Source organism: Hydrogenophaga sp. BPS33 (assembly GCF_009859475.1).
In the GTDB taxonomy this organism is placed as follows: domain Bacteria; phylum Pseudomonadota; class Gammaproteobacteria; order Burkholderiales; family Burkholderiaceae_C; genus Hydrogenophaga.
Genome location: NZ_CP044549.1, coordinates 2,665,466 through 2,721,018 on the forward strand (window position 1 = coordinate 2,665,466; position 55,553 = coordinate 2,721,018).

The following is a 55,553-nucleotide window of genomic DNA, read 5'->3' on the forward strand; positions in this document are numbered from 1 at the left end:
GCCAGGGCCTGCGGGTCGTCGAGCCACAGGCGCACCTGCTCGCCCCGGCGCGCCAGTTCGGCCGAGAGGCGCCAGCACACACCCACATCGCCGAAGTTGTCGATGACCCGGCAGAAAATATCCCATTGCATGCGCGCCATTGTCGGGGCTTGGCGGGCGCACCGATGCTTCAGCGGCGGCAACGGGCCACAATACGCGCCCATGTCCGAGAACACGCATTCCGACCAACTGCTGAGCGAAGTGGCCGCTCTACCGGGGCTGCCCGGCGTGTACCGCTACTTCGATGCCCAGGGCCAATTGCTCTACGTGGGCAAGGCGCGCAACCTCAAGAAGCGCGTGTCGAGCTACTTCCAGAAGACGCACGACGGCACGCGCATCGGCCACATGATTGGCAAGATCGCGCGCATGGAAACGACGGTGGTGCGCTCCGAGGCCGAGGCGCTGCTGCTGGAGAACAACCTCATCAAGACGTTGAACCCCAAGTTCAACATCCTTTTTCGCGACGACAAGAGCTACCCCTACCTCAAGATCACGGGCACACGCGAGGCGTTCAAGGTGTCGGCGCAGCGGCCCACGCCCTCGCAGGCGTTCCCACGCATGGCCTACTACCGTGGCGTGGTCGACCGCCGCCACAGTTACTACGGTCCTTACCCCAGCGCCTGGGCGGTGAAGGAGTCCATCACCCTGCTGCAGAAGGTGTTTCGCCTGCGCACCTGTGAAGACACCGTGTTCGCCAACCGCACCCGGCCCTGCCTGCTGTACCAGATCAAGCGCTGCAGCGGCCCCTGTGTGGATCTGATCGACCACGAGGTCTATGCGCAGGACGTGCGCGACGCCGAGCGCTTCTTGCGCGGCGAAACCCAGGCTGTGCTCGACACGCTGGAGCAGCGCATGCTGGCGCACGCCGAGAAGCTGGAATTCGAGCAGGCGGCTGAGATCCGCAACCAGATGAGTGCGCTCTCGCGCGTGCTGCACCAGCAGGCCATGGACACCGCATCCGACCAGGACGTGGACGTGCTGGCGGTGAAGGTGCATGGCGGACGTGCCTGCGTGAACCTGGCGATGGTCCGGGGTGGTCGCCATCTCGGTGATCGACCGTATTTTCCCGCCCACGTGGACGACGCCACCGCCATCGACAACGCCTTGGCGCAAGAGGGTGAGGAGAACCGTCTGCCGGCCGACCCCGCCGAGCGCGTCTCGGTGCAAGTGCTCGAAGCCTTCATCGCCCAACACTACCTGGGCGTGGCCATGCCGCACACCCTGGTGACCAGCCACCCCGTGGGCAAGGCGCTGTTGGACGCCTTGACCGAGCAGATCGGCAGCAAGGTCAACGCCGTGCACAACCCGCGCGAGCACCGCCGCATCTGGCTCGAGATGGCGCAGAAGAATGCCGACATCGCGCTGGCGCGCCTGCTGGCCGAAGAGGGCTCGCAGCAGGCCCGCACGCGCGCCTTGGCCGATGCGCTGCAGTTGCCCGATGACCAGCTGGACACGCTGCGCGTCGAGTGCTTCGACATCTCGCACACGGCCGGCGAGTCCACCCAGGCATCCTGCGTGGTGTTCGAGGGCCACAAGATGCAGAACAGCCAGTACCGCCGCTACAAGATCGAAGGCATCACCCCGGGCGACGACTACGCCGCCATGCGCCAGGTGCTGCTGCGCCGCTATGGGCGGATCGCCGAGGCCATGCGGGAGGACGGTGTTGAAGAAACCGCGAAGCTGGAAGCGGATCTCCCTGCCGCGGCCCCGCCGGATGCGGCCGGATCCGGCGAAGCCATTGCCGACCAGGCCCCTGCATCCATCGAACCCACCGTCGAATCCGTGGCCGGCCCGCGCATGCCCGACCTGGTGTTGATCGATGGTGGCAAGGGACAGGTGAGCATGGCGCGCGAAGTCTTCCAGCAGCTCGGACTCGATCTGTCGCTGATCGTGGGCGTGGAAAAAGGCGAGGGCCGCAAAGTCGGGCTGGAAGAACTGGTGTTCGCCGATGGCCGCGAGAAGGTCTACCTGGGCCACGACTCCGCCGCGCTCATGCTCGTGGCCCAGATCCGCGACGAAGCCCACCGTTTCGCCATCACCGGCATGCGCGCGCAACGCGCCAAGGTGCGCACGGGCAGCAGCAAGCTCGAAGACATCGCGGGCGTGGGCCCGAAGAAGCGCGCGCGCCTGCTGCAGCGTTTCGGCGGCGTGCGCGGCGTGGCCTCCGCGAGCGTGGAGGACCTCTGCACGGTGGAGGGCATTTCCGCCGAACTGGCCGACACCATCTACCGTGCGCTGCACTGAGATCAACGCATAATCCCAGCCATGTTCTTCAATCTCCCCACCTTGCTCACCTGGGCTCGCATTGTCGCCATCCCGTTGATCGTGGGCGTGTTCTATCTGGAGAACATGAGTGTTGCGGAACAGAACCTGATCGCCACGGTGATGTTCATCGTGTTCGCGCTCACCGATTGGGCCGACGGCTACCTTGCCCGCAAGCTCAACCAGACCTCGGCCTTCGGCGCATTCCTCGACCCGGTGGCCGACAAGTTTCTGGTCTGCGCCAGCCTGCTGGTGCTGGTGCACCTGGACCGCGCCGACGTGTTCGTGGCGCTCATCATCATCGGCCGCGAAATCGCCATTTCGTCGCTGCGCGAGTGGATGGCCATCATCGGCGCGACCAAGAGCGTGGCGGTGCACATGATCGGCAAGGTCAAGACCACCGTTCAGATGGTGGCCATTCCTTTCCTGCTGTTCAATGGCACGCTGTTCGGGGTGATCGACACGCGGGTGTGGGGCACCTGGTTGATCTGGATTTCGGCCGTGCTCACCGTGTGGTCCATGGTGTATTACCTGCAAAAGGCCATTCCCGAGATCCGCGCCAAGTCGCGTTGAAAGCGCGGCCATGCAGACAGAGACGCAAGACAACGCCTGGCTGCGCGCCATGCCCTGGGTGTTCGTGCTGATCTGGAGCACCGGTTTCATCGTCGCGCGCTACGGCATGCCGCACGCGCCGCCGATGAAGTTCTTGGCGGTGCGGTATGCGCTCTCCATCTTCTGCTTCCTTCCCTGGATTTTTCTGGCGGGCGTGAAATGGCCCAGCAGCCGCACCCAGTGGTTCCACCTGGCCGTGACCGGCGTGCTCATGCACGCGGGTTATCTGGGTGGCGTATGGGCGGCCGTGAAGGCCGGCATGGGGTCGGGGTTGACGGCGCTCATCGTGGGCCTGCAGCCGGTGCTCACCGGCATCTGGCTCTCCAGCACAGGCTCGCGTGTGTCCAGACGCCAGTGGCTGGGCCTGGTGCTGGGCTTTGCCGGGCTGGTGCTGGTGGTGTCGCGCAAGTTCACGTCCGGTGGCCCGGGTGACCAGGCGGATTGGCTGAACCTGTCGTTTGCCGTGATGGCCTTGTTCGCCATCACCGTGGGCACCCTGTACCAGAAACGCTTCGTCGCCGCCTGCGATGTGCGCACCGCCAACGCCGTGCAACTGCTTGCGGCCTTGCTGGTGACCTTGCCGCTGACGCTGCTGGAAGCGGAGTTGATGGACTGGAACGGCGAGCTCATCGGCGCCATGGCCTGGTCGGTGCTGGGCCTCACACTGGGCGGCAGTTCGCTGCTGTACCTGCTGATCCAGCGCGGCGCGGCGGCCTCGGTCACGAGCCTGATGTACCTCGTGCCGCCGTGCACCGCCTTGATCGCCTGGGCGCTGTTCGCCGAACCGATCACCGCAGTCACATTGGCGGGCACGGCGTTGACCGCCTTTGGTGTGAGCCTGGTGGTGCGCGCAGGGCGCTGAGTCAACCGCGGGTATTGGAACGTGGCGCTTTGCGCGCTCCACGCCCGGTCGGTTTCCACGGCTCCGAGCGGAAGTGCTGCGCCAGAAACTCCACCAGCAGCCTGATGCGACGCGGGTTTTGAGACCGGTAGGGCGCCAACCAGTGGATGTCGGCATCGGGCATGGCGTACGACGGCAGCACCCGCACCAGTTCACCGCTGCTGAGTTGAGGCGCGATGTCCCACAAACTGCGCAACATGATTCCGTGTCCTGCAAGACACCAATCGCGCACCAACTCGCCGGAATTGCTCGACAAGGGCCCGCTGACCGGCACATGGTGGAGTTCCTCGTCGCCGCCGCGTTGCAGGCGCCAATGGTCGAAGCGCTGCCCGGGGCCACCGTCGTTCTCCCTGACCACCAGGCAGGCATGGCGGGCCAGATCCTGCAGCGTGCGCGGCGCACCATGGCGTTCGATGTAAGCGGGTGAGGCGGCCAACACACGCTGGTTGCCCGCCAGGCGGCGAGAAACCCATTCGGCGGCGCGCTCACGCGGGGCATTCCAGAGCCAGATCGCACCGTCGAAGCCCTTCACCGCGAGGTCGGGCAGTTGCTCAGTCAGTTGTGCCTGCACCTGAACGCCTGGATGCTGGCGTTGAAACGCCGCCAGCGCGGGGCCGACCCACAGGCGACCGAATCCGAAGGTGGCGACCACGCGAATCGGGCCGGACGGTTCGGCCTGGCGCTCGCGCAGCTCCGCCTCCACGTCCCTGAAACCTTGGAGCAATTGCTGCGCGCGCTCGCACAGCGTGTCGCCTTCGGCCGTGGGGCTGACCCGCCGCGTGGTGCGTTGGAACAGGCGTGTGCCCAATTGCGCTTCGAGTGCCGCGAGGCGTTTTGTGACGGCCGAAGGCGCCACGCGCAAGGCCCGCGCTGCCATCACCAGGCTGCCATGCTGGCGCACCGCGAGCACAAGTTCCAGGTCGGGGCGGTCCACATTGTTTCCTTTTGGGAAGTAATCAATGCACGCATTATTTCTCAATGTAGGGCTATGCTGGCACCATGCTGAACCGATTTGCTTCCCACACCGTGGTCCGCGATGGCGTGGCACTGCACACCCGCATCGGCGGGGAAGGGCCGCCACTGCTGCTGTTGCACGGCCATCCGCAGAGCATGGCCATGTGGCACCGTGTGGCGCCCGCGCTGGCGAAGCATTTCACGCTGGTGTTGATGGACCTGCTCGGTTATGGCGATTCGGCCCGGCCTGTCGCCACCGCGACTCACGAAGCCCATGGCAAGCGCGAGATGGCGCTCGATGCCATCGCGGTCATGGCGCACCACGGGTTTGATCGCTTCAGCGTGCTCGCGCACGACCGTGGTGCGCGCGTGGCCCATCGGCTCGCGGTGGACCACCCCGCCGCCGTGCGCTCGCTGCTGTTGCTGGACATCGCGCCCACGTTGGCGATGTACGCGCAGACCAGCGAAGCCTTCGCGCGCGCCTACTGGCATTGGTTCTTCCTGATCCAGCCCGCGCCCTTGCCCGAAGCACTGATCGACGCCGACCCCGTGCGCTACGTGCGCAGTGTGATGGGCAGCCGGCACGCGGGCCTGTCCGCGTTCGATGTCGGCGCGCTGGCCGAGTACGAACGCTGCGCCGCGCGGCCGGGTACGGCCCCATCCATATGCGAGGACTACCGCGCCAGCGCGACCATCGACCTGGAGCACGACCGTGCCGACATCGCCGCAGGACGCCTGCTCACGCAGCCGCTGCGCGTGCTCTGGGGTGAACACGGCACCGTGGCGCGCTGCTTCGATGTGATGGCGCTGTGGCGCGAGCGTGCCCATCACGTGTCGGGCCACGCGCTGCCGTGCGGCCACTACATCGCCGAAGAAGCGCCCGAGCGCCTCGTCGAAGAAGCCCTGTCTTTTTTTCAAACTGTCCAGAAGGAACCACCATGAGCCAACACCGCATCGCCGTCATCGCCGGGGACGGCATCGGTACCGAAGTCATGCCCGAGGGGCTGCGCGTCCTGGAGACGGCTGCGTCGAAGTTCGGCATCGATCTGCACTTCGACCACTTCGATTTTTCAAGCTGCGGCTACTTTGAGCGCCACGGCAAGATGCTGCCCGACACCTGGAAAGACCAGATCGGCGGGCACGACGCGATCTATTTTGGTGCGGTGGGCTGGCCCGACAAGGTGCCCGACCATGTCTCGCTGTGGGGCTCGCTGCTGATGTTCCGTCGCGAGTTCGACCAGTACGTCAACATCCGTCCTGCCAAGCTCATGCCCGGTGTGACCGCACCCGTGGTGCGGCGCGACGGCAGCCCGCGCGAAGCCGGCGAGATCGACATGGTGATCGTGCGCGAGAACACCGAAGGCGAGTATTCGAGCATCGGGGGCCGCATGTATGCGGGCACCGAGCGCGAGATCGTGGTGCAGGAAACCGTGATGTCGCGCACCGGTGTGGACCGGGTGCTGCGCCACGCGTTCGAAGTCGCGCGCTCGCGTCCCAAGAAGCACCTGACCAGCGCCACCAAGTCCAATGGCATCGCCATCACCATGCCTTATTGGGACGAGCGTGTGGCCGAGATGGCCAAGGAATATCCGGACGTGACCGTGGACAAGTTCCACATCGACATCCTCACCGCGCACTTCGTGCAGCGCCCCGACTTCTTTGACGTGGTGGTCGGCAGCAATCTTTTTGGTGACATCCTGAGCGACCTGGGGCCGGCCTGCACCGGCACCATCGGCATTGCGCCCAGCGCCAATCTCAACCCCACGCGCCAGCACCCATCGCTGTTCGAGCCGGTGCATGGCTCCGCGCCGGACATCGCAGGCAAGGGCATTGCCAACCCCATCGGACAGATTTGGTGCGGCGCGATGATGCTTGACTTCCTCGGCCATCGCGCCGCGCACGACGCGGTGATGCAGGCGATCGAAGCCGTGCTGCGGCCCGGCAGCGGTGCGCCGCGCACGGCCGATCTCGGTGGCCACGCAGGCACGCAGGACGTGGGCCGCGCCATTGCGCAGGCCCTGCGCGATGCCTGATGCCGGTGCACCGCGATGAGGCATTTCGGGCCACATTTTGTTGCGTGAGGAGATGCAACGATGAATGCGTCTAGAATCTCGCCTCTTGCGCCGCAGGTGTTGCGCCATCGCTCGTCGTGTATTGACAGGGCTTGCGCGCCATGGGTCTAATCACCCAGCGATTGCCACGGTGTTGGCGTCGTCTTGCGGCCTAGTGCGATCAGGATTTTTTGCCCGCGGCCTGCGCCGTTTCCGGAAAAACGCCTGTCCAACCTGAACATTCATCTCAATCAAGAGGGGCTTTTTGTGAATAAAACCGAACTCGTCGAACACATTGCCAAGCACGCCGACATCTCCAAGGCGGCTGCAACGCGTGCACTGGACTCCACCATCACCGCCATCCGCACCACCTTGAAAAAAGGCGGCACCGTGTCGCTGGTGGGCTTTGGCTCCTTCGCCGTGACCAAACGCCCGGCGCGCAAAGGTCGCAACCCACGCACGGGCGACGAGATTAAAATCAAGGCCGCCAAAGTGCCCAAGTTCCGCCCGGGCAAGGCACTGAAGGATGCTCTGAACTGAGCATCATCCGGTTTCCGGTGGGGTGCTTAGCTCAGTTGGTAGAGCGGCTCTCTTACACGGAGTAGGTCGGCGGTTCGAGCCCGTCAGCACCCACCACCATCGAAAAAGGCGAACCAGGGTTCGCCTTTTTTGTTGCCGGCAACGGCAACGCCATTCGGTCATTGACACAGCAGGATTCAAGGCATGTTTGACACCATTCGCAATCACAAGAAGTACCTCATGGGCTTCCTGATGATCCTGATCATTCCCTCGTTCGTGCTGTTCGGTATCGAAGGCTATACGCGCTTCAGCGAAAGCGGCGAGGCGGTGGCCACGGTCAATGGCAAGGACATCACCAAAGCCGAATGGGACCAGGTGCACCAGCAGGAATCGCAACGCCTGCGCGAGGCCATGCCCACGCTCGATGCCCGCCTGCTCGACGGCGAAGCTGCGCGCTACGCCACGCTGGAGCGTCTGGTGCGCCAGCGCGTTCTCGGAACCGCCGCCGACAAGCTCAACCTCTACACCAGCGACGCGCGCCTGGCGCGCGACCTGCAGCAGAACGAAGCCATCGCCACGCTGCGCAAGCCCGATGGCTCGCTCGACGTCGAGGCCTATCGCCAGTTGGTGGGCCGCCAAGGCATGACGCCCGAGATGTTCGAAGCACGCGTGCGCGCCGACCTGTCGCAGCGCCAGGTGTCGCAAGGCATTCTGGGCTCGGGCTTCGCGCCCACGGCGCTGGCCTCGATCTCGCTCAATGCCTTCTTCGAACGCCGCGAAGTGCGCGTGGCGCGCTTTGCCGCCACCGACTTCGCCGCACAGGTCAAGCCCACGGACGCCGACGTGGAAGCCTTCTACAACGCGAACCTCGGCAGCTTCCAGGCGCCGGAGCAGGCCGACATCGAATACCTCGTGCTCGACGCGGCCGCGCTGCAGAACGCGGTGGTGTTCAACGAAGGCGACCTGCGCACCTACTACGAGCAGAACGCACCGCGCCTCTCCGGCACCGAAGAGCGCCGCGCGAGCCACATCCTGCTGACCGTGCCCGCCGGTGCGTCGGCCGACGACAAGGCCGCCGTGCGCAAGCGCGCCGAAGAACTGTTGGCCCAGGTGCGCGCGAAGCCCGCGAGCTTTGCCGAGGTCGCCAAGGCCCAGTCGCAAGACCCCGGTTCGGCGGCCAAGGGCGGCGATCTCGGCTACTTCGACCGCAATGCCATGGTCAAGCCCTTCGCGGATGCGGTGTTCTCGATGCAGAAGGGCGCGATCTCGGACGTGGTGGAAAGCGATTTCGGTTTCCACATCGTCCAGCTCGCCGATATCAAGGCGCCACCCGTGCGCAGCTTCGAGTCGATGCGCCCGGAAATCGAAGCCGAGCTGAAAAAACAGCAGGCGCAGAAGCAATACGCCGAAGCGGCCGACACGTTCAGCAACCTGGTCTACGAACAAGCCGACTCGCTGCAGCCTGCGGCCGATCGCCTGAAGCTGCAGATCCGCAAGGCCACGGTGCAGCGCCAACCCCAGGCGGGTGCCACCGGCGCTTTGGCCAGCGAGCGGTTGCTGGGCGCGCTGTTCGACAGCGAGGCGCTCGACAAGAAGCGCAACACCGAGGCGATTGACACCGGTTCGGGCCAACTCGTGTCCGCACGTGTGGTCCAGCATTCGCCGGCACACACGCGTCCGCTGGCCGAAGTGAAGGAGCAGGTCCGCGCGCGTCTGGTGGCCGAGCGGTCGGCCGAGCTGGCACGCGCCCAGGGCGAGAAACAACTGGCCGCGTGGAAGTCTGGCACCGCCGCCACTGGCCTGGCGGCCGCCGTGACGGTCTCGCGCGAGAACCCGCAGGGCCTGACGCAACCGGTGCTGGACGCCGCGCTGCGCGCCGATCCGAAGCAACTGCCCGCCTGGGTGGGTGTGAACCTGGCCGGCGAAGGCTATGCGGTCGTGAAGGTCGAGCAGGTGCTGCCGCGCGACACGCGCAACGCACAGGCGCTGGCGCAGGAAGTGCAGCAATACAGCCAATGGTGGTCGTCGGCGGAGAACGAGGCGTACATCGAAACGCTCAAGGAGCGCTACAAGGCGCGCATCCTGGTGTCCCAGCCCGCGGCTGTGGCGGCAGGCCCCGCACGCTGATGGATTTCTCCGCGAGAGGTGGTCCGAAGCGGCATGCGGTTCAGGCTATAATTCGCGGCTTGCGGTGGCTGTAGCTCAGTTGGTAGAGTCCAGGATTGTGATTCCTGTCGTCGTGGGTTCGAGTCCCATCAGCCACCCCAGAAATTCAAAGCCCCGCTCTCGCGGGGCTTTTTCGTTTCTGTTCCGGATGGCCGTGCGATCACGCACGATGGGACATGCTTCGCGGCTCTGGGTGTGTTGGGATTGCTGCTGCTGCGCCAGCGTGGCCCGTCCCGCGCGCCAACTCCTTCTTCCTGAGTTCAACCCACATGACCATGATGACCATGACCTACCGCCGCCTGGGCCGCAGCAACCTCCGGGTCTCCCGCCTGTGTCTGGGCACCATGATGTTCGGGGGGCAGACACCCGAAGCCGAGGCCGCCGACATCTTCGCCTCGGCGCATGCGCAAGGCGTCAACTTCATCGACACCGCCGACGTGTACCACAAGGGCGCTTCGGAAGAGGTGGTCGGCCGCCTGCTCAAAGGGCAGCGCGATGACTGGGTGTTGGCGAGCAAGGTGGGCAGTGGCTTCGGGCCGAGGCCGAACCAGAGCGGCCTCTCGCGCGCCTGGATCGTGCAGAGCGCCGAGAACAGCCTGCGCCGCCTGCAGACCGACCGCATCGACATCTACTACTTGCACCGCGATCCGCGCGACGCCAACCTGGAAGAAACCGTGGGCGCGCTCGGCGATCTGCTGCGGGCCGGCAAGATCCGTTACTTTGGTCTGTCCAACTTCCGTGGCTGGCGCATTGCCGAGGTGGTGCACCTGTGCCGAGCGCTTGGTGTGCCCTTGCCGGTCGTCTGCCAGCCCTACTACAACCTGCTCAACCGCGGGCCCGAGGTCGAGATCCTGCCGGCTTGTGCCCACTATGGTCTGGGCGTCGTGCCTTACAGCCCGGTGGCGCGCGGCGTGCTCACCGGCAAGTACCAGCCGGGCGAGAAACCGGCTGCCGACTCGCGTGCCGGTCGCGGTGATCAGCGCCTGATGGACACCGAATTCCGCGAGGAATCGATGCGCATCGCCAACGCGTTGGTGCGCCACGCCCAAGCGCGCGGGACGAAGGCGTCGCAGCTCGCGGTGGCCTGGGTGCTGGCCAATCCGCTGGTGAGTTCGGTGATCGCCGGACCGCGCACGTTGGCGCAGTGGGAAGACTATCTGCCGGCGCTGGACCTCACGATCAGCGCCGAGGACGAGGCGATGGTGGACGCCTGGGTGGCCCCGGGGCACCCGTCGACCCCGGGCTACAACGATCCGGCACACCCGTTCTTTGGGCGGCCTATAGATCCATCTCAGGGAAAGCCAGTTCCATAGTCCGGCCCGAACGTCAGCGCACGAACTGGTTGGTGTACAGGTCCTTCAAGGGTGTCTCCTTGGGCACGATGCCATTGCTCACGTAAAACTTCTGCAGTTCGCCCAGGCGCGCTTCGTCCATCAGGCCCGGCACCTTCTGCTTCGCGTACACGTACTGGTTGAAGAGTTCGAAGGATTTCTGCACGCTGGCTTCCTTGCCCTTGTGTGCCGGCACGTGGGCCACGTAAGCGGTGGTCGCGGCCTTGGGGTCGGCCATGATGTCCTTCATGCCCTTGAGGGTGGCGCGCACCAGTTTCTGGATGAGCTGCGGGTTCTTGGCGATGGTGTCGTCGGACGCGAGGATGGCCTGCGCCATGCTCTTGAAGTAGAGGTCGGCCGGCATGATGTCGACCTGCGCGCCCGCGTCCATCGCGCTCACCGTCCAGTCGGGCACCGTGGCCATGGCCGAGGCCTTCTTGGCGGCGAACTGCTGCCAGATGCCACCGGGTCCTGCGGCCTGGATGTTCACATCGTTCTTGGTCAGGCCGACCTTGCTGAGCATGCCGAGCAGGGCGTAATAGGTGGTGTCGGTGTAGGCCAGCACGGTCACGGTCTTGCCCTTGAGTTCGCGCGGGCTCTCGATCTTCTCGTCCTTGTGGCTCACGAGCTGGGTGAGCGAGCCGGCGCCGAGCACGGCCACGGCCTTGACCGGGATGCCCTGGGCACGCGCGATGATGGGCGTGTCGCCGATGGCGCCGCCGATGACGGCGTTGCCCGCGCCGACCTGTTTGGCCACGTCCACGCCGCCACGCGCGGTGACGAAGTTCACCTTCAGACCTTCCTGTTCGTAGTAGCCCTTGGCCTGCGCCACCATCCAGGGGCCGAAGGCGGGCAGTGTGGCGGGCGCGGGAAGCAGGTACGTGACTTCCTGCAACTGCGCGCGCGCCACAAGAGGCAGCAGGGTGCCGGCGGCCATGAGCAGGCCCAACACGGTGCGGCGCAGAGGGTGGGTGGATCGGATCATGCGAGGTTCCTTTTGGGCGTTGTGGAAGGGGATTTCGGGATAGGGGTGACGCGCGGCACTCAGGCGTTCGCACTCAGGCGCTCAAGCTCTTCATAGAAGCCGTCCACGTGGGCCTGCGCATGGGCGGGCATGGCCCGCATGGCTTCTGCGTGGCGGGCAGGGTCCTGCACCGCGCCGGCGCTGCCCACGCGGTGCGAAGCCTCCTGAACGAAACGGCACATCGGCGCACGGCGCTCGCCGAAGCGGCTCAGAGCTTCGGGGATGGGGGTGTCATCGGCCAGCAGGCGCGCCAGCTCCACCGCGTCCTGCACGGCCAGCGCGCCGCCCTGGCCCATGAACGGCGTGCAGGCGTGCGCCGCATCGCCGATGAGCACCACGCGTCCCTGGTGCCAGGGCAGCGGCATCACCACCTCCTCGACGGCTGTGTACAGCACCTCGGTGTCGGCCGACACTTCGTCGAGAAACCGGCGCACCGGCCCGCCGAACTCGGCGAAGCGCTCGCGCATGGTCTGGGGCCAGAGGGCCTTGTCGAACCAACTGCCTTCGGGCTCCGCGATGGTGCCGAAGATGTAGAGCCTGTCGTCGGCGATGGGCATGATGCCCAGCCGTTTGCCCACGCCCATCATCATGATCTTGTCCACCAGCTCGGGCGGGCGCCGGTGCACGCTGCGCCAGACGCCAAAGCCCGAGTACGTGGGCCGCACGTCGGGCCACAGCAAGGCGCGCACGCCCGAGCGGATGCCGTCCGCGCCCACCACCAGGTCGAAGGAGGCGGTGCTGCCGTCGGAGAGTTCGACACTCGCGCGTGCGTCCTCGTGCCGCAAGGCCTGCACGGTGACGCCCAGGCACACCGGCACGCCCAGGGCTTCGAGCTGGGTGGAAAGCACACGGTGCATCTCGGCCCGCTTCACGCCGAGGATCGCCGGCATGGGCGGCGTGCCCACGCTGGGGTAGACCACGTCCACGATGTGCCGGCCGTCGTGGTGCAGATAGACGTTGCGGCCCGATGGAATGGGAAAGCCCGCTTGCACCAGCGCTTGCATCGCGCCGATGTGGTGGAAGTGTTCCAGGCCGTTGCTGTAGACGAAGATGCCCGAGCTCTGGAACTGCGATTGCGGCTGCTTTTCGATGACGGTGACGCGCCAGCCGCCACTGCGGGCAAGCGCCAGGGCGGCAGAGCAACCGGCGATGCCGGCACCAACGATCAACACGTTCTTCATGGGGAGCAAGACCTGGCAACGATGACCCGGTGCATTCTTGGCCAGCGCCGGCCCGCGTTCAACCTTCGGGGCGCCGCATCTGGGTACCGATCGTCCGCGATTTGATGCACTGGCTCGGCGTGCTGCCCGACCACCGCTCGAAGGCGCGCGAGAACGCCTTCTCGGAGCCATAGCCGACGCTCTGGGCCACGCGCCACACGTCGTCTGCCCCTTTGAGGAACTGCTGCCGCGCAATGCCCATGCGCACCGAGGTGAGGTAGCGCAGCGGCGTGGTGCCCATGCGTTCGAGAAAGCGCTCGCTGAACACCGTGCGCGACTGGTGGCTCACGCGCGCCAGGCTGGCCAACGACCAGGGCAGCTCGGGGTGGGCGTGCATCTGCATCAGCGCCTTGCCGATGGCTTTGTCGCGCACGCCGTTGAGCCAGCCCTGGGCGTCGGCCGGGCCGCTGTGCAGGTGTTCGCGCAGCACGTGCACCAGCAGCAGGTCGGCCATGCGCGCGGTGGCCAGTTGCCAGCCGGGGCGCTGGGACAGGGTTTCGTCCACCAGCGCCTGCGTGGCCAGTGACAGGCTGCGCGTGGTGGCGATGTCGGCCGCGCGCAGCACGATCAGGGGCGGCAGCCAGGACAGCAGCGAGCCGCCCTGGTGCTGCGGCATCCACAGGTGCAGCGAGAAGAGTTCGGTGGCCTCACCGCCTGGAGCCCCGTGTTCGAAGGTGAGCGGGTGGTCGCCGTGCGCGCCGCGCATGTGCTGTTGCAGCAAGGTGCGAAAGGGCACGGTGTCCAGGCCGGGGGAGGAGGCGACCACGTGCGGGCCGCCCTGGGGCAGCATCACGATGTCGCCCGGCTGCACGTGCACTGCCGCCTGGCCGTCCACCTGGATCCAGTACGGCGTGCCGGTGCACACGCGCACCAGCAGGCCTTCCACGCCCTCGGAACGCAAGGCCCACGGTGCCGTGAGCGAAAAGCGCGCCGTCACTGCGCGATCGGTGCGCAGCGTGCCGAGCACCAGGCTGATCAGGTCGGCGGACGGAGACTCCATGGCACGGCCGTGTGGGTGCGAAGGCGCCGCAGGCGTGGGCTCAGGCCACCTGCGCCTCTTGCAACTGCGCCTGCAAGGCCGCCACCTGCTGGCGCAGCGCGGTGTTCTCGGCCTGCAGTGCCGACACCTGGGTGCGCAGCGTGCTGAGTTCGTCGGGCGCCGCGGTGGCCGCGCCGTGCGCCGTGTCTTCGGCCGACTCGGCCGGTGGCTTCTTGCGCGCATCGCGCACGCGCTTGGCCGCGAGCTTGAGCTCTTCCTTGCCCGCGAGCGCCGCGGCTTTCTGCTCCTCTTCGGGCAGGCTGGCAACAGCGGCGGCCGCGTTGAGCGAAATCGCGCCGGCCTTCAAGGCTTCGACCACCTCGGGCATGGCCTGTTTCTGGATCTTCTCGATCATCACCACCTGGCTGCTGCTCAGGCGCGCGGCCTTGGCGATGTCCTCGCGGCTGTTCAAGGGCCGGGCTTCGGGCACGGGCGGGGCGGCGGACCCGGTGGCGTCCTGCGGTGGCAGCGCGTCCGCTTCGGGCGGCAGATCGCCGGGTGCCGGCGTGGACGCGAGCAGTCGCGCGCGCCGCTCGGCGATGATCTCGCGCTTGCGCAGGGCGAGCACCCCGCGCTGGAAGTCCGACACGCTGCGCCGGCCCAGGTGCTGGTCGATCATCCACAGGTGCACGTCTTCGAGGGACTGGAAACGCGGGTTCTGGACGGTCTCGAAGGGCAGGCCGTGCTTCTGGCAGATGCCGTAGCGGTTGTGCCCGTCCACCAGCACGTCGCCCCACAGCACCAGCGCGTCGCGGCAGCCTTCGCTGAGCAGGCTGCGCTCCAGGGCGTCGTGCTCGTCCTGGGTGAGGGGGTCGATATAGGCTTTGAGTTCCGGGTTGACGGTGATCTGCATGAGACGGGCTTGCGGTACGGATGAGGCTTGGGGCGCGAATTGTAGATGGCCGATCCTGGGTTGGTCCGGTCCGGCCAGCGTGCTCAGGACTCCAGCAACGAAGCTCGCAGTTGCGCCTGCTCACGGGGGCCCAGGCCCATCGGGCCTTGCAGGTAGCGCTCCAGGCTCCCGAAGTCCTGTTCGATGGCATCGAACGCCGCTTCCAGAAACGCGGGCCGCACGCTCCAGAGCACGTCCATGACATGCGCCGGCCCACGGGCCTGCACCAACGGGCTTCGTTGGTAGAACTGGTTGGTGAGCAGGTAGTCCTGCACGATGTCTTCGCGCGCCACACCCAACGCGCCCAGCAGCAAAGCGGCGCCGAAGCCGGTGCGGTCCTTGCCGGCGGTGCAATGAAAGACCACGGGTGTGGGGTGCTCGACGAAATGGCGGAAGAAGCGGGCGTACACCGGCGCACCCTCGCGCACGAAGCCGCGGTAGGTGTCGCACATCAGCGCCACGGCCTGGGCCTCCGTCGGCACGGTACCCTCATCCACCAGTGCCAGCACGCGTTGCACCACGGTGGGCTCGATCGACAGCGGCAGCGAGACGATGCCGGCGATTTCGCAGGGCAGGGCGGCGCACTCCGCGGTGCCGCGAAAGTCGATGCGGTGCGTGAGGCCCAGGCCTTGCAGTGTCTGCAGATCGGTCGCGGTAAGGCCTGCGAGGTGGTCGGAGCGGTAGACGCGGCCGCGGCGCACGCGCCTGCCATCGGCGCCGACGTGGCCTCCAAGGTCGCGGAAGTTGGAGGCGCTGGGCAGCAGGCGGTGCGGTGCGGAGTGGGATGCGGGTGTCATGGCGGCCATTGTCGGTGCCTTGCATGACACACGCTGTCACTCGCGAGCAGGCCCGCGCCCTTCGATGCCTGCCCTTGGTCTCAAGGCTTCTTGCCGTTGGCTGGCGCAGGTGCCGCCGCGGGGGCCGGGGTGAGGCAGGGGTCGGCGCCATCGTCCTTCTTGCCGAGTTCCACCAGCGGTACGACGGCCGCGGCCGGCCCGGCCGCCGCGCCCAAGGCGACCGCGCCCAAGGCCCGAGCGACCAGGCCGCGCGCCTCGATGCCCACGTCCGGCTTGCCCAGGGTGCCGGCCACGTTGATGGGCGTGCGCAGCGACAGGGGCGACCAGTCCTTAGGTTGCGTGACCACGCGCAAGGCCATGGACTCGTCCTTCAGATTGACCTGGCCGCTGGCGCGCACCGTGCTGTCGCGGTTGTCGAGCACCGCGATCCGCGGCGTCACCAGGCCGTCGTTCGCCACCAGATCGAAGCGCGCGCAGCGCAAGGGCAGCGGGTTGTCGCCACGGATGAACACGCCCAGCGCCTGCGCCAGATCCAGCCCCAGGGCTTCGGTGACCAGGTGGGAGATCGTGCCGTCGCGCAGCGTGATGTCGACCGGCCCGTCCAGCGAACCCAGGATCTGCGCGGTGGAGTTGCCGGCGCCGCGCACGTCGAACTTGCCCGACACGACGCCAGTCACGTAGGCCTGCACCGCCTGCTCGCCTCCCTGGCGTGCCTGCTCGCGTTCCTTCTTCAGGGCTTTGGGCGCGGTGGCCGCGGGCGCGGCGCCTGGCGCGCCGTCGGGCCGCAGGCCGCGCAACCAACCGGCGATGTCCACGCCCGTGACATTCAAGCGCGCTTGCCACTTCGCGGGTTGGGCGTTCGCATCGAGCTGCGTCATGCCCTCGAAACGGCCGCCGGCCACGGTGGTTCGCAGATCCTCCAGGCGCAACACACCCGCCTGCAGCAGCACGCGCATTTTCAGGTCTTGCAAAGGGGCCATCGCGGTGGTGCCGAAATCGACCTGGTCCACGTCGACCTTCACGTCGGCATCCATCACCTTCAGCGAAGGCAGGTCGAAGCGCCGCTGAGGCAGGACGCGCCCATCGTCGGCCGAGGAAGACGCGGGCTTCGCTTGGGGGGCATCGCCACCCACGGCCGGCCCCAGATCGGCAAACGCCAACTTGGGGCCGCTCAGGGTGCCGCTCAGGCGCCGGGGCGTGGCCCGCTGGTGAAAACTCAGATCGCCCGCGAGGCGGCTGGTGCCGATGTTGGCGCGCGAGGCCTGCAGCCGCCACACGCCGCTGTCCTGGGAGAGGCGACCGCGCAAATGGAACGGCGGCGTTTGCGGCAAGGTGATGCCCAACGGTTCGCCCACCGCGGCCAGCGAAGGACCGCGAAACGACAGCGCACCGTCCAGCCGCGGCGTGCCGAGCAAGGCTGCGGCCTGGCCGTCGAACAGGAGGTTCGACGATGCCACGGAACCTTCCACGCGCACCGGCACCCAGGGCGCATCCGGCGCGGTCTCGGGGTCGTGCAGCAGGGGCAGGGCACCGCCGGTGCGCGCCTGCAGTTGCATCTTCAAGGCCTGGTAGCGGCCGGTGAACGAGGCGTCGTAGCCCGCGTCCGCACTGCCCACGGCATCGCCTTCCCGGCCGCGCACGCGGATGTCGAGGTCGATGTCCTGTACCGCATCCTTCCAGTCGATCTGGCCCTGGCCGACCACCAGCGAGCCAAAACGCGGTATGCCGCCCAGGCCTTGTTCGTCTTCGCGGGGTGTCTGGTCGGGCGCGCCGAGCTGCCAGTTCGCGTGGCCGTCGGGCGTGCGTTGAAGGTGCGCATCCAGCGTATCGGCCTGCAGCGTCTGCACGCGCAGCGGCGCACCGCTGCGTTGCCAGCGCCAGATGTCGTTCCAACCCCAGGCCAGCGAAACGCCACGCGCATCCAGCAGGTGGGGCACGTCGAAGCGCGGGTCGGATGCGATGCGCAGGTGTTCGACTTCCAGGCGAGGGCGCCAGAGCAGGTGCACGCGCACACGGCCATCGAGTTCAACCGGCACCGCCGCACCTCGCGAGGCCGCGTTCTGCATCGGCTGGCGCAGGAAAGGCCAGCCGCTCAGTTCTCCCGCCACGATGCCCGCCACCAGCAACCCGAACATACCCACGGCGATGCGAATTGGGGCGCGCGCGCGCGTGCTCATAGGCCAAGCGCCTTTTGCGGTGTAGGACTGCGCCGTGTGTCACGGCTATGGGAGAGACCGTGTGCCATGTGAATGGGAGTGCCAGCAGAAACGAGGGTTCCATGCTCGCTGTATCGGCGTGTGTCGTCTGTGCGAGGCCACACCTTGGTCGCCTGTGGCGCTCGATAGAATCGCCGATCCGAGGCTGAATGGGTACTTCCATGAGCGATGCTCCCGAGGCCGGCTGGCACACCGAAGACACACACCGGGTGCTGCGGCTCAGCGGCGAATGGCGCGCACACCGCGCGCCTTTGCCCGAACCCGATGCGTACGACCCCACCACCCCGGTGCGCGTGGACGCCACCGGCCTGCGCTCGTGGGATGCACCACTGGCTGCTGCGCTGTGGCAGCAACTCGAGCCTCTGGCGCGCGAGCAGACCGAGGTGGATCTGACCAGCTTGCCCAAGGGCCTGCAGGAGATTCTGGCCCTCGCGCTCGACGGAGCACCTTCGACCGTCACCGCCGACGCCAAGCGCCCGAGACGGCTCGCCGCCGTGGGTGCGCGGGCCTCGGCGGCGTGGGCGCTGCGGCGCAAGACCTTGGGTTTCGTGGGCGAGGTGCTGTTGTCCATCGGCCGCTGGCTGCGGGGCCGCAGCGACATGCGCGTCAGCGACCTGATGTGGCAGATCGACCAGACCGGGCCGCGCAGCCTGCCGATCGTGGCGCTGGTGTGTTTTCTGGTCGGCCTGATCGTGGCCTACATGGGCGCCACCCAGTTGCAGCGGTTTGGCGCGCAGACCTACATCGCCGATCTGGTCACCATCGGGGTGGTGCGCGAAGTCGCGGCCCTGCTCGTGGGCATCGTGCTCGCGGGCCGGGTGGGTGCGGCCTTCGCGGCGCAGATCGGCAGCATGCGCGCCAACGAGGAGGTGGACGCTCTGACCACCATGGGGGTGAACCCGATCGACTTTCTCGTGCTGCCGCGGGTGCTCGCGCTCCTGATCGTCGGACCGATGCTCACCGCGTTCGGTGCCGTGGTCGGCATGCTGGTGGGATGGCTGGTGGCCGTGGGAATTTTCGGCGTGACGCCGCTGGAATACGTGTACGCCAGCTTCGAAGCGATGACCCTGCCGCATGTGCTGGTGGGCTTGTTCAAGGGCACGGTGTATGCCGTGTTGGTCGCACTCGCGGGATGTCTGCAGGGCATGTCGGCGGGGCGCAGCGCGCAGGCCGTGGGCGATGCCACCACCGCATCGGTGGTACAAGCGATCGTCTGGATCGTCGTGGCGGCGTCCATGCTCACGGTGGTCTTTCAACGTCTGGACATTTAGGAAGCCGATGCAAGAGGCCATGCACGAACGCGAGGATGCATCCGAGACGGCGCCGACCGCGTCCAGCGCCCAGGCGCCGCTGGTGCGTGTGCTAGGTCTCACCATGGCCTTCGGCGCGAACGTGGTTCAGCGCGACCTGAACTTCGAGATTCAACGCGGCGAAGTGCTGGCCATTGCCGGCGGCAGCGGCTGTGGCAAGAGCACGCTGCTGCGCCACCTCATCGGCCTGCAGACGCCCGCGAAAGGCCAGGTGCTGATCGGAGACCACGATCTCTACGCTGCCGACGAAGACGAGAAGGCTGCCTTGCTGCGCAACTTCGGCGTGATGTTCCAGGCCGGCGCACTGTGGAGCAGCATGACGGTGGGCGAGAACGTGATGTTGCCGCTGCAGATGATGACCGACATGGACGAAGCCCAGCGCGAGCAGGCCGCTCGCTTCAAGCTGGCGCTGGTGGGGCTGGCGCGCAGCTTCGACGTCGAGCCGGCCGCCTTGAGCGGCGGCATGCGCAAGCGCGCTGCGATCGCGCGGGCGCTCGCGCTGGATCCACCGCTGCTGTTTCTGGACGAACCCTCCGCCGGGCTGGACCCTCTGACCTCGGCACACCTGGACGAACTCATCATGCATTTGCGCGACGACCTGGGCACCACCGTGGTGATCGTGAGCCACGAACTGGAGAGCATCTTCGCGCTGGCCGATCGCCTGCTGTTCCTGGATGCCAAAAGCAAGACCATGACGGCGCTGGGCCCACCCAGGGAACTGCGCCGCAGCGGTCCCGAAGAGGTCCAGCACTTTCTGCGGCGCGGCGCGCCCGCCCCCCAACGCGAGGAGACGGCATGAAACGCAAGGCCAATCCCACCCTCATCGGCACTTTCGTGGTGGCCGCCATCGCCCTGATCGCGGTGGCGATCATCGCGCTGGCCGGCAGCAACTACTTCACGCGCACCGAGCGCACCGTGATGTATTTCAGTGGCTCGGTGTACGGTTTGCAGGTCGGCGCACCGGTCGTCTTTCGCGGCGTGCGCGTGGGCAGCGTGGAGTCGGTCGAGGTGTCGTACGACCAGGGCTCCGATACCTTTTCCATTCCGGTGATCGCCGCACTCGATGCCGATGCGCTGCGCGGCCTGGATGGCAAGCGTCCCGACGCGGAACCCGGCCCGGCGCTGCCTGCGTTGATCGAGCGCGGCCTGAGCGCGCAACTGTCCACGCAGAGCCTGCTCACCGGCCTGTTGTACGTCGACCTCGACCTGCGCCCCCAGCGCGCGAGCAAGAGGCGTGGCAGCGCGATGCACGACGAGACCGAGATCCCGACCACGCCCACGGCCATCCAGGCGTTCCGCGACCAGCTCGAAGGCATCGACCTGCGCAAGATCACCGACGACATCTCGGCCATTGCCGCGTCGGCGCGCGCGCTGCTCTCCGGCCCGCAGCTCAAGCAGGCGCTGAACGACATGGCGCAGATCACGGCCACGGTCAAGCGCGTGTCCGAGCGCCTGGACAAACGCCTGGACCCCTTGGCCGACGAGTTGCAGCGCTCGCTCGTCTCCACGCGCACCGCCATGGACGGCATGAACAAGGCGGCCACGTCGGTCAACCAGACCGCCGTGGGCCTGGGCCGCACCTCGGACCAGGTCGCTGAGATCCTGGCGCCAGACGCGCCGCTGGTGCAGAACCTGCAGCGCGCGGCCAACGAGGTGAGCCGCACGGCAGGTGCGTTGCGCGAGGCCACGTCCGGCGATTCGAACCTCATGGTGGGCGCCGACCGCGCGCTGGACGACCTTTCGCGCGCCGCGCGCGCGCTGCGCGACCTGGCCGAAGCGCTGGAACAACAACCCGATTCGCTCCTGCGGGGCAGAAAGGTGGACGAATGAATCGCCGCAATACCCTGATCGGCCTGGGGCTGGCCCCACTGGTGCTGGCGGGCTGTGCCCACGATGCCCCACCGGTGCGCTGGTACGAGTTGCGCGCCGATCCTCCGGCGAGCCCACCCGCACCGCGTCCGGGCGACGGGGCGGTGTGGGAAGTGGCGAGCATGGTGCGGCTGCCCGGCACGCTGGACCGCGACACCCTGGTGGTGGCCAGCGGGGCTGCCGGGGTGGAGCGCTTGTCAGGGCACCGCTGGGTGGAGCCCTTGCGTGCCAGCATTCCTGCGCGCCTGGTGACCGATCTGGCTGTGTTGCGCGGTGAAGGCCTGGTGTGGCGCGCGCCCGTGCAAAGCGGCGTGAAAGTGGACAAGCGCCTGCGTGTGCAGATCGACACGCTGATCGCCGATGCCGCTCGCCGCTCGCTGCAGGTGAAGGCGCGCTGGTGGCTCAGCGATGAGCGGGGCAGCCCGACCGCGCCCGTGGCGGGCGAGGCGGACTTTCAAGTGCCGCTGGCCGACACCTCGGTGGACGCGCTGGCCGCGGGCCACCGCATGGCGGTCTGGCAACTCGCGCAGCGCATCGCGGGCGGCTGAGCCAGCTCAGCCGAAGGTGGTGTCGCTCTGTGCGTGGGCGTCGCCCATGTAGAGCTTGAGGATGGGGCCTTCGCCATCGTGTTCCCACACGCGGCCGCGGACGTGGAACTGCCGTCCCCCCAGGCGCAGCAGATCGCCCTTGGCGGGCGATACGTTGTGGCCCTGCCAGAAATCGGGGACGGTGACGGGGGTGCGCCGGATCCAGGCCTGGTCTTCGGCGCTGAACACCAGGACGGTGCGCAAGGGAGATGGGGTCATGGGTGAACTCCTGGGCGGCTGGGTCTTCGGGGGCGATGGGCCGCAGCTTAGCGCATGACCCCATCGTTTGATCTGCGTCAAGGGTTGGCCGCTATTTGCAGCTAAAGCCAGGACAATCACGAGCCGATAGTGGGGTTATTTCGTCCACACTTGCCGAGATTGCCATGCGCGTCAATACCCCCGTCACCCAGCGCGAATTCGAGTTCGCAGACAACGCGACCCTGATGTCGACCACCGATGCGCAGAGCTACATCACCTACGCCAACGCGGCATTCGTCGATGTCAGCGGCTTTTCGCTCGAGGAAATCCAGCGCCAGCCGCACAACCTGGTGCGCCACCCCGACATGCCCAAGGAGGCGTTCGCCGACATGTGGGCTACGCTCCAGGGCGGCGAGCCCTGGACCGCCCTGGTGAAGAACCGCCGCAAGAACGGAGACCATTACTGGGTGCGCGCCAACGCCACGCCCGTCATCCGCAATGGCCAGACCGTGGGGCACATGTCGGTGCGCACCAAGGCCACGCGCGAGGAGATTGACGGCGCCGAGCGCTTGTATGCCGACATGCGCGAAGGCCGTGCCACCCACCTGAAGTTGCACAAGGGCCTGCTGCTGCGCACGGGATTGATGGGCATCACCACCGTGTTCAAGACCATGCGCGTGCGCAGCCGCATCCGCCTGGCCCTGGGGCTGCTGCTGGGCGGGCTCTGCGGCGGCTCGTGGGCCATGGGTTTGCAAGGCATGCAATGGTCGTCATTCGCCGGGCTCTCAGCGGTGGGCGTGGGTCTGGCAAGCTGGTTTCTCGAATCGCAACTGGCCCGGCCGCTCGAAGAGATGCGCGAGCAGGCGCTGCGCGTGGCCACGGGTGACACCCAGAAGGTGGCCCATATGGACCGTGTGGATGAGATCGGCATGACGATGCGTTCCATCAGCCAGTTGGGCCTGATGTTTCGCTGGCTGATCGACGACGTGAGCCAACAGGTGCTCACGGTGCAGACCGCCGTGACCGAAATCGCGCAGGGCAACAACGACCTGAGCCAGCGCACCGAACAGGCCGCCTCCAGCCTTCAGCAGACCGCGGCATCGATGGAGCAGATGACGGCCACGGTGCGGCAGAACGCCGAGACTTCCAGCCAGGCCAACCAGCTCTCGGGGTCGGCCAGCGATGCCGCCTCGCGCGGTGGGCAGGCGGTGTCCCAGGTGGTGCACACCATGGGCGAGATCACCGAGAGTTCGCGCAAGATCCAGGACATCATCGGTGTGATCGACGGCATCGCCTTCCAGACCAATATCCTGGCGCTGAATGCCGCGGTGGAAGCGGCACGCGCAGGCGAGCAAGGCCGTGGCTTCGCCGTGGTCGCCGGTGAAGTGCGCAGCCTAGCGCAGCGCAGCGCCCAGGCCGCCAAGGAGATCAAGGAACTGATCGGTGCCAGCGTGGGCAAAGTGGAGGCGGGTAAGCGCCTGGTCGACGATGCCGGCAAGACCATGGACGAGATCGTGCACCAGGTGCGGCGTGTGTCCGACCTCATCAGCGAAATCAGCTCGGCCACCATCGAGCAGAGCAGCGGCATTCAGCAGGTGAGCCAGGCCGTGGGCCACATGGACCAGGTCACGCAGCAGAACTCCGCGCTCGTGGAGCAGGGGGCCGCAGCTTCACAAAGCCTGCAGCAACAGACCCAGCGCCTGGTGGAAGCGTTGAGCGTGTTCCGTTGACGGCTTGTATGGTTGAGGTGTTGGGGTGGAGGGCCTGGAAGTACGGCTATCGGCTTGGACCGACTGGCGGAGATTGCCCCCACCCCGCCTTTCAGCGTCGATAAGGAACTGAGCGGCACCCAGTAGCGCCGATCTTGAAGCAAGCTAACGCGGCTGGCGGGAATTTCCACCCCAACACTTGCCATTCTTTCTCGCAGGAGGTTGCCATGCAAGAAGTCCATGTGTTCATCGGGGTAGATGTGGCCAAGGCCGAACTCGTCGTCGCCACGGCCTCCCAACCAGGATGCCGCAGCATCGCCAACGAGGTCGGCGCCATCAGCGCCTGGCTGCGTGAGCTACCAGACAACACCCTTGTGGCCATGGAGTCCACCGGGCGCTACCACCAACTGCTCGCCACCCTGGCACACGCAGCGGGTCTGCAGGTGTTCGTGCTCAACGCCCGCGATGTGTTCTTCTACGCCCGCGCCCTGGGCGCTCGGGCCAAGACCGATCGGCTCGATGCCCATGTGATCGCCCGTTACCTTCTTGAACATCATGAGCACCTGCACCCCTGGCAGGCTTGCTGCCCCGCGCTCGCTCAGGTCAACACCCTGCTCGCGCAGCGTTGGACGGTAGTGACCAAACGCACCGCGCTGCACCAGTCGCTACAGGGCTGTGATGCAGCCATCGCTGCCGAGCTAGGGGCCCTGGATGCGGCCTTCGCCACGCTGCTTAAGGCCATGGATGCGCGCATCGCAGCACTGTTCGCAAAGGATGCCCGCTTGGCAGAGCAACGGGCTTTACTGCAAAGCATCGTGGGCGTGGGCGCGCAAAGCAGTGCATTGCTGGCCAGCGTGCTGGCCCAGCTGGACTTTGCCAGCGCCGATGCCTTGGTGGCCTATAGTGGGCTGGACCCGCGTGCCTGTGATTCGGGCCGCAGCCGAGGCCACCGAAGGCTCTCCAAACGCGGACAACCGGCTCTACGACGCCAGATGTACCTCGCCGCCATGTCGGCCTGCCACACCAAGACATTTGAAGCCACTTACAAGGCTTTGCGCCAGCGCGGCCTGAAGACCACCGAAGCCCTCGTTGTACTGGCTCGCAAGCTCCTGCGTATCGCCTTTGCCGTCTGGCGCTCTGGCAAACCATTCGAGCCTCAGCGATATGCACCCAGCGCTTGACTTCTATCCATAGAACCTCCGCCGGCAGGAGATACCGCACACACACTCTCTCCGGCGAGCGTGCCCGAATCCAGAGGCATCAAGGGACGGCTGCGCCGGCCCGAGATGCCGTCCCCCCTCGAAGCGCCGAAGGCGCGCCACAGAGGGGGGAAGCCGCGTCAGCGGCGCAGGGGGGTGTTCCCCTTCACTGCTCTTCCACGCTGATCAGGCCCTCCCGGATCGCCAGGCGCACCAGCGCCGGCACGTCGCTCACGCCCAGCTTGGCCATGAGGCGGCTGCGGTAGGACTCGACCGTTTTCGGTGACAGGTGCAATTGTTCGCCGATGGCCGCGCTGGTGAAGCCGCGCACCACGAACTGGATCACCTGCTGTTCGCGCACGGAGAGCGTGTCGATGCCGCCCGGCGCTGCGTCGTTCACCAAGGCGCTCACCGCCAGCTCGGCCACGCTGTCGCCCAGGTACTGGCGACCGGTGGCCACGGCCTCCACCGCGGCGAGCACCTCGCGCGAGGGCGATCCCTTGAGCACGTAGCCGAGTGCGCCCAGGCGCATCGCTTCGGCCACGTGGCGGGGCTGCGAGGACATGGTCAGCATGATGGTGCGGGTGCTCAGCTTTCGGCGCTGCAGGAGCTCCAGCAGCTCCAAGCCCGAGCGCTGGTTCAGGTGCAGGTCCAGCAGCATCACGGCGGGATCGAGTCGGGTCAGGTCGCTCAAGGCGGTCGTGGGATGGTCCGATTCACCCACCACCTGGTGCCCGGCGCCTTCGAGCACGGCACGCAGGCCGTCTCGCATCATCGCGTGGTCGTCGACAAGGTAGATATCAGTCATGGTTCGGGAGGATGGCGCAATCGATGTCTTGCGTTTGACTTCTGAAAGGGGTTTCCTGGACGAGCTCCCAGGTGAGCGAAACCGTGCTGCCGCCCGCGGGCTGGCCATGGGCCTGCAGGTGCGCGCCAATGGCCAGCGCCCGTTCGCGCATGCCCACGATGCCGAGGTGGCCGGGCCGGCCTGCGGCCATGTCGGGGTGCAGCCCGATGCCGTCGTCGGTCACGCTCAGGTGGAGCTGGCCGGCATGGCCATCGATGCGCAGCAACACGCGGCTCGCGCGGGCATGCAGCAAGGCGTTGACCATGGCTTCGCGGGCCACCATGAAGGCGGCATGTTCGACGTCGAGCGGCCAGCGGACCTGCGCCACATCCAGCGCCACTTCCAGCCGGAGCTCCACCGGCTCGGCATCAACAGCGCGTGCCTGCACCTCGTGGCGCAGCGCGGCCTGCAGGCCTTCGTCGTCCAGCAGAGGGGGGCGCAGTGCCACCAGCGCCTGCCGCACCTGGGCGTTGGCGGTGTCGATCAACTGGCCCAGGATACGCGCACGGTCGCTCAGCTTGGGCGGCAAAGGTTCGGGCACCAGGTTGAGCAGGACGTCGAAGGACAGGCGCATCGCGCTCACCGTCTGGCCCAGTTGGTCGTGCAAGGTCTGCGCGAGTTTGCGCGTGGTCTGCTTTTCTTGTTGGAGCAGGCGTTGTGCGAGTTCGGAAAGCGCACGCTGGTGTTGCGCCAGCGCGCGTTCGGTGCGCACGCGCTCGGTCACGTCGCGCAGGATGGCCGTGGCCACACGGGAGCCCCGCACCGTGAAGTGCGACACCGAGGCCTCCAGCTCCAGCGCCTGACCGTCGGCCCGCACGCCCGCGACGAGCCCCAGGCCTTTCGGGCCTTGCAGGGGCGAGGTGCGGTGCAGGCCGTCCAGGTGGGGCGCTTGCGGCAGTAGCGTGCTCAGGGGGCGCCCGAGCATGTGGGACGCCGGGTGCCCGAAGATGCGCGCCGCCGCGGGGTTGAACCGCTGGATGCGTCCGGCCAGATCCACGCTGACGATGGCGTCTCCGGCGGAATCGATGGCCGCGCTCAGCAGTTCGCCTTGTTCCTTCAAGCGTCGCCGGTGCTCGCGCTGGTAGCGCGCCACGTGCTGCGACATGGCGAATCCGGCAACGATGAGCAAAAAAGTGATGCCTCCGCCCCACAGCAGCAGGTTGCGCCTGAACGGGACGAGAGAGGTGAGCGCCGCATTCAGCGGTTGCAGGCCGACGGCGTGCCATGCCGTGGGCGCGGCGCCTTCCTCGTTCGGGAGCGAAACCCGGGAGAAGATGTAGGGCGCTCCCGTGCCGGTGTCGACGGTGTGCGAAGTGCTCTCGGGCAAGGCTCGCAGGATGCGCCACTCGCGCTCTCCGATCGGATGTTGCGTCCCGAACAGCACACGGCCTTCGGCGTCGACCACGCGCAGGTCGCGTTGCCTGCGCTCGCTTTCGGCACCCAGGATCTGCTGGCGCAGGGCATCGATGTCGGCGGGTGTGAGTCCGCGCAAGGGCGCGGCGCCGGTGGGTCCGGGTGGTGCAGGACGTTCGGCGGTGCGACGCGCAAGCAGCTCCGCGAACAAGCGCGAGGATTGTTCAACTTGAGCATTGGCTTGCTGTCGGAGTGCGTCGGCCAGCATGCGCTCGGACGACACCAACAGCAGGCACAACAACACAAAAGCAATCACCGCTGGGAGCAAGGGCAATGCCCCGCTCAATGCGCGGTCTTGTGGCCTATGGATCGACATGTAACTCCCTGACTTTTCATGCGCCGGGTGTAGTTCGGTATATCGGCGCAAGCGGGCAGCGTATCAGAGCTGTTGTGGCGTTTTCCGTGAAAAAACCCTCGGCATGCGAGTACCGCTGCGCCATTTTTGGGGATGCCTACCCCCATGGGTGTCACGCTGCGGTCAACGGCACGCCCTACATTGCGCCCTTCGTCGCATTGTTCCGTCCACCGCCCATGTCAGACCTCTCCGTGTCAGCCGCTCCGCAACCGGTCCGTTTCGCGCAGGCGCTTGCGTTCTGGCTCAAGCTGGGTTTCATCAGCTTTGGTGGACCTGCCGGGCAGATCGCGATCATGCACACCGAGTTGGTGGAGCGGCGCCGCTGGATCAGCGAGAAGCGCTTTCTGCACGCGTTGAACTACTGCATGCTGCTGCCCGGCCCCGAAGCGCAGCAACTGGCGACCTACATCGGTTGGCTGATGCACCGCACCTGGGGCGGCATCGTGGCCGGTGCCTTGTTCGTGCTGCCTTCGCTGTTCATCCTCATGGGCCTGTCCTGGGTCTACCTGCGCTTTGGCGATGTGCCGGTGGTTGCGGGCATCTTCTACGGCATCAAGCCGGCCGTGACGGCGCTGGTGCTGCATGCGGCGCACCGCATCGGCACGCGCGTTTTTCCAGGCGCCATCTGGCGCACGTGCTGGGCGCGGGGCTGGGCCTGTGGCTGCTGGCGATGGCGAGCTTGGTGCTCATGCATGGCTGGGCGGGCACGCTCGCGCAGATGGGCTGGTTCTTCACCAAGGCCTCATTGCTGACCTTCGGCGGCGCGTACGCCGTGCTGCCTTACGTGTACCAGGGGGCGGTGGACATGCACCACTGGCTCAGTGGCGCGCAGATGATCGACGGCCTGGCCTTGGGCGAGACCACGCCGGGCCCGCTGATCATGGTGGTCGCCTTCGTGGGCTTTGTTGGTGGCTGGACAAAGGCGGTACTGGGGCCCGATGCCTTGTTCCTGGGGGCTGCGCTGGCCGCGTGCGTGGTGACCTTCTTCACCTTCCTGCCTTCGTTCGTGTTCATCCTGGCTGGCGGTCCGCTGGTGGAGGCCACGCACGGCAAGCTCGGCTTCACCGCGCCGCTGTCGGCCATCACCGCCGCCGTGGTCGGCGTGATCCTGAACCTGGCGCTGTTCTTCGCGTACCACGTGTGGTGGCCACAAGGGTTCGCGGGGCCGCTCGATGCGGTGTCGGTGGCGATCACGCCGCTGGCGTTGTTGGCCTTGTTCCGCTTTCGCCTGGGCGTGATGCCGCTGTTGGGCCTGTGCGCGCTCGCCGGGCTGGCGTTGACCTTGTGGCGATAGCTCGCTCAGTCGATATGGATCTTCGCGTCGCGCACGATGCGCGCGTAGGTCGCGATTTCCTTGGTGATGTAGGGCGCGAACTGTGCGGGTCCTGCGGGGGCGGCGATGAAGCCTTGCGCACCGAGCCGCTCGGCGACAAGCGATGAACGCATGGCCTTGGCGGCCTCCTCGGTCAACCGCTTGCCGATGGCCTCGGGCAGCTTGCCCGGCGCCCAGAGGCCGTACCAGGTCACCATCTCGAAGCCGGGCAGGCCCGACTCTGCCACCGTCGGCACGTTCGGCATGCTGGGCAACCGTGCCTGGGTCGTCACCGCCAGCGCCTTGAGTTTGCCGCTGGCGATGTGCGGGGCGGTGGACGGCAGGGCATCGATGATCACGCTGATCTGCCCCCCGAGCAGGTCGTTGAGCGCGGCGGCGGTGCCGCGGTACGCCACGATGGGCGTCTCCAGCTTGCCGCCGAACTTGATGGCCTCCAGCGACACGTGCATCGGCGAACCGATGGCGGACGTCCCCAGGCTGAAGCCCTGCGGCTTGGCCCGTGCGGCTTCGAGGAACTGCCGCAGGTTCCCGGCGGGCACGCCGGGGTGTGCCGCCACCACCATCGGCACGGAGCCGAGGAACGAGACCGGTGTGAAGTCCGTGACCACGTCGTACGGCACCGTGCGCACCATGAGCGGGTTGGCGATCAGGGTGGGCGACTGCACCAGCAGCGTGTAGCCGTCGGCCGGTGCCTTGGCCACCAGGTCGCTGCCGATCACGCCGCTGGCACCGGCGCGGTTGTCCACCACGAAGGGCTGGCCCATCTGTTCGGTCAGGCGCTGCGCGAGCACGCGCGCCACCAGGTCGACCGTGCCACCCGGCACGTAGGGCACGATGATGCGCACCGGGCGGTTGGGGTACGCCTGGGCCTGAGCGGCGAAGCTGGTGGCGGACAGTGTGATGGCGAGCAGCGCGCCTATCCATCGGTTCATGGTGGGTCTCCTGGTGGGTGTTGGGGTTAGCAGCAGGGCATCTTCAGCAGGCGCAAGGCGTTGCGGAAATAGATGCCTTCCCGCTCGTCTTCGGGAAGGTTGAGCGAATCGATGGCTTCGGGGATGGTGCGGATGAACATCGGGCCGCCCTCCGGGTCGAAGGGGCAGTCGGACGCGAACACCACCTGCTTCGCGCCGAAGAAATCCAGCCCGCAACGGATGCCCGAGCGCCCACCGGCCAGCGCCGTGTCGGCGTAGAACATTCGGAAGTAATCGATCGGCCGCCTGGCCATGCTTTTGAGCAGGCCTTCGTAGTCCTCGTCGGAGGTGCGACTGCCGAACTGGTCCAGCCCGGGGCCGACGCGGCCATCGAAGAACGGGATCATGGCGCCCATGTGGTGCGTGATCACGCGCAGGTTGGGCAGCTTGTCGAAGAAGCCCGAGAACACCATGCGCGTCATGGCCGCACTGGTCTCATACGGCCAGCCGAAGGTCCACCAGATCTCGAACTTCGACTGCTTCTCCGAGGCGTAGTCGGGCATGTTGGCGCCGCGCGCAGGGTGCATCCAGACCGGTACGTCGTAGGTGTTGACCGCGGCATCGAAGATCGGCCAGAAGTCGGGCTCGTCGAGTGGGCGGCCGTTGACGTTGGTGAACATCTGGATGCCGCGCGCGCCCAGGGTTTTGATGGCGTAGGCCATTTCCTCCAGGCAGGCCGCCGGGTTGTTCATCGGCAGCGAGGCCACAAAAGCGGGGAATTTGTCGGGATGTGCGTCTCGGATCTTGGCCATCTCCTCGTTGGCCAGGCGCGCCAGCGCGGGCGAGTCCTGCGGGCCCGCGATCATCTCGATCGGCGGGTTCGACAGCGTGAGGATCTGCTGGTATTTGGGGAAGCCTTCCATCATCTTCAGGCGCGCTTCCAGGTCGTAGAGCACCGGGATGGTCAGCCAGCGCTTGATGGCGCCTTTGTCCTTCGCGAGTTCGGCCATGCGCTCGAAATACTGGCGCGGCAGGATGTGGGCATAGCTGTCGATTTTCCGCATGGGCTTCGTCTCTTTATTCACCATTTGGAGAATTGTAGGGCAAAGAAAAAGGGGCGCAAGCCCCTGGTTTTCCCTGTGTTCCTGGAAATCGCTACATGAGCACGAACGCGGACACCACCTCGGTGATGTGGGCCAGGCGCTGCGTCAACTGCTTGGGCGCCTTGAAGTCGCGGTTGAAGCCGGCTGAGAGCGTGTGGATGTTCGACAGATAGAAGTACGAGCAACCGGCGATGGTGATGTAGAGCTGCACCGGGTCGATGCCGCTGCGGAACAGGCCTTCCTTCTGACCGCGTTCGAGGATGTCGCCCAGCGACTGCACCAGCGGTGAGTTGAGTTCGCGGATGCGTTTGGAGCCTTGCAGGTGCCGCGCCAGGTGCAGGTTCTCGCTGTTGAGCAGCGTGATGAACTCCGGGTGGGCAATGTAGTAGTCCCAGGTGAATTCCACCAGGCGGCGCAAGGCAATCAAGGGCGCCATGCCCTGCAGATCCAGGTAGAGCTGCGCGTCGCGGATCTCCGCATACACGCTCTCCAGTGCCGCAGCGAACAGGCCGTCCTTGTCCTTGAAGTAGTAATAGACGAGCTTCTTGTCGACCGCCGCTTTCTCCGCAATGCGCTCCACGCGGGCGCCTCCAAGGCCGGCCCGCGAGAACTCTTCGCGCGCCGCCAGCAAGATGGCTGCCTTGGAGCGTTCAGGGTCGCGGATCTTGGGCTCGTGGGCGGCCTTCTTGGCGGTCACTGGGGCGTGTCCTTGTGGTGGAAAAGGGGCGGGGCGCTAGGGGTTGCCCGAAGGGTACTCGACCGGCCTGGTGCACCGAGCGCTTGCACCACCGCGCTCGCCTCCCTGGAGTGTCTTTTATTCATCAATTTGTGAATAGTGGGGTCAGGCGGTGGCCGCCGCCTTCAACCCCAGTTTCTTCACCATGGCTTCGCGCAGCATGAACTTCTGGATCTTGCCGGTGATGGTCATGGGGAAGGCATCGACGAACTCGATGTAGGCCGGCACCTTGTAGTGCGCGATCTCGCCGCGCGCGAAGTCCTGCAGCTCCTGCGCCGTGGCCTTTTCGCCGGGCTTCAAGACCACGCAGGCGCACAGCACTTCGCCAAAGCGGTTGTCGGGCACGCCGACCACCTGCACGTCCTGCACCTTGGGGTGGCGGTAGTAGAACTCCTCGATTTCTCGCGGGTACACGTTTTCGCCGCCGCGGATCACCATGTCCTTCAAGCGGCCGACGATATTCACGTAGCCCTCGGCGTCCATGGTGGCCAGGTCGCCGGTGTGCATCCAGCTTTCGGGGTCGATGGCTTCGCGGGTCTTCTCGGCGTCGTCCCAATAGCCCTGCATCACCGAGTAGCCGCGCGTGCACAACTCGCCCACCGCGCCTCTGGGCACGGCCCGGCCATTGACATCGACGATCTGCACCTCCAGGTGCGGCTGCACGCGGCCCACCGTGGACACGCGCCGGTCCACCGGATCGTCCACCGCACTCTGGGTGGAGACGGGTGAGGTTTCCGTCATGCCGTAGGCGATCGTCACCTCGCGCATGTTCATCTGCGATTGCACGCGCTTCATCACTTCGATCGGGCAAGGCGATCCGGCCATGATGCCGGTGCGCAAGCTGGAGAGGTCGGTGTGGGCGAACTGCGGATGGTCGAGCACCGCGATGAACATGGTCGGCACGCCATAGAGTGCGGTGCAGTGCTCGGCCTGCACCGTTTGCAGCACGGCGCCCGGGTCGAACGCCTCCGAGGGGTAGACCATGGCGCAGCCATGCGTGACGCTGGCCAGGTTGCCCATCACCATGCCGAAGCAGTGGTACAGCGGCACGGGAATGCAGATGCGGTCTTCGGGCGTGAGGCGGATCGCCTCGCCGACGAAGAAGCCGTTGTTCAGGATATTGCGGTGCGTGAGCGTGGCGCCCTTGGGAAAGCCGGTGGTGCCCGAGGTGAACTGGATGTTGATCGGGTCGGTGGCGGCAAGCCGGGGGCCGATGGAGGCGAGCTGGGCGTGTTGTGCCGCACCGGCTCTCGCGGGCAGCTCGTCGAAGTTCAGCATGCCGGAGGTCTTCTCGTTGCCCAGGCGGATCACCCAGCGCAAGTGGGGCAGGGCCTGGGCTTGCAGGGCGCCCGGGGCGCTGTGGTCGAGCTCGGGCGCGAGGCCACGCAGGATCTCGATGTAGTTGCTGGTCTTGAGCGCGGGCGCGAGCACCAGCGCCTTGCACGACACCTTGTTGAGCGCGTAGGCCAGCTCGTTGCCGCGGTAGGCCGGGTTGATGTTGACCAGCACCAGACCGGCGCGCGCGGTGGCGAACTGCATCAGCGTCCATTCGGCGCAGTTGGGCGCCCAGATGCCGACGCGGTCACCGGGTTGCAGGTCCAGTGCGAGCAGGCCGGCGGCCACGGCATCGCTGCGCCGCAGAAGCTCGCTCCAGTTCCAGCGCACGTTCTGATGGGGAATGACCAGCGCCTCGCGCGCGCCCCATTGCGCGGCCGCGCGAGCGAGAGCCTCGCCGATCGTGATCTCATGCAGAGCGGGGCTCTGCGGGCCTTGGGCATACGAGGGAGGGAGGGTGGACGCGTGGTTCATGGGTGGCCTGTCTGGAGAGCGCTTTTTCATGGGCCATCATGACCGTGTCTGCGCGCGCCCACACGCTCGGGATTTCCCTGAGGAGCGGGTGTTCCGTTCCAGTACGATGCGCACAGCCCGATCCATTTCCGTGGGAGACCCGCACGCATGAAAACCCGCCTGGAAATCGAAGGCCTGGAGGTCCTGGTCGAAGGCGAAGGCACGCACGCTGTACTGATGCTCAATGGCTGGCCGGACTCCCCCGCGTTGTGGGACGACACGGTGGCCGCCTTGCGCGACGGGTACCGCTGCGTGCGCTTCTCCCTGCCAGGCTACGAATTGGGCAAGCCGCCACGCGCCATGCCGGTGTCCTCGGTGAACGTCTTGATCCGCCGCATCGTCGACACCGTGAGCCCGAACGACCAGGTCACCTTGCTCCTGCACGACTGGGGTTGTTTCTTCGGCTATGAATTCACCGCGCGCCACATGGACCGTGTGGCGCGGGTGGTGGGCGTGGACATCGGCGACACCAGCGCCGGTGCTTACCGCCGAAGCCTCAGCGCCAAACAAAAAGGCATGATCGCGGGTTACCAGATCTGGCTGGCGCTGGCCTGGAAACTCGGCCCTGTGCTGCCCGGTCTGGCCAACCGCATGACGCGCTACATGGCGCGCCAGATCGGTTGCCGCAACCCGCCCGAGCAGATCGCCTGGCAGATGAACTATCCCTACGCCATGCTCTGGCTGGGTGAGGAAGGTGGCCTGCGCGGCGCGGCACGGGTGGACCGGCTGCTCGGCATCAAGATTCCCGCGCTGTTCATCTATGGTCGGCGCAAGCCCTTCATGTTCCATTCCGAGGACTGGGTTGCTCAGCTCCAGCGGGCACCCGGCTGCGAGGTTCTGGCGCTGGACACCGGCCACTGGGTCATGCGCCAGAAACCGGCCGAGTTCAATGCCTGCGTGCGCGCCTGGCTCGACATCTCCCTGGCCACCGCATGAAGCCCGAAGACCTGGAGCGCCTGCTTGTGGTCGAGATGCCCTATGGCAAGTACAAGGGGCGCTGCATCGCCGACCTGCCGGGCTACTACCTGAACTGGTTCGCACGCGAAGGCTTTCCGTCGGGCGAGATCGGCCGACTGCTGGCGCTGATGCACGAGATCGACCACAACGGCCTGGGCGATCTGCTCGCGCCGCTGCGTCGGCAGCGCTGACTGGGGACCATCTGGACCTCTGAATGGGATATTCGATGAGCCTTTCTTCCGAGCCACCACTCTCGCGGGCGTTCCTGGAAAGCGTCGTCGCGACGGTGCACGAGCCCTTGCTGGTGCTCGACGCCAGCTTGCGGGTGGTCATGGCCAGCGACGCGTTTCTCGCGCGCTTTCACGTTCAGCGGGCGGATACCGAGCAGCATCTGCTGCACGAACTGGGCGGTGGTTGCTGGAACATCCCGGGGCTGCGCGAGCTGCTCATCGGGGTCTTGGAGCGGGGTGCCGTGCTCGGGAACCACGAAGTCCAGCATCCCTTCAAAGACCAGGGGCCGCGCACGGTGCGGCTCAACGCGCGCCGACTGGCTCCACCCTCGGGCAGCGAGCAGGCGATGCTCCTGCTGGCGATCGAGGACGTCACCGGGCACGAACAGGAGCGCGACGCGGCGCAACTCGCGTCCATCGTGCGCTCTTCGAGGGACGGCATCATCAGCAAGAACCTGGACGGCATCATCCAGAGCTGGAACCGGGGTGCGCAACTGCTTTTCGGCTACACGGCCGAAGAAGCGATCGGCCAGCCCATCAGCATGCTGATTCCCGCCGACCATCTGGACGACGAGCCGCGCATTCTCGAACGCATTCGAGCCGGGGAGGCGATCGAGCACTACGAAACCACACGCATGCGCAAGGATGGCAGCCTGATCGACATCTCACTGACGGTGTCACCCATGCTGGACGCAAGCGGACGCATCGTGGGCGCGTCCAAGGTCGCCCGCGACGTCAGCGAAAGCCGTCGCTCGCGCGATGCCTTGCGCGAGAGCGAAGAGCGCCTGCGCGAATCGCACGTGCGGTTGGCCGAAGCCGATCGGCGCAAAAACGAGTTCCTGGCGATGCTGGCGCACGAAATGCGCAACCCCTTGGCGCCCATCCGCAACGCCCTGGAAATCCTGCGGCAGGCGAACCACCACAGCGAGACGACCCTGTCGGCCATCGCCATGATGGAACGCCAGGTGGCTCAGATGGTGCATCTGGTCGACGACCTGATCGACGTCAACCGCATCACGCGCGGGAAGATCGAACTGCGCCGCGTGGCGGTTGATTTGGCGACCATCCTGCGGCAAGCGGTCGAAGTGGCGCAGCCGATCTGCGATCAGAAGGGGGTGTTGCTGACGTTGGATTTTCCGGCGGAGCGCGTGGTGCTGGATGCAGACCCGTTGCGCTTGATACAGGCGCTTGGCAACCTGTTGCACAACGCCTGCAAATTCACCGACAAGGGTGGCAACGTATGGCTCGATGTGCGGCGCGAAGGCGACCAGGTGGAACTGTGGGTGCGCGACAGCGGCATCGGCATTTCAGCCGATCAATTGCCCCGCATCTTCGAGTTGTTCGTGCAGGGTGACCTTTCTCTGGAGCGCTCCAGCGGTGGTTTGGGCATTGGCCTGAGCCTGGCAAGGAACCTGGTGGAACTGCATGGCGGTACGGTGCGGGCCAGCAGTGCCGGCAGGGGGCGCGGAAGTGAGTTCGTGGTGCGTCTGCCGATCGCCATGGCGTTGGACTCTCCGGATGAGGACGGGCCACTTGTCGCGACTATCGAAACACCGGCGATCGCATCGCATCGCATCCTCGTGGTGGACGACAACCGTGACGCCGCGGAATCGTTGGCCATGTTGCTGGAACTGAGCGGGCATGAGACACGCCTCGCTTTTGACGGCCTCGAGGCTGTGGCCTTGTCCGCGCAGTTTCTGCCCGAGGTGGTGTTGCTGGACATCGGCCTGCCCAAGATGAATGGGTACGAGGTGGCCGCCCGGATCCGCGCGCTCCCGGGCGGAGACGCCACGCTGCTGATCGCGTTGACGGGCTGGGGGCATGACGAGGAACGGCAGCGTTCCGCCCAGGCCGGCTTCGACGGCCATCTCGTCAAGCCCGTGTTCCCCGATGCGCTCTTGAAGCTGATCGCCGAGAGGTTGGACAGACCTTAGCAGGCCTTAGTCCAGCCCGAGCGCATGGAACACCCGCACGGCGGCCCACGCGTCGTTCGCCGCATAGACCAGTTGCGCCTCACTCAACAGGGGGGCGGCCCAGTTCGACGTGGCGGCCTTCTTCGATTTGAGAAAGCGCCGCTGGAACAACAAGGCGACCGCTGCTTTCACGCCGACGTCCTTGCGGTAGCCGCGCGCGCGAAACACGGCGTTGAGGTCCATCACCGCCGCCGGTTGCACCGCCAGTTTGGCCACGATGCGCCGGGTGTCGTCGCCCAGGCCAAAGCCGGCCTTGACGTGCCCATCGTGCGCGAGCAGGGCGGCCACCTCGGTGCGGCAGGCAGGGTCGTGCAGCTGGAATACCCAGGCGCGCTGCGGCGTGGCCAGTTGCACGGTGTGCGGTCCGTCGGACACTTGGTCCTTGTGAAACGTGGGTTTGGACTCGGTATCAAAACCCCAGACCGTGTGTTCGATCAACGCCGCGCAGGCCTCGCGCGCCTGCGCCACCGTGTTCACGAGCGTGATGCGGTCCAGCCCCAGGCGCTCGAAAGGTTCGAGCAGTTCGATCTCGTCCTTGCTGGGGGTGAGGTGTTTGGCGTGGGCAGACATGGCGCGTGAGAATACCCTGCGGCGCGCATAATCGCGCGCTTCGCCTCCAGATCGCTTGCCATGAGAAAAACCTTTGCCCTCGTTCAAGAGGGCCGCCACCGCGACCGCGTGCTAGAAGCCGTCAAGCACGAGATCCGAAAATACCTCAAGCGCGAACGCCGCCGCGAGCTGCCAGAGGGCGTCGATTTTCTGGACTTCGATTGCCGTGTCGGTGCCAGCAAGGAAACCGCGCAAGTGGTGCACCTGTCCGAGCTGATTCCCCGGGTGGACGCCGTCGCGCGCGAAGGCGGTGAACAGGCCTACGTGGAAATCCTGGCCAAGCCAGGGGTGCGCCGACCGAGGACCGATGTTGTCCGCGACCATCCGGCACAATCGTCCGATGCCCCAGACGACCCTGCCGCCGACACCCCAACCCCTGCTGCCTGAGTCGGCAGGCGGCACGCCCGCGGAGGGCGAGTTCCTCACATTCCCTGGCTCGCCGTTCCAGCTGTTCCTGCCGTATCCCCCGGCCGGCGACCAGCCCGAGGCCATCCGCCAGCTCGTGGAAGGCGCGAACGATGGCGAGGTGTTTCAGACCCTGCTGGGCGTGACCGGTTCGGGCAAGACCTTCACCATGGCCAATGTGATCGCCCGGCTCGGCCGCCCGGCGATCGTGTTCGCGCCCAACAAGACGCTGGCCGCACAGCTGTACAGCGAGTTCCGCGAGTTCTTCCCGAAGAACGCCGTCGAGTACTTCGTCAGCTACTACGACTACTACCAGCCCGAGGCCTACGTGCCGCAGCGCGACCTGTTCATCGAAAAGGACAGCGCGATCAACGAGCACATCGAGCAGATGCGCCTGAGCTGCACCAAGAGCATCCTGGAGCGGCGCGACGTGGTAATCGTCGCCACCGTCTCCGCCATCTACGGCATCGGCAAGCCCGAGAGCTACCACCAGATGGTGATGACGCTGCGCACCGGCGACAAGATCGGCCAGCGCGACCTCATCGCCCAGCTCGTGCGCATGCAGTACGCCCGCAACGAGCAAGATTTTTCGCGTGGCAAGTTCCGCGTGCGCGGCGACACCATCGACGTCTTTCCCGCCGAACACTCGGAAATGGCGATCCGCATCGAACTCTTCGACGACGAGGTCGAAACGTTGCAGCTGTTCGACCCGCTCACCGGCAAGGTGCGGCAGAAAATCCCGCGCTTCACCGTCTACCCCAGCAGCCACTACGTGACCCCGCGCGAGCAGGTGCTGCACGCGGTGGAAGCCATCAAACTGGAGCTGGCCGAGCGGCTCAAGCAACTGGTGGGCGAGGGCAAGCTGGTGGAGGCGCAGCGCCTGGAGCAGCGCACCCGGTTCGATCTGGAAATGCTGAGCGAAGTGGGCCACTGCAAGGGCATCGAGAACTACTCGCGCCACCTCGCTGGCAGCGCGCCGGGCGAGCCGCCCTCCACCCTGACCGACTACCTGCCCAAGGACGCCATCATGTTCCTTGACGAGAGCCACGTGCTCATGGGCCAGTTCGGCGGCATGTACAACGGCGACCGCGCGCGCAAGACCACCCTGGTGGAATATGGTTTTCGCCTGCCGAGCGCGCTGGACAACCGCCCACTCAAGCTCGAGGAGTTCGAGCAGCGCATGCGCCAGGTGGTGTTCGTCTCGGCCACACCGGCCGACTACGAGAAGACCCACACCGGCAACGTGGTCGAGCAGCTGGTGCGTCCCACCGGCCTGGTCGATCCGGAGCTCGAAGTGCGCCCGGCCACCCACCAGGTGGACGACGTGCTGCAGGAAATCCGGCTTCGTGTGGAGAAGAACGAGCGCGTGCTCATCACCACGCTGACCAAGCGCATGGCCGAGCAGCTCACCGATTACCTGACCGAAAACGGTGTGAAGGTGCGCTATCTGCACAGCGATGTCGATACCGTGGAGCGCGTCGAGATCATCCGCGACCTGCGGCTGGGCACATTCGACGTGCTGGTGGGCATCAACCTGCTGCGCGAAGGCCTGGACATTCCCGAGGTCTCTCTCGTGGCCATCCTGGACGCTGACAAGGAAGGCTTCCTGCGCTCCGAGCGCAGCCTGATCCAGACCATCGGCCGCGCCGCGCGCAACCTGAATGGCCGCGCCATCCTGTACGCCGACCGCATCACCGATTCGATGAAGAAGGCGATGGACGAAACCAACCGCCGCCGCGCCAAGCAGATGGCGCACAACGCGGCCATGGGCATCGAGCCGCGCAGCGTCAACAAGCGCATCAAGGACCTGATCGATGGCGTGTACAGCGAGAAGGCGGGCAAGGAGGCTGATCGCCTGGCCGCCGAGAGCGCGCAGCGCGCCAGCGTGGAAGACATGAGCGAAAAGGACGTGGCGCGCGAGATCAAGCGCCTGGAAAAGCTCATGCTCGAACACGCGCGCAATCTCGAGTTCGAGCAAGCGGCCAAGGTGCGCGACCAACTCGCCCACCTCAAGGCCCAGGTGTTTGGCGCACCCGGCAGCGACAACGTCTGAAGCCGGCCGCTTCGGGGCCCCGGGGTACGGGGCAGGGTTTACCAGTAAAATACCGAGCAAAACGCTAGGCTTTTGCTGTATACTCGACAAAAACAGTCGGATAAGCCTTCGATAAACAGATCTGCAACGGATCGGGTGGGTGGAGAAGGGGTTCAACAGGGTGTTTGTCATCCGTTGAACCATGCAACGACAGTCAAGCCAACACTTCAAGGAGCTTGAAATGCGCCTCACGACCAAAGGCCGCTTCGCGGTCACAGCCATGATCGATCTGGCCCTGCGCCAGAACAACGGTCCCGTCACGCTCGCGGCGATCAGCCAGCGTCAGCAGATTTCCCTGTCCTATCTTGAACAGCTGTTTGGCAAGCTGCGCCGCCACGAGCTGGTGGAGTCCACCCGTGGCCCGGGTGGCGGTTACACCCTGGGCCGCAAGGCGTCCGACATCACCGTGGCCGACATCATCGTGTCGGTCGATGAGCCGATCGACGCCACCCAGTGCGGCGGCAAGGAAAACTGCCTTGGCGAAGGCCACCGTTGCATGACGCACGAACTGTGGGCGCAACTCAACGCCAAGATGGTCGATTTCCTCGACTCGGTGTCGCTGCAGTCCCTGGTGGACGAGCAGTTGGCCAAGGGCGTGGTGGTGGAAAACGCACCCATGATCAAGCGCGCGATCTCCAGCGCGCCGGTGGTCAAGCCGATCCGCGTGAACGCGCCCAATTCGGTCTTCGCCCTCGGAGGCAGCGCGCTCTCCAAATGAACCTTGCCTGAGCGGGGCGAACGACCCCGCAGGCGCTCTATCCACAGACAGCCCACGCCAGCCCGCCATGAGCACTCCGCACTTTCCCATCTACATGGACTACAGCGCCACCAACCCCTGCGACCCGCGGGTGGTAGACGCGATGATCCCCTGGTTGCGCGAACATTTCGGCAACCCGGCTTCGCGCAGCCACGCCTGGGGCTGGGAAGCCGAAAAGGCCGTTGAAGGTGCGCGTGAAAAAGTGGCTGCCCTGATCGGGGCCGATCCGCGCGAGATCGTCTGGACCAGCGGTGCCACCGAGTCCAACAACCTCGCACTCAAAGGCGCGGCGCATTTCTACAAGACCAAGGGCAAGCACCTCATCACGGTGAAGACCGAGCACAAGGCTGTGCTCGACACCATGCGCGAGTTGGAGCGCCAGGGTTTCGAGGTGACCTACCTCGACGTGCAGGCCGATGGCCTGCTCGACCTGGAGGCCTTCAAGGCCGCGATCCGGCCCGACACCATCCTGGCTTCGGTCATGTTCGTGAACAACGAAATTGGCGTGGTGCAGGACATCGCTGCCATCGGTGCGATCTGCCGTGAGAAGGGCGTGATCTTTCACGTGGACGCCGCGCAGGCCACGGGCCGGGTCGACATCGATTTGCAGAAGCTGCCGGTCGACCTGATGAGCCTGACTTCGCACAAGACCTACGGCCCCAAGGGCATCGGCGCGCTGTACGTGCGCCGCAAGCCGCGCATCCGCATCGAGGCGCAGATGCACGGTGGTGGTCACGAACGCGGAATGCGCTCGGGCACGCTGCCCACGCACCAGATCGTGGGCATGGGTGAGGCCTATGCCATCGCCAAGGCCGAGATGCACGAAGAAAACCAGCGCATCCAGGCATTGCACGACCGCATGGTCGCCGGGCTGAAGGACGTGGAAGAGGTGTTCATCAACGGCCACGAAACGAAGCGCGTGCCGCACAACCTCAACATGAGCTTCAACTACGTCGAGGGCGAGTCGCTCATCATGGGCATCAAGGGCCTGGCGGTGTCGTCGGGTTCGGCCTGCACCTCGGCCAGCCTGGAGCCCAGCTATGTGTTGCGAGCCCTGGGCCGCAGCGATGAACTCGCCCATAGCAGCCTGCGTATGACGATCGGCCGCTGGACGACGGAAGAAGAGATCGACTACGCCATCGCCACCATCAAGGAAAACGTGGCCAAGCTGCGCGAGTTGTCCCCGCTGTGGGAAATGTTCAAAGACGGTATTGACCTGTCCACCATCCAGTGGTCAGCGCATTGAAGGAGAAACACCATGGCTTACTCGGAAAAAGTTGTTGATCACTACGAAAACCCCCGCAACGTCGGTTCCTTTGAAAAGGGCGACGACTCGGTGGGCACCGGCATGGTGGGCGCGCCCGCCTGCGGTGACGTGATGAAGCTGCAGATCAAGGTGAACCCGACCACGGGTGTCATCGAAGACGCGCGCTTCAAGACCTATGGCTGCGGTTCCGCCATCGCCTCGTCTTCGCTCGTGACCGAATGGGTCAAGGGCAAGACGCTGGACCAGGCCGCCGCGCTCAAGAACAGCGAGATTGCCGAAGAGCTGGCCTTGCCGCCGGTGAAGATCCACTGCTCCATCCTGGCCGAAGATGCGATCAAGGCAGCGGTGGACGACTACCGCAAGAAGCACACGAACTGAGGTTTCATGGCCATCTCGATTTCAGAAGCCGCTGCACGGCATGTCAACCGCTACATCGCCAAACGGGGCAAGGGTGTGGGTGTGCGCCTGGGTGTGAAGACCACGGGTTGCTCCGGCATGGCCTACAAGCTGGAATACGCCGACGAGATCGCGCCCGAAGACGTGGTGTTCGAGGACAACGGTGTGAAGGTGCTGGTCGATCCCAAGGCCTTGGCCTACATCGATGGCACGCAGCTGGATTTTGTGCGCGAAGGGCTGAACGAAGGTTTTCGTTTCAACAACCCGAACGAGCGCGACCGTTGCGGCTGCGGTGAGAGTTTCAGGATTTAGACTCACCCCCGCCGCGCTTGGCGCGACCCCCGCAGGGGGCGCAGGCAGCGCCCCGTCCTGAGCTTGTCGAAGGGCGGTTCCGCGCTGGCCCAGGACGGCGTCCTTCGTTCCACTGGCGCTTGTCTCCCTTTGATGAATCTTCAATCGAACGACTTCGAGATATTTGGTCTGCAGCCGCAGTTCGCCGTGGACCGTGCCGCGCTCGACACGCGCTGGAAGGATTTGCAGCGAGAAGCGCATCCGGACCGCTTCACCACCGCCGACGCACAGACCCAGCGCCAGGCGATGCAATGGTCGGTGCGCATCAACGAGGCTTACCAGCGTCTCAAAGACCCGCTCAAACGCGCGGCCTACTTGTGCGAACTGCATGGCGTGCCGATACAGGCCGAGAACAACACCGCCATGCCCAAGGCCTTTCTGATGCAGCAGATGCAGTGGCGTGAAGACCTCGAAGAGGCCGATGGTCTCGACGACCTGGAGCGCATGGCCGACGACGTGGCCACCACGCGCCGCGGCATGCTGCAAGGCCTGCAGACCACCGCCGACGAACAGCGCGACTGGACCGCGCTGGCCCAGCAGGTCAGAGCCCTTATGTTCGTTGAGCGCTTTGCCAGCGATGTGGAGAACCGCATCGATCTGCTGGGACAATAGCCGGCTCCCCCCTGTATTGATTGGATCGTTGAGAACCCATGGCGCTATTGCAGATTTCCGAACCCGGCCAGTCCCTCGACCCGCACCAGCGGCGCGTGGCGGTGGGCATCGATCTGGGCACCACGCATTCGCTGGTGGCCGCCGTGCGCCATGGCGTGTCCGAGTGTCTGCCGGCTGAGGATGGCCGTGTGATCCTGCCCAGCGTGGTGCGCTACCTCGATCCGGCGCAAGGTGGTTCGGGGCGCCAGATCGGCTTTGACGCGCTGGCCGCACAGGTGCAGGACCCCGCCAACACCGTGAGCTCGGTCAAGCGTCTCATGGGGCGCAGCCGCGCGCAAGTGAGCGACGTGGACAAGCTGTCCTACAACGTGGTCGACCAGGATGGTATGGCCGTGATCGAAACCGTGGCCGGTCGCAAGACGCCGATGGAAGTGAGCGCGGAAATTCTCGCCACGCTGCGCTTTCGCGCGGAAGACAGTTTTGACGACGACCTCTACGGCGCGGTGATCACCGTGCCCGCGTACTTCGACGACGCCCAACGCCAGGCCACGAAAGACGCGGCGCAGCTTGCCGGCATCCAGGTGCTGCGGCTCATCAACGAGCCCACGGCCGCGGCCATCGCCTACGGTCTGGACAACGCTGCCGAGGGCGTTTATGCCATCTACGACCTGGGTGGCGGCACGTTCGACATTTCCATCTTGCGGCTCGCGCAAGGCGTGTTCGAGGTCATGGCCACGGGCGGCGATTCGGCGTTGGGTGGCGACGACTACGACCAGGCGCTCGCGGCCTGGGTGTTGCGCCAACAAGGCGTGGACGCCGCATTGACGCCCTCGGAACGCGCGGCCACGCACGCAGAGGCCCGGCGTGTGAAAGAGGCGCTGTCGTCTGCCGCAGTGGAAACCTTCCGCGCCAATGTGGCGGGTCGAGAGATCGAGCAGACCGTCACGCCCGCCGATTTCGAAGCCTGTACCGCGGCCTTCACCACCCGCACCATGACCGCGGTGCGCAAGGTGCTGCGCGATGCCGGCGTGGGCAAGGACGAGGTGCAAGGCGTGGTGATGGTCGGCGGTTCCACGCGCATGCCCGTGATCCGCCGCACCGTGGGCGAGTTCTTCGGCCGCGAGCCCTTGACCAACCTGAACCCCGACGAAGTGGTGGCCTTGGGCGCGGCCATCCAGGCCAATGCCTTGGCCGGCAACAGCCGCGACGGTGACTTGCTGCTGCTCGACGTGATCCCGCTCTCGCTCGGCATCGAAACCATGGGCGGCCTGGTCGAGCGCATCGTGCCGCGCAACAGCGCCATTCCGACGGCGCGGGCGCAGGACTTCACCACCTACCAGGACGGGCAGACCGCATTGGCGCTGCACGTGGTGCAAGGCGAGCGCGATCTCGTGGCCGACTGCCGCAGTCTTGCGCGCTTCGTGTTGCGCGGCATCCCGCCCATGGTGGCCGGTGCGGCGCGCATTCGCGTGACCTTCACGGTGGACGCCGATGGCTTGCTCTCGGTGAGCGCGAAGGAGCAGGGCAGCGGCGTGGAAGCACATGTGGATGTGAAGCCCTCCTACGGCCTGAGCGACGAGCAGATTTCCACCATGCTGCAAGACAGTTTTGCCACGGCGCAGCAAGACATTCAGGCGCGCGCCTTGGTCGAGTCCCGCGTGGATGCCGAAAGAATGATCGCTGCCACGAAGACCGCATTGGCGGCAGACGCCGATCTGCTCAAGCCCCTGGAGCGCGAGCAGATCGACGCCCTCATGACCGCGCTGGCCACCACCGCCACTGGTGAAGACGCGCAGGCGATCGAGAACGCCACCAGCGAACTCGCCAAGGCCACCGAGCCCTTCGCCGCGCTGCGCATGAACAAGGGCATCCAGCAGGCCTTGTCCGGCAAGAAGCTCGAAGAAGTCTGAAGAAAAAACATTCCCATGCCCACGATCAAGATCCTGCCCCATCCCGAGTACTGTCCCCAGGGCGCGAGCGTCAAGGCGCCCGCAGGCACCTCGATCTGCGAAGCCCTGCTCGACAACAAGATCAACATCGAACACGCCTGCGACATGAGTGCGGCCTGCACGACCTGCCACGTGATCGTTCGCGAAGGTTTCAACAGCCTGAACGAACTCGAAGAAACCGAGGAAGATCTGCTGGACCGCGCCTGGGGCCTGGAGCCCAACTCGCGCCTGTCGTGCCAAGCTATCCTGGCGCAATCCGACGTGACCGTCGAGATTCCGAAGTACTCGATCAACCACGCCAAGGAAAACCATTGATGCGCCAGATCGTCCTCGACACGGAAACCACCGGCCTGTCCGCCGATAACGGGGACCGCATCATCGAAATCGGTTGCGTGGAGCTGCTCAACCGCAAGCTCACCGGCAACAACTTGCACTACTACGTCAACCCCGAGCGCGACAGCCACGAAGACGCGCTCAAGGTGCACGGCATCAGCAACGAGTTCCTGCGCGACAAGCCGAAGTTCGCCGCCATCGCCGACACCTTGCTGGACTACCTTCGCGATGCGGAATTGATCATCCACAACGCGCCGTTCGACATCAGTTTTCTCAACAAGGAACTGGAGCGCCTGGGCCGCGCGCCCATCAAGACCGTGATCGGGCAGGTCACCGACAGTCTGGCCATGGCCAAGGAAATGTTCCCGGGCAAGCGCAATGGCCTGGACGCGCTGTGCGACCGGCTGGGCGTGGACAACTCGGGTCGCACGCTGCACGGCGCCTTGCTCGACGCCGAATTGCTGGCCGACGTGTACATCAACATGACACGCGGCCAGGACGCGCTGATCATGGACATCGGCGATGCGCCCGGGGAAGGCGGTCAGGTCGAGGTGATCGACTTGATCCGCTTCGAGTTGCCCGTGCTGATGGCCAACGAACAGGAAAGCCAGGCGCACGACAGCCTGCTGGCCGACCTGGACAAGGCCAGCAAAGGAAAAACCGTGTGGCGCCAGCTGCTGGCGGGTTAAGAAGGTCAAAAACCTGGCTATAATCTGAGGCTTCCGAGAGATCGGCCAAAGATCTATCGGGCGGTTAGCTCAGTGGTAGAGCACTGCCTTCACACGGCAGGGGTCGCAGGTTCGAACCCTGCACCGCCCACCAGACACCATGCTGGACAACCAAGGACTTGCGAGAAATCGCCAGTCCTTTTTTGTTGCGCGCTTGAAGCGATGTGCGCTCACCAACGCGCGGGCGACGCGCCAGCGGGTTGCGGCGGGCGTGACCAGTACGCGGGGGTGTGCGAGTACCGCACGATGGGCGCGGCATGCGTCAGTTCGCCGAACACCGAGTCGCGGTGCAGCAGGTCGTCGGGCGACGGCGACCACGGGCAAGCCTGCGGCGCCATCCCTTCCAACTCGCCTTGTGCCAACACCCACATCGATGCCTGCGTGAGCGAGCTCGTCACATGGAAGCTGCCGCCCTCGCGGGCCTGCTGCAGCAGGGCACCCAGAACGCCCGCGCCTGCCAGATAGGCCGCCAGGTAGTCGTTCATGGTGACGGTGGGCGCGCCGCGCGGCGTACCACCGCCACCTTCGCGCAAGGCCAGGCCCGACACCGCATGGCCAATGGGCTCGTAGCCACCGCGGTGGGACCAGGGGCCCTCGTAGCCATATGCGCTGATCGACACGCAGACGATGCCGGGTCGAAGCGCCGCGAGATCTTCGGGCGCGAACCCGCGGGCACGCAGCGCGCCGGGGCGAAACGAGTCGATGAACACATCGGCTTCGGCCACGAGCGCGCGCATGCGCTCGACGTCCTGCGCGCGGTTCAGGTCGATATAGGCCGCGCGTTTGCCGAACCCGAGGTCCATCGTCACGGCAGGCATTTCGCGCTCGGCCGGGTTGGTGACGTGCAACACATCGGCGCCTTGCTCCGCCAGCAGCCGACCCACGGCCGGCCCGGCGATCACGTGCGAGGCGTCCAGCACGCGCAGTCCGCTCAGAGGCCGTGCGCCTGGCGTCCAGCGCCGCGCCGTGGCAGGGCCGATGCGCCGTACCGCAACGCCGGGTTCGCTGCACAGCAGACGACCTTGGGGATGGGTGTTCCACTCGTCCTCGGTGCGCGCCATCACGCCGGGCAAGCGCGCGATGGCCAAGGCTTCTTCGAGATCGACCGCGCGCCACTGCCGTACCGCCGCGGCAATCCCTTCGGTGCTGTTGGTGCAACGCAAGAGGCCGATGAGGTCTTGCGTGATGGTGCCGCGCCCGTTGTTTCGCAACAGGTACACGTGACGGCCATCGGCGGTTTCGAAATAGTTCTCCGCACGGCTGAAACTGCCGACGGCAAACCCATGCCCGTGCTGGCGCAAATGGAAGGTGGTGCGAAGCCCCAGGTGCACCGCCCGTGCGAGATCGACATCGATGCGCTGGCTGTCGCCACCCCGCTCACACCAGATCGCGGCCACCGCCGTCGCCTGCGCGGCCAGGGCGGCCGATACCGCGGTGCCGTAGCGCTGGCGGCTGGCGAGCACGGGGTCGCTGCCGGTGATCGACACCTGGGCGATGGACCTCGATGGGTCCAGGCCGATGCGCGAGAGCAGGGTGCGGTAGGCCGCCGCAACGCACGGGTCTGCCTGCAGGGCGATGCCCATCCTCACTCGAGCGTGACGCCCAGTTCGCGCGTCAGGTTCTGCCACACCGGGCGCTCTTCGGCCAAGGCCCGGGCGAATTCGGCGAGCAGCAACGGTTTTTCGGTGACCGCGGAGGCTTCACGTGCGGCGATTACTGCGGGCGTGTCGGTGCCTTCGCGGATCAGTTCGGCGAGGCGGTTGCTGATGGCCGCAGGCGTGCCTGCGGGGGCGGCCAGAACGAGCCAGTCGCGCAGGCGAAAGGCGGGTTGGCCGAACCCGGCATCGGCGAAGGTGGGCAGGTCGGGCAGCTTGGGTGTGCGGCTGCCCGAGGTGACGGCGATGGGAACGATTCTTCCCGATTGCATCAGCGACGCGGACCCCGAGTAGCTGCCCACGGTGCAGTCGATCGTCCCGACCGCGAGATCCTGCAGCGCGGGCGCGGCGCCCTTGTAGTGAACGACATCGAGCTTGGTGCCCAGCAGCTTGTTCATTTGTGCACCGACGAGATGCGCGCGCGAGCCCACGCCGATCGAGCCGATGACCAGGCGTTGCGCACGCGCCAGTTCCACGAACTCGCGCGGCGTGCGCGCCGGCAGGTCCTTCTTCACCAGGAAGAGCGCAGGGCCGGGGCTGAAGCCGGCCAGCATGTCGAAGGCCTTCTCGGGTTCGGGCACCGCGACCTTCTTCAACAGCAGCGGTGCCTGGGTCAACGCGGAGTTGACCGCGAAGAGAAAGGTGTGGCCGTCGGGCGGTGAGGAGACCACGGCTTGCGCCGCGATCATGCTCTGCCCGCCAGGGCGCGCTTCCACCACCACGGGCTGGCCCGTGCGCTGCGTGATGTACTCGCCGTAGGCGCGCGCTGTGGCATCGATGGCACCGCCAGCGGCGGTGGCCGAGACGAAGCGGATCGGGCGGCTTGGCCAACTCTGGGCCATGGCCAGCGGCCAGGTGGCGCACGCAGCGGCGCCCAGGATGAATGCTCTTCGTTGTTGCATGGACAGGTCTCCTTGTGGTGGGCCTCCGGATGGAGACCGATTCTGCGGGCCGCCGTACGCCCGTGGGCGTCGACATACATTGTTATAACATTATGCCGTTTGGATGGATGGATGTCAATCGAGCACGGCCAGCGACAGGGTTTCGCAAGCTCGCGAACAGTCAAATCCCGCAGCAGCAGCAGCCAAGCGGGGCATCGCATGCCGCCTAACCTCGGGTCATCGCATGACGACTTCGAGGAGAGCTTCGTGAGCACCACCCCCACCGATCCGCGCGATCGCCCCAGAACCCTGCCAGAAGCGCGCGAGTGGATGGCATCTCGCCTGGCAGCGCGAACGCACCCGATGAACGCCTTGCCCGCCAACGACGCTGGACGCGCCTGGATCGATGGCGTGCCCGGCCTGGACGGCCGGACCTGGGGTGGCTACTGGGGCGCGTTGGGTGACGGGGTGTTGGCGCAGGCCGAAGCCGCCGAGGCCGCCGGCGATGCCGCGGGCGCCATGGCCCTGTACCAACAGGCCAGCGGCCTGTATTTCATGGGGCGCTTTCCTTGTCCCAACCATCCCGCGAAGGAGCGCTGCGCAGTGGCCGAGCGCCGTGCCTACCTGGCGGCGAGCCGCTTCTGGCGCGAGCCGATCGCGCGCGTGGAGGTGCCTTTCGACGGCCGCCCGGAGGAGGGGCGTTGCGTGGTGTTGCTGGTGCGCCGTCCAGCGGGCGTCGAGCGCCCTCCCGTGGTGTTGATGTGGGGCGGCGTGGATGCATGCAAGGAGCAGATGACCGCCGCCTGCGACGCGTTGCTGGCGCGTGGCATCGCGACCGTGGCCATGGACAACGCGGGCACCGGTGAGTCGCCCGTGCGCGGTGTCCCCGACGCCGAGCGCACGTTTCTGGCCGCCATGGACTGGATTGCCGCGCAGGCGGATCTGAAGGGTGCCGCCATCGGCTTGCTGGGGCGCTCCTTCGGTGGCTACTGGGCCACCAAGCTCGCCCACCTCGTGCCCGACCGCATCGCCGGCGCGGTGAACTGGGGCGGCGGTGTACACGACATGTTTCAACCGGCCTGGGTCCAGGCTTCGCGCCACCCGGACAGCTACCTCATGGAGTTGGTCGAGACGCGGCAGCGCATGCTCGGCGCCACCAACGACGCGGAGTACGTCGCCGGTTTCGGCCGTCTTTCCTTGCTCGATCAGGGTCTGCTCGATCGCCCGAGCGCGCCGCTGCTGCTGGTCAATGGCAAGGAAGACCGGCAGTGTCCCGTGTCCGACATCCACCGCCTGCTGGACCACGGCACGCCCAAGAGTGTGCGCATGTTCCCGGGGGGCCACATGGGCCTGACGCCGCAAACGCTGCCCACCATCGTCGACTGGCTGGCCGCGCAGGTGCAGGGCCGGGGAGTGTCTGTATGACGGCCAGGCCGCGCAACTGGCGCCACGACATGCCCACCCCCGATGCCTACTGGATGAACCGCGTGCTGTTCGACGTGCACCACGTGGCGAGCCACCTCGAACGCTACCAGGCCAGCCCCGACGCCTACATGGCCGATGTCCCGTTGCCCGAGCCTTTGAAGGCGGCCATTCGCGACAACGATATTGGTGCCATGTTCCTCGCGGGCGTCAATCCGTACCTGTTGCGGGCGCACTGCCTGGGGTTGCGCATCTCCGAGCAGGTCTTCGTGCAATCGCTGCGCGCGGTCGCGCCGCTCTGGCAGGAGGCCGATCATGGCTGAGCTTGTCGGCATCTATGCGGCCAGCCACACGCCGGTGATGCTCAATTTTCCCGAGGCCATTCCCGACGACGACCGGCACGAGATCTTCGCGGGCTTCCGCGCGCTGGGCGACAGCTTGCGCCAGGCGCGGCCGGACACGGTCGTGGTGGTCTCGGACGACCACCTGCATAACTTCTTTCTCGACAACCTGCCCGCGTTCTGCATCGGCGCCGCCACTTCGTACCGCACGCCGGTCGAGCATTGGCTCAAGGCCGAGCGGCAGGTGCTGCAAGGAGACGCGGACCTGGGCGCTCACCTGTTGGGCGAGGCCCTGCGCAATGGCTTCGACCCTGCGCTGTCGATGGACCTCACGCTCGACCATGGTGTGCTCACGCCCCTGCATCTGGCCGGGTTGGCGACGCCGGGTGCCGGTGTGCGCGTGTTGCCTCTTCTGGTGAACTGCGTGCAACCGCCGCTGCCCACCATGGCACGGGCCTACCAATGGGGCGGCATGCTGCGCGAGGCGATTGCCAGTTTCCCCGGCGATGTGCGCGTGGCGGTGCTCGCCACGGGCGGCATCAGCCACGACATCGCCACGCCGCGCATGGGCGTCGTCAACGAGGCGTTTGACCGCGAGTTCCTGCGCCTGCTCCAGGCCGGTGAGGCGCAGCCGTTGATCCGTTTTGCCACCGACCACGTCAACGAAGCAGGCAACGGCGCGGAAGAGATCCGCACCTGGTTGCTGGCGCACGGCGTGGCCGGCGGGCGCGGTTTCGAGACCACCTATTACAAGGCCGTGGCCAACTGGTACACCGGCATTGGTCTGGGCCGTTGGGCGGTGGGTTCGTGAATGGGCCCGCACCTGTGCGCACCGAAGCCGCGCGCCGGGCGGTCTGGCAGTAGCGCCTGCTGCAGGTGCGTGCTCCGCCATTCAGGCGCTCGACGTCACCGAGTGCGTGGGCGCGTTCCCGCGCGAGACCGCTGTACCTTGACGGTTGGCGTTGCCAACACGTCGGCGGGCGCGAGCCCCTCGGCGAGCACCACTTCGTGCAGCGTGCGACGAACCCATCGAATGGCGAGGTCGTCGCTCTGGTAGCGGTGCCACTGCAGCGCGATCACCAGCGGCGCGATCTCGATCGGGCATCGCAGCACGCGCAACGGCCAGACGCGCGCCAACCGGTGCGCCAGCGACGTGTGCAGGGTGGCGATGCGTTCGGTCTCCACCACGCAGCGCGCCACCTGGGTGAAGCTGGGGACGCGGATCTCCACGCGCCGCGCGATGCCCTGTGCATCGAACGCCAACTGGTCCAGCGTGGGAATGCGCCCCTGGCCCAATTGCGCCGCCACGTGGCCTAGGCGCAGAAAGGTGGCACGCGTCAGTTGCCGCCCCACGGCTTGGTTGCCTTCCCAGGCCACGCACGAGAAGGTGTCGCGCAGCAGCAGCTCGCAAGGGTGTTGTGGGGAGACGGTAGAGGCCGATGACAGCACCAGATCGACCTCGCTGTCATCGAGCTCCTGCGGACGGTAGCCGCCGACCGAACGCAACTCGAAGCGCAAGCCCGGGGCTTCCCGTGCGGCGCGCTGGAACAGTGGTGCGAGCACGGCCTCGAACACGTAGTCCGATCCGACCAATGTCACGTTGCGCTCGATGCGCGCCAGGTCGATTTCGGGCCGGCGGCGGGTCAAGGCCTGCGCCTGCAGCAGCAGGTCGCGCACCGGCTGCGCCAACGATGCCGCGAAGGGCGACAGCGTGAAGCCACGTCCTGCTGGCACCAGCAATGGGTCGCCGAAGTAGTCGCGCAACCTGGCCAGGCTGGCGCTCATGGCAGGCTGGCTCAGATGCACCTGCTGCGCGGCGCGGCTGACGTTGCGGTGGCTGAGCAAGGCGTCCAGGCTGCCGAGCTGGTTGAGGTCGAGTCGGTTGATGCGCATTTTAGGTATTTGTATGTTGGATATATCGCATCCAAAAGAATCATTTTGGCGGATGCAAGGCGCATGGCAAAGTGCCATCGACGGCGCACCGCATGCCGACCAGGAGACAGACATGAACATTCCCGCCGCGCAGAACCGTGCCGACGCCGCCATGGTGCGGCACTTCTCGACCGACAGTGCCAGCAACGACGAGCGCCCGCAGTTGTTCCAGTCCGAGATGCACCGCCTGTTCTCGGTGAGCCTGGCGGTCCAGGCCTCGTCCACGCGTCCTCTGTCGGCGCGCATGAGCGCGTACCGGGGCCGCAATCTGCGCTTCGCGGCCCTGCGGTTTTCACCGCATACCACGCGCTCGTTGCCGGCGTCGGAGTCGTCCGACGCCCGCTTGCTGGTGTCGGTGCACAAGGAAGGCGTTGTCAGGGTGTCGCAGGGTGGGCGCGAGAGCCGCATCGACCCGGGCGACCTGTTCGTGCTCGATCCAGCGCGCCCATTCGACATCGAGACCGGCACCATCAGCTCCTGTTCGATCTACCTGCCCACCAGCGCGGTGCGAGCCCTGGTGCCGCAGCTCGATCAGCTCACCGCCTTGCCGATCCGTGGTGCGCAGGGCGCGGGCGCGGTGTTCCGCGCTGCTGCCGACGAACTCGTGGCGCGCGCCAGCGAACTCGACGAGGCCACGGCAGACCGCATGGGCGAGGCGCTGCCTTACTTGCTGGCCCCGGCGCTCGCGGCCCTGGGCGGGCGTGTCTCGGTGCTGCCGGGCGCACTGCGCCAGTTGCACAAGCGGCGCATCCTGCAGTACGTGCGCGATCACCTGGCCGATCCCGCGCTCGACGCACACGCCGTGGCGGCCGGTGTCGACCTGTCGCCACGCCATGTGTACGAGCTGTTCACCGATGAGGCCGAGCCCTTGATGAAGTGGGTATGGTCGGAGCGGCTCGAGCGTTGCCGCCGAGATCTGGAAGACACCGCGCTGCGCCGGCGCACCGTGGGCGAGGTGGCGTATTCGTGGGGCTTCAGCGATGTGTCGCATTTCAGCCGCGCGTTCAAGCAGCGCTTCGGCATCACGCCGCGCGATTGCCGGCCGCCCCTAGTGTGCCGTCCCGCCAATGGCTGCACATGAAATCGCGCCTTCGCACCCATGGCAGCGTTGCAAATCCTCGCGATAGCAATAGCTATCGCTGCGGTTTGCGCCTCGCCCTGGGCACGAATGCATCGATTTCATTTGTGCAGCCATTGGCGGGACGGCACACTCGCCGCTCGCATTTGATCCACCGCGAGGCGGTTCTTGACTGCCGAGGTGCTGGCACCGCCCGCGCGTTGACGCGCTGCGCCAGTGCGGCGCTAATCGTGTCTTCGACAACACCGCGTGGCGGCCACGGCAAGCTGGCCTGCCCCGCGCAATCCAGGAGCGAAGCACGACATGGCTGCAGCAAACAAGGTCTTGGTGGTGGGCGGTGGGATCGGTGGCATGGCCACCGCCATCAGCCTCGCACGCCGCGGCGTCGCGGTGGAGCTGATCGATCTGGACCCGCAATGGCGCGTCTACGGCGCGGGCATCACCATCACGGGCGCCACGCTGCGCGCGCTGCACGCGCTGGGCGTGCTCGACGCCGTGCGCCAGCATGCGTACACCGGCGCCGGCATCCAGATCTGCGACACCCAGGGCCAGCCCCTGTCGCTGGTGCCCACGCCGGTGGTGAGCGCCCCTGGTGTCGACATCCCCGGCACCGGCGGCATCATGCGGCCGGTGTTGCACCGCATCCTGGCCGACACGACGCGCGCGCTCGGCGTGCAGGTGCGCCTGGGCCTCACGGTGGACGCCCTGCAGTCGGACGCGCTCGGGGTCGAGGCGCGCTTCTCGAATGGCGGTGTGGGGCGTTACGACCTGGTCGTCGGCGCCGACGGGCTGTTCTCGCGTGTGCGCACGCTGATTCGCCCCGATGCGCCAGGGCCTGCTTTCACCGGCCAATACATCTGGCGCGTCGTGGCACCGCGTCCAGCGGGCCTGGACCGGCGGCACTTCTTCCTGGGTGGCCCTGGCAAGGTCGGCCTCACGCTGGTGTCGGCCGAGCAGATGTACATGTTCTACCTGGAGACGGTGGTCGAGCGCCGACCCATCGTGCCCGATGCCCAACTGCCGGCGATGCTGCACGCGCTGCTGGAGGGCTATGGCGGCCCGCTCGAGCCCATTCGCCAGGCGCTGGCCCGTGAGGGTGAGGCGCTCGCCGCCAGCATCGTCGTCCGACCGCTCGATTGCCTGTTGCTGCCACCGCCCTGGCACGTCGGCCGTGTGATCCTCATCGGTGATGCCGCGCACCCGACCACGCCGCAGTTGGCATCGGGCGCCGGCATGGCGGTGGAAGATGGCCTGGTGCTGGCCGAGGAGCTGGAGCGCGCAGCATCGGTCGAGCTGGCATTAGAAGGCTTCATGCGCCGGCGCCATGCGCGCTGCCAACTGGTGGTGGAGAACTCGCTGGAGATCGGCCGGCGCGAACAGGCGCGTGCGCCCGTGGCGGAGCAGACAAGGCTGGTGGAAGAGTCGCTGCGCGCGCTGGCCGAGCCGATCTGAAGCGAGTGGCCCGGTCATTCGACCTTGGTGCCGGTCTCCTTGACGATCTTGTCCCATTTGCGCAGTTCCTTCTGCACCAGCGCTTCGAAGCCGGATGGGGTGAGCGAACCGGTTTCGAAGCCCACATTGGCCAGCTTGCCGCGCACGTCTTCCGCTTTCGCGGCGGCGCCCAGCGCCTCGCGCAGCTGTGCGATCACCGGTGCTGGTGTGCCGGCCGGCACCCACACGCCCACCCACGAGTCGTCCTCGAAATCGGTGAAGCCTGCTTCGCCCACCGTGGGCACGTCGGGCAAGGCTGCGCTGCGCTTGCTGCTGGTGACCGCCAGGCCCACGAGGCGGCCCGACTTCACCAGCGGGGCGGCTGGGGGTAGCGCGGTCGATGAGAGATCGACCTCGTTGCCCAGCGTGGCCTGAAGGGTGCCTGGAATGCCCTTGTAGGGCACATGCGTGGTGTTCACCTTGGCCAGCACCTTGAAGAGGTATTCGGCCGACAGTTGTGGCGTGGTGCCAAAGCCCGGCGAGCCATAGCGCAGGTCACGGCCTTGGCGGGCACGTTCCACCGCCTCCTTGAGGGTTCGAATGCCGCTGTTCGGGCTGGTGACCAGGATGTTGGGGGTGGTCGCCAGCAGCGCCACGGGCACCAGATCCTTGTTGGCGTCGTAGCCCAGTTCCTTGTAGAGGAAGGGGGTGAC

General features: G+C 66.4%; 52 protein-coding genes, 3 tRNA genes and 1 pseudogene (2 of these 56 running past the window's edge). 36 read left to right on the forward strand and 20 right to left on the reverse strand.

Going from position 1 to position 55,553, the window contains the following annotated elements:
* A protein-coding gene (gene earP, locus F9K07_RS12380) for an elongation factor P maturation arginine rhamnosyltransferase EarP (RefSeq protein WP_159593509.1) crosses the window boundary here: on the reverse strand, positions 1-131 show its 5' end (the start). Its footprint begins 961 nt before the window's first position; only the first 131 of its 1,092 coding nucleotides appear in the window; the start codon lies at positions 129-131; its stop codon lies beyond the left edge, outside the window.
* Between the two features lie 70 nt (positions 132-201).
* On the opposite strand from earP, the gene uvrC reads away from it, so the two are divergent.
* From uvrC to F9K07_RS12395, 3 genes are read left to right on the forward strand one after another with little or no spacing between them, the layout of a single operon-like run.
* Complete coding sequence (uvrC, locus tag F9K07_RS12385; protein WP_159593510.1) at positions 202-2,283, forward strand: excinuclease ABC subunit UvrC; 2,082 nt, start codon at positions 202-204, stop codon at positions 2,281-2,283.
* A gap of 21 nt (positions 2,284-2,304) precedes the next feature.
* The gene (gene pgsA, locus F9K07_RS12390) at positions 2,305-2,874 is read left to right on the forward strand and encodes a CDP-diacylglycerol--glycerol-3-phosphate 3-phosphatidyltransferase (RefSeq protein ID WP_159593511.1); all 570 of its coding nucleotides are present in this window, start codon (positions 2,305-2,307) and stop codon (positions 2,872-2,874) included.
* Positions 2,875-2,884: 10 nt separating this feature from the next.
* Complete coding sequence (locus F9K07_RS12395) at positions 2,885-3,775, forward strand: DMT family transporter (RefSeq protein WP_159593513.1); 891 nt, start codon at positions 2,885-2,887, stop codon at positions 3,773-3,775.
* Position 3,776: 1 nt separating this feature from the next.
* Here the strand turns inward: F9K07_RS12395 and F9K07_RS12400 are convergent, their stop codons facing one another.
* Positions 3,777-4,748: a LysR family transcriptional regulator gene (locus F9K07_RS12400; RefSeq protein WP_159593514.1), complete on the reverse strand. Its 972-nt coding sequence runs from the start codon at positions 4,746-4,748 to the stop codon at positions 3,777-3,779.
* 65 nt (positions 4,749-4,813) lie between these two features.
* Between F9K07_RS12400 and F9K07_RS12405 the strand changes: the two genes are divergently transcribed.
* The 7 genes from F9K07_RS12405 (at position 4,814) to F9K07_RS12435 (ending at position 10,817) form a co-directional block, all read left to right on the forward strand.
* Entirely contained in the window at positions 4,814-5,710 is an 897-nt protein-coding gene (locus F9K07_RS12405; protein ID WP_159593515.1) for an alpha/beta fold hydrolase, read from the forward strand.
* A complete protein-coding gene (locus tag F9K07_RS12410; RefSeq protein WP_159593516.1) occupies positions 5,707-6,801 on the forward strand; it encodes a tartrate dehydrogenase in 1,095 nt (364 codons plus the stop codon). The genes F9K07_RS12405 and F9K07_RS12410 overlap by 4 nt, the downstream gene beginning before the upstream one ends.
* Positions 6,802-7,086: 285 nt before the next feature.
* A complete protein-coding gene (locus F9K07_RS12415; protein ID WP_137921879.1) occupies positions 7,087-7,359 on the forward strand; it encodes an HU family DNA-binding protein in 273 nt (90 codons plus the stop codon).
* A gap of 20 nt (positions 7,360-7,379) precedes the next feature.
* Positions 7,380-7,455 (forward strand) — tRNA-Val (locus F9K07_RS12420).
* Positions 7,456-7,542: 87 nt separating this feature from the next.
* On the forward strand, positions 7,543-9,465 hold the full coding sequence (locus F9K07_RS12425) for a SurA N-terminal domain-containing protein (RefSeq protein ID WP_159593517.1): 1,923 nt from the start codon (positions 7,543-7,545) through the stop codon (positions 9,463-9,465).
* 64 nt (positions 9,466-9,529) lie between these two features.
* Positions 9,530-9,605: transfer RNA gene (locus F9K07_RS12430), tRNA-His, on the forward strand.
* 183 nt (positions 9,606-9,788) lie between these two features.
* On the forward strand, positions 9,789-10,817 hold the full coding sequence (locus tag F9K07_RS12435; RefSeq protein ID WP_159596914.1) for an aldo/keto reductase: 1,029 nt from the start codon (positions 9,789-9,791) through the stop codon (positions 10,815-10,817).
* 13 nt (positions 10,818-10,830) lie between these two features.
* On the opposite strand, the gene F9K07_RS12440 is transcribed toward F9K07_RS12435, so the two are convergent.
* From F9K07_RS12440 to F9K07_RS12465, 6 genes are all read right to left on the reverse strand, one after another.
* Positions 10,831-11,820, reverse strand: coding sequence for an ABC transporter substrate-binding protein (locus F9K07_RS12440; protein WP_159593518.1), 990 nt, complete (start codon positions 11,818-11,820; stop codon positions 10,831-10,833).
* 59 nt (positions 11,821-11,879) lie between these two features.
* A complete protein-coding gene (locus F9K07_RS12445; protein WP_236581935.1) occupies positions 11,880-13,040 on the reverse strand; it encodes an FAD-dependent oxidoreductase in 1,161 nt (386 codons plus the stop codon).
* A 58-nt stretch (positions 13,041-13,098) separates the two neighbouring features.
* Entirely contained in the window at positions 13,099-14,079 is a 981-nt protein-coding gene (locus F9K07_RS12450; protein ID WP_159593520.1) for an AraC family transcriptional regulator, read from the reverse strand.
* Positions 14,080-14,119: 40 nt separating this feature from the next.
* Entirely contained in the window at positions 14,120-14,971 is an 852-nt protein-coding gene (locus F9K07_RS12455; protein WP_159593521.1) for a plasmid replication/partition related protein, read from the reverse strand.
* Positions 14,972-15,054: 83 nt separating this feature from the next.
* Complete coding sequence (locus F9K07_RS12460; protein WP_159593522.1) at positions 15,055-15,807, reverse strand: tyrosine-protein phosphatase; 753 nt, start codon at positions 15,805-15,807, stop codon at positions 15,055-15,057.
* An 80-nt stretch (positions 15,808-15,887) separates the two neighbouring features.
* Complete coding sequence (locus F9K07_RS12465) at positions 15,888-17,984, reverse strand: AsmA family protein (protein WP_159593523.1); 2,097 nt, start codon at positions 17,982-17,984, stop codon at positions 15,888-15,890.
* Positions 17,985-18,184: 200 nt separating this feature from the next.
* On the opposite strand from F9K07_RS12465, the gene F9K07_RS12470 reads away from it, so the two are divergent.
* From F9K07_RS12470 to F9K07_RS12485, 4 genes are read left to right on the forward strand one after another with little or no spacing between them, the layout of a single operon-like run.
* Entirely contained in the window at positions 18,185-19,294 is a 1,110-nt protein-coding gene (locus F9K07_RS12470; protein ID WP_236581936.1) for an MlaE family ABC transporter permease, read from the forward strand.
* A 19-nt stretch (positions 19,295-19,313) separates the two neighbouring features.
* Positions 19,314-20,132, forward strand: a complete 819-nt coding sequence (locus F9K07_RS12475; RefSeq protein WP_159593525.1) for an ABC transporter ATP-binding protein — start codon at positions 19,314-19,316, stop codon at positions 20,130-20,132.
* Positions 20,129-21,163 carry an MlaD family protein gene (locus F9K07_RS12480; RefSeq protein WP_159593527.1) on the forward strand — a complete coding sequence of 345 codons (1,035 nt, stop codon included), beginning with the start codon at positions 20,129-20,131 and terminating at the stop codon, positions 21,161-21,163. The genes F9K07_RS12475 and F9K07_RS12480 overlap by 4 nt, the downstream gene beginning before the upstream one ends.
* Positions 21,160-21,750, forward strand: coding sequence for a PqiC family protein (locus F9K07_RS12485; RefSeq protein ID WP_159593528.1), 591 nt, complete (start codon positions 21,160-21,162; stop codon positions 21,748-21,750). Before F9K07_RS12480 ends, F9K07_RS12485 begins: the two co-directional genes overlap by 4 nt.
* A gap of 6 nt (positions 21,751-21,756) precedes the next feature.
* Here the strand turns inward: F9K07_RS12485 and F9K07_RS12490 are convergent, their stop codons facing one another.
* On the reverse strand, positions 21,757-22,008 hold the full coding sequence (locus tag F9K07_RS12490) for a hypothetical protein (RefSeq protein WP_159593529.1): 252 nt from the start codon (positions 22,006-22,008) through the stop codon (positions 21,757-21,759).
* Positions 22,009-22,172: 164 nt separating this feature from the next.
* Here F9K07_RS12490 and F9K07_RS12495 point away from each other — a divergent pair, with 164 nt between their 5' ends.
* Positions 22,173-23,717, forward strand: coding sequence for a methyl-accepting chemotaxis protein (locus F9K07_RS12495; protein ID WP_159593530.1), 1,545 nt, complete (start codon positions 22,173-22,175; stop codon positions 23,715-23,717).
* Between the two features lie 206 nt (positions 23,718-23,923).
* Positions 23,924-24,877, forward strand: coding sequence for an IS110 family transposase (locus F9K07_RS12500; RefSeq protein ID WP_159593437.1), 954 nt, complete (start codon positions 23,924-23,926; stop codon positions 24,875-24,877).
* A gap of 184 nt (positions 24,878-25,061) precedes the next feature.
* Here F9K07_RS12500 and F9K07_RS12505 read toward each other — a convergent pair whose 3' ends face one another.
* Positions 25,062-25,703, reverse strand: coding sequence for a response regulator (locus F9K07_RS12505; protein ID WP_159593531.1), 642 nt, complete (start codon positions 25,701-25,703; stop codon positions 25,062-25,064).
* Positions 25,696-27,429 (reverse strand): sensor histidine kinase, encoded by a 1,734-nt coding sequence (locus F9K07_RS12510; protein WP_159593532.1) that lies wholly within the window; start codon positions 27,427-27,429, stop codon positions 25,696-25,698. Before F9K07_RS12510 ends, F9K07_RS12505 begins: the two co-directional genes overlap by 8 nt.
* A gap of 257 nt (positions 27,430-27,686) precedes the next feature.
* On the opposite strand from F9K07_RS12510, the pseudogene F9K07_RS12515 reads away from it, so the two are divergent.
* Positions 27,687-28,804, forward strand: a pseudogene (locus F9K07_RS12515) (chromate transporter).
* 5 nt (positions 28,805-28,809) lie between these two features.
* Here the strand turns inward: F9K07_RS12515 and F9K07_RS12520 are convergent.
* From F9K07_RS12520 to F9K07_RS12535, 4 genes are all read right to left on the reverse strand, one after another.
* On the reverse strand, positions 28,810-29,775 hold the full coding sequence (locus F9K07_RS12520; protein ID WP_159593533.1) for a Bug family tripartite tricarboxylate transporter substrate binding protein: 966 nt from the start codon (positions 29,773-29,775) through the stop codon (positions 28,810-28,812).
* A 26-nt stretch (positions 29,776-29,801) separates the two neighbouring features.
* On the reverse strand, positions 29,802-30,818 hold the full coding sequence (locus F9K07_RS12525; RefSeq protein WP_159593534.1) for an amidohydrolase family protein: 1,017 nt from the start codon (positions 30,816-30,818) through the stop codon (positions 29,802-29,804).
* Between the two features lie 91 nt (positions 30,819-30,909).
* Positions 30,910-31,554 carry a TetR family transcriptional regulator gene (locus tag F9K07_RS12530; protein WP_159593535.1) on the reverse strand — a complete coding sequence of 215 codons (645 nt, stop codon included), beginning with the start codon at positions 31,552-31,554 and terminating at the stop codon, positions 30,910-30,912.
* A gap of 144 nt (positions 31,555-31,698) precedes the next feature.
* Positions 31,699-33,402, reverse strand: coding sequence for an AMP-binding protein (locus F9K07_RS12535; protein WP_159593536.1), 1,704 nt, complete (start codon positions 33,400-33,402; stop codon positions 31,699-31,701).
* Positions 33,403-33,549: 147 nt separating this feature from the next.
* On the opposite strand from F9K07_RS12535, the gene F9K07_RS12540 reads away from it, so the two are divergent.
* The 3 genes from F9K07_RS12540 to F9K07_RS12550 are packed head-to-tail and all read left to right on the forward strand — an operon-like array spanning position 33,550 to position 36,562.
* On the forward strand, positions 33,550-34,377 hold the full coding sequence (locus F9K07_RS12540; protein WP_159593537.1) for an alpha/beta fold hydrolase: 828 nt from the start codon (positions 33,550-33,552) through the stop codon (positions 34,375-34,377).
* The gene (locus F9K07_RS12545; RefSeq protein WP_159593539.1) at positions 34,374-34,589 is read left to right on the forward strand and encodes a DUF3820 family protein; all 216 of its coding nucleotides are present in this window, start codon (positions 34,374-34,376) and stop codon (positions 34,587-34,589) included. The genes F9K07_RS12540 and F9K07_RS12545 overlap by 4 nt, the downstream gene beginning before the upstream one ends.
* A gap of 35 nt (positions 34,590-34,624) precedes the next feature.
* Entirely contained in the window at positions 34,625-36,562 is a 1,938-nt protein-coding gene (locus tag F9K07_RS12550; protein ID WP_159593541.1) for a PAS domain-containing hybrid sensor histidine kinase/response regulator, read from the forward strand.
* A gap of 6 nt (positions 36,563-36,568) precedes the next feature.
* Here F9K07_RS12550 and F9K07_RS12555 read toward each other — a convergent pair whose 3' ends face one another.
* Positions 36,569-37,171, reverse strand: coding sequence for a 3'-5' exonuclease (locus F9K07_RS12555; RefSeq protein ID WP_159593543.1), 603 nt, complete (start codon positions 37,169-37,171; stop codon positions 36,569-36,571).
* 60 nt (positions 37,172-37,231) lie between these two features.
* On the opposite strand from F9K07_RS12555, the gene F9K07_RS12560 reads away from it, so the two are divergent.
* The 11 genes from F9K07_RS12560 to F9K07_RS12610 all read left to right on the forward strand — a co-directional run bounded on the left by F9K07_RS12560 (position 37,232) and on the right by F9K07_RS12610 (position 46,194).
* Positions 37,232-37,597 (forward strand): DUF6172 family protein, encoded by a 366-nt coding sequence (locus tag F9K07_RS12560; protein WP_159593545.1) that lies wholly within the window; start codon positions 37,232-37,234, stop codon positions 37,595-37,597.
* Positions 37,551-39,668 carry an excinuclease ABC subunit UvrB gene (gene uvrB / locus F9K07_RS12565; RefSeq protein ID WP_236581937.1) on the forward strand — a complete coding sequence of 706 codons (2,118 nt, stop codon included), beginning with the start codon at positions 37,551-37,553 and terminating at the stop codon, positions 39,666-39,668. The genes F9K07_RS12560 and uvrB overlap by 47 nt, the downstream gene beginning before the upstream one ends.
* 220 nt (positions 39,669-39,888) lie before the next feature.
* The gene (gene iscR / locus F9K07_RS12570) at positions 39,889-40,425 is read left to right on the forward strand and encodes a Fe-S cluster assembly transcriptional regulator IscR (RefSeq protein WP_159593547.1); all 537 of its coding nucleotides are present in this window, start codon (positions 39,889-39,891) and stop codon (positions 40,423-40,425) included.
* Positions 40,426-40,492: 67 nt separating this feature from the next.
* Entirely contained in the window at positions 40,493-41,710 is a 1,218-nt protein-coding gene (locus F9K07_RS12575) for an IscS subfamily cysteine desulfurase (protein ID WP_159593549.1), read from the forward strand.
* Between the two features lie 12 nt (positions 41,711-41,722).
* Positions 41,723-42,109 carry a Fe-S cluster assembly scaffold IscU gene (gene iscU, locus F9K07_RS12580; RefSeq protein WP_159593551.1) on the forward strand — a complete coding sequence of 129 codons (387 nt, stop codon included), beginning with the start codon at positions 41,723-41,725 and terminating at the stop codon, positions 42,107-42,109.
* A 6-nt stretch (positions 42,110-42,115) separates the two neighbouring features.
* Entirely contained in the window at positions 42,116-42,439 is a 324-nt protein-coding gene (gene iscA, locus F9K07_RS12585; protein WP_066272849.1) for an iron-sulfur cluster assembly protein IscA, read from the forward strand.
* A 132-nt stretch (positions 42,440-42,571) separates the two neighbouring features.
* The gene (gene hscB, locus F9K07_RS12590) at positions 42,572-43,090 is read left to right on the forward strand and encodes a Fe-S protein assembly co-chaperone HscB (protein ID WP_159593553.1); all 519 of its coding nucleotides are present in this window, start codon (positions 42,572-42,574) and stop codon (positions 43,088-43,090) included.
* 38 nt (positions 43,091-43,128) lie between these two features.
* Entirely contained in the window at positions 43,129-45,000 is a 1,872-nt protein-coding gene (hscA, locus tag F9K07_RS12595) for a Fe-S protein assembly chaperone HscA (RefSeq protein WP_159593555.1), read from the forward strand.
* A gap of 15 nt (positions 45,001-45,015) precedes the next feature.
* Positions 45,016-45,354, forward strand: a complete 339-nt coding sequence (fdx, locus tag F9K07_RS12600; RefSeq protein ID WP_159593557.1) for an ISC system 2Fe-2S type ferredoxin — start codon at positions 45,016-45,018, stop codon at positions 45,352-45,354.
* Positions 45,354-46,061, forward strand: a complete 708-nt coding sequence (dnaQ, locus tag F9K07_RS12605; protein ID WP_201451549.1) for a DNA polymerase III subunit epsilon — start codon at positions 45,354-45,356, stop codon at positions 46,059-46,061. The genes fdx and dnaQ overlap by 1 nt, the downstream gene beginning before the upstream one ends.
* A gap of 58 nt (positions 46,062-46,119) precedes the next feature.
* Positions 46,120-46,194 (forward strand) — tRNA-Val (locus F9K07_RS12610).
* A gap of 76 nt (positions 46,195-46,270) precedes the next feature.
* Here the strand turns inward: F9K07_RS12610 and F9K07_RS12615 are convergent.
* Positions 46,271-47,683: a CoA transferase gene (locus F9K07_RS12615; RefSeq protein ID WP_159593561.1), complete on the reverse strand. Its 1,413-nt coding sequence runs from the start codon at positions 47,681-47,683 to the stop codon at positions 46,271-46,273.
* Positions 47,684-47,685: 2 nt separating this feature from the next.
* Complete coding sequence (locus F9K07_RS12620; RefSeq protein ID WP_159593563.1) at positions 47,686-48,657, reverse strand: Bug family tripartite tricarboxylate transporter substrate binding protein; 972 nt, start codon at positions 48,655-48,657, stop codon at positions 47,686-47,688.
* A 246-nt stretch (positions 48,658-48,903) separates the two neighbouring features.
* On the opposite strand from F9K07_RS12620, the gene F9K07_RS12625 reads away from it, so the two are divergent.
* The 3 genes from F9K07_RS12625 to F9K07_RS12635 are packed head-to-tail and all read left to right on the forward strand — an operon-like array spanning position 48,904 to position 51,210.
* Positions 48,904-50,061 carry an alpha/beta hydrolase family protein gene (locus F9K07_RS12625; protein WP_236581938.1) on the forward strand — a complete coding sequence of 386 codons (1,158 nt, stop codon included), beginning with the start codon at positions 48,904-48,906 and terminating at the stop codon, positions 50,059-50,061.
* On the forward strand, positions 50,058-50,381 hold the full coding sequence (locus F9K07_RS12630) for a subunit of meta cleavage enzyme (RefSeq protein ID WP_159593567.1): 324 nt from the start codon (positions 50,058-50,060) through the stop codon (positions 50,379-50,381). The genes F9K07_RS12625 and F9K07_RS12630 overlap by 4 nt, the downstream gene beginning before the upstream one ends.
* On the forward strand, positions 50,374-51,210 hold the full coding sequence (locus F9K07_RS12635) for a 2,3-dihydroxyphenylpropionate 1,2-dioxygenase (protein ID WP_159593569.1): 837 nt from the start codon (positions 50,374-50,376) through the stop codon (positions 51,208-51,210). Before F9K07_RS12630 ends, F9K07_RS12635 begins: the two co-directional genes overlap by 8 nt.
* Positions 51,211-51,305: 95 nt before the next feature.
* Here the strand turns inward: F9K07_RS12635 and F9K07_RS12640 are convergent, their stop codons facing one another.
* Positions 51,306-52,292 (reverse strand): LysR family transcriptional regulator, encoded by a 987-nt coding sequence (locus tag F9K07_RS12640; protein ID WP_159593571.1) that lies wholly within the window; start codon positions 52,290-52,292, stop codon positions 51,306-51,308.
* Positions 52,293-52,404: 112 nt separating this feature from the next.
* Here F9K07_RS12640 and F9K07_RS12645 point away from each other — a divergent pair, with 112 nt between their 5' ends.
* Together F9K07_RS12645 and F9K07_RS12650 are read left to right on the forward strand one after the other, a co-directional pair.
* Positions 52,405-53,412 carry a helix-turn-helix domain-containing protein gene (locus tag F9K07_RS12645; RefSeq protein WP_159593573.1) on the forward strand — a complete coding sequence of 336 codons (1,008 nt, stop codon included), beginning with the start codon at positions 52,405-52,407 and terminating at the stop codon, positions 53,410-53,412.
* A gap of 300 nt (positions 53,413-53,712) precedes the next feature.
* Positions 53,713-54,861 (forward strand): FAD-dependent monooxygenase, encoded by a 1,149-nt coding sequence (locus tag F9K07_RS12650; RefSeq protein ID WP_159593575.1) that lies wholly within the window; start codon positions 53,713-53,715, stop codon positions 54,859-54,861.
* A 14-nt stretch (positions 54,862-54,875) separates the two neighbouring features.
* Here the strand turns inward: F9K07_RS12650 and F9K07_RS12655 are convergent, their stop codons facing one another.
* Positions 54,876-55,553: the 3' portion of a Bug family tripartite tricarboxylate transporter substrate binding protein gene (locus F9K07_RS12655; RefSeq protein WP_159593577.1), read on the reverse strand. Its footprint extends 291 nt past the window's final position; the window shows 678 of its 969 coding nt (coding positions 292-969); its start codon lies off the right edge, out of view; the stop codon is at positions 54,876-54,878.

What these genes read in the sequence shown, in the direction of transcription:
- uvrC (WP_159593510.1), top strand. Translation starts at nt 202, where the DNA reads ATGTCCGAGAACACGCATTCCGACCAACTGCTGAGCGAAGTGGCCGCT.
- pgsA (WP_159593511.1), top strand. Translation starts at nt 2,305, where the DNA reads ATGTTCTTCAATCTCCCCACCTTGCTCACCTGGGCTCGCATTGTCGCC.
- F9K07_RS12395 (WP_159593513.1), top strand. Translation starts at nt 2,885, where the DNA reads ATGCAGACAGAGACGCAAGACAACGCCTGGCTGCGCGCCATGCCCTGG.
- F9K07_RS12405 (WP_159593515.1), top strand. Translation starts at nt 4,814, where the DNA reads ATGCTGAACCGATTTGCTTCCCACACCGTGGTCCGCGATGGCGTGGCA.
- F9K07_RS12410 (WP_159593516.1), top strand. Translation starts at nt 5,707, where the DNA reads ATGAGCCAACACCGCATCGCCGTCATCGCCGGGGACGGCATCGGTACC.
- F9K07_RS12425 (WP_159593517.1), top strand. Translation starts at nt 7,543, where the DNA reads ATGTTTGACACCATTCGCAATCACAAGAAGTACCTCATGGGCTTCCTG.
- F9K07_RS12435 (WP_159596914.1), top strand. Translation starts at nt 9,789, where the DNA reads ATGACCTACCGCCGCCTGGGCCGCAGCAACCTCCGGGTCTCCCGCCTG.
- F9K07_RS12440 (WP_159593518.1), bottom strand. Translation starts at nt 11,820, where the DNA reads ATGATCCGATCCACCCACCCTCTGCGCCGCACCGTGTTGGGCCTGCTC.
- F9K07_RS12445 (WP_236581935.1), bottom strand. Translation starts at nt 13,040, where the DNA reads ATGAAGAACGTGTTGATCGTTGGTGCCGGCATCGCCGGTTGCTCTGCC.
- F9K07_RS12450 (WP_159593520.1), bottom strand. Translation starts at nt 14,079, where the DNA reads ATGGAGTCTCCGTCCGCCGACCTGATCAGCCTGGTGCTCGGCACGCTG.
- F9K07_RS12455 (WP_159593521.1), bottom strand. Translation starts at nt 14,971, where the DNA reads ATGCAGATCACCGTCAACCCGGAACTCAAAGCCTATATCGACCCCCTC.
- F9K07_RS12460 (WP_159593522.1), bottom strand. Translation starts at nt 15,807, where the DNA reads ATGACACCCGCATCCCACTCCGCACCGCACCGCCTGCTGCCCAGCGCC.
- F9K07_RS12465 (WP_159593523.1), bottom strand. Translation starts at nt 17,984, where the DNA reads ATGAGCACGCGCGCGCGCGCCCCAATTCGCATCGCCGTGGGTATGTTC.
- F9K07_RS12470 (WP_236581936.1), top strand. Translation starts at nt 18,185, where the DNA reads ATGAGCGATGCTCCCGAGGCCGGCTGGCACACCGAAGACACACACCGG.
- F9K07_RS12475 (WP_159593525.1), top strand. Translation starts at nt 19,314, where the DNA reads ATGCACGAACGCGAGGATGCATCCGAGACGGCGCCGACCGCGTCCAGC.
- F9K07_RS12480 (WP_159593527.1), top strand. Translation starts at nt 20,129, where the DNA reads ATGAAACGCAAGGCCAATCCCACCCTCATCGGCACTTTCGTGGTGGCC.
- F9K07_RS12485 (WP_159593528.1), top strand. Translation starts at nt 21,160, where the DNA reads ATGAATCGCCGCAATACCCTGATCGGCCTGGGGCTGGCCCCACTGGTG.
- F9K07_RS12490 (WP_159593529.1), bottom strand. Translation starts at nt 22,008, where the DNA reads ATGACCCCATCTCCCTTGCGCACCGTCCTGGTGTTCAGCGCCGAAGAC.
- F9K07_RS12495 (WP_159593530.1), top strand. Translation starts at nt 22,173, where the DNA reads ATGCGCGTCAATACCCCCGTCACCCAGCGCGAATTCGAGTTCGCAGAC.
- F9K07_RS12500 (WP_159593437.1), top strand. Translation starts at nt 23,924, where the DNA reads ATGCAAGAAGTCCATGTGTTCATCGGGGTAGATGTGGCCAAGGCCGAA.
- F9K07_RS12505 (WP_159593531.1), bottom strand. Translation starts at nt 25,703, where the DNA reads ATGACTGATATCTACCTTGTCGACGACCACGCGATGATGCGAGACGGC.
- F9K07_RS12520 (WP_159593533.1), bottom strand. Translation starts at nt 29,775, where the DNA reads ATGAACCGATGGATAGGCGCGCTGCTCGCCATCACACTGTCCGCCACC.
- F9K07_RS12525 (WP_159593534.1), bottom strand. Translation starts at nt 30,818, where the DNA reads ATGCGGAAAATCGACAGCTATGCCCACATCCTGCCGCGCCAGTATTTC.
- F9K07_RS12535 (WP_159593536.1), bottom strand. Translation starts at nt 33,402, where the DNA reads ATGAACCACGCGTCCACCCTCCCTCCCTCGTATGCCCAAGGCCCGCAG.
- F9K07_RS12540 (WP_159593537.1), top strand. Translation starts at nt 33,550, where the DNA reads ATGAAAACCCGCCTGGAAATCGAAGGCCTGGAGGTCCTGGTCGAAGGC.
- F9K07_RS12545 (WP_159593539.1), top strand. Translation starts at nt 34,374, where the DNA reads ATGAAGCCCGAAGACCTGGAGCGCCTGCTTGTGGTCGAGATGCCCTAT.
- F9K07_RS12550 (WP_159593541.1), top strand. Translation starts at nt 34,625, where the DNA reads ATGAGCCTTTCTTCCGAGCCACCACTCTCGCGGGCGTTCCTGGAAAGC.
- F9K07_RS12555 (WP_159593543.1), bottom strand. Translation starts at nt 37,171, where the DNA reads ATGTCTGCCCACGCCAAACACCTCACCCCCAGCAAGGACGAGATCGAA.
- F9K07_RS12560 (WP_159593545.1), top strand. Translation starts at nt 37,232, where the DNA reads ATGAGAAAAACCTTTGCCCTCGTTCAAGAGGGCCGCCACCGCGACCGC.
- uvrB (WP_236581937.1), top strand. Translation starts at nt 37,551, where the DNA reads ATGCCCCAGACGACCCTGCCGCCGACACCCCAACCCCTGCTGCCTGAG.
- iscR (WP_159593547.1), top strand. Translation starts at nt 39,889, where the DNA reads ATGCGCCTCACGACCAAAGGCCGCTTCGCGGTCACAGCCATGATCGAT.
- F9K07_RS12575 (WP_159593549.1), top strand. Translation starts at nt 40,493, where the DNA reads ATGAGCACTCCGCACTTTCCCATCTACATGGACTACAGCGCCACCAAC.
- iscU (WP_159593551.1), top strand. Translation starts at nt 41,723, where the DNA reads ATGGCTTACTCGGAAAAAGTTGTTGATCACTACGAAAACCCCCGCAAC.
- iscA (WP_066272849.1), top strand. Translation starts at nt 42,116, where the DNA reads ATGGCCATCTCGATTTCAGAAGCCGCTGCACGGCATGTCAACCGCTAC.
- hscB (WP_159593553.1), top strand. Translation starts at nt 42,572, where the DNA reads ATGAATCTTCAATCGAACGACTTCGAGATATTTGGTCTGCAGCCGCAG.
- hscA (WP_159593555.1), top strand. Translation starts at nt 43,129, where the DNA reads ATGGCGCTATTGCAGATTTCCGAACCCGGCCAGTCCCTCGACCCGCAC.
- fdx (WP_159593557.1), top strand. Translation starts at nt 45,016, where the DNA reads ATGCCCACGATCAAGATCCTGCCCCATCCCGAGTACTGTCCCCAGGGC.
- dnaQ (WP_201451549.1), top strand. Translation starts at nt 45,354, where the DNA reads ATGCGCCAGATCGTCCTCGACACGGAAACCACCGGCCTGTCCGCCGAT.
- F9K07_RS12615 (WP_159593561.1), bottom strand. Translation starts at nt 47,683, where the DNA reads ATGGGCATCGCCCTGCAGGCAGACCCGTGCGTTGCGGCGGCCTACCGC.
- F9K07_RS12620 (WP_159593563.1), bottom strand. Translation starts at nt 48,657, where the DNA reads ATGCAACAACGAAGAGCATTCATCCTGGGCGCCGCTGCGTGCGCCACC.
- F9K07_RS12630 (WP_159593567.1), top strand. Translation starts at nt 50,058, where the DNA reads ATGACGGCCAGGCCGCGCAACTGGCGCCACGACATGCCCACCCCCGAT.
- F9K07_RS12635 (WP_159593569.1), top strand. Translation starts at nt 50,374, where the DNA reads ATGGCTGAGCTTGTCGGCATCTATGCGGCCAGCCACACGCCGGTGATG.
- F9K07_RS12640 (WP_159593571.1), bottom strand. Translation starts at nt 52,292, where the DNA reads ATGCGCATCAACCGACTCGACCTCAACCAGCTCGGCAGCCTGGACGCC.
- F9K07_RS12645 (WP_159593573.1), top strand. Translation starts at nt 52,405, where the DNA reads ATGAACATTCCCGCCGCGCAGAACCGTGCCGACGCCGCCATGGTGCGG.
- F9K07_RS12650 (WP_159593575.1), top strand. Translation starts at nt 53,713, where the DNA reads ATGGCTGCAGCAAACAAGGTCTTGGTGGTGGGCGGTGGGATCGGTGGC.